This window comes from Nonomuraea sp. NPDC049709, assembly GCF_040674815.1.
GTDB lineage: Bacteria > Actinomycetota > Actinomycetes > Streptosporangiales > Streptosporangiaceae > Nonomuraea.
On record NZ_JBFANM010000032.1, the window covers coordinates 57,672 to 98,773 of the forward strand.

Here is a 41,102-nt window from a genome sequence, read left to right on the forward strand (position 1 = left end):
GCTCTCGCGCGCCCCCTTCGAGGGCTGAGATGTTCTCCCGACAGTTGATCTTCGGCTGGCTACTGCCGACTTCGATGACGCGACCACCGGTATTTCGGCGTGAGTCGAAGTGACAGTGCCCAGGTCGGGAGCAGCTCTCACTGCCATCTTCGCTGCGTCCAGACAAACGTTCACAGCCTCCGATCACAGTCGGCCGCCCCGCCGCCTCAGCCGGCACCGCCTTGACCAACTCGAACGGCGCTACCTGCGTCTACCCGCCCAGATGGCCGGGCGCGGATCAAGGGCGGGCAGAGCGGTACCGTGCCGCTTTCGCCTGGTTCCCGCAGGTTTTCATACTGCACCACCGGCGACGCCGGCCACGGGAGGCGTCGATGAAGAACCAGCCGCAGCGATCGCAGGCACGCACCGGTTGGGACGACGGGCTCAGCGCCAGCCTGATTCCGTGCAGCGAGAGGACGGTGAGTGCGCCCTGCGCGGTGAGGGGCGTCGTGGAGCCGTCCGGGCCCACGGCGACGTCGCTACCGATGCCGCGCCGTGCCGTGTCGAGGAGACCGGCAAGGGCGTCGGCAGGGAGCTCGCGGCCGTCCTTCTGCGCCTGGAAGATCTCCCAGAAATGCTCACGTATCCTGTGCGCCTCGCGCAGTGCGGTCTGGGGGGCGTCGAAGCGGTCTCGCGCGTCGTTGGGCGCCGGCAGCAGCTTGGCATGATGGAGCCAGGCAGTCAGGGAGCCGGCGCTGTCGAGAAGGTCGGCGCCGATTTCCGGTGTGCGGCGGTAGACGGTGTTCGCGAAGTCGAGAGCGACATCACCGGCGATGAAGTGATCATCGCTCCAGGCGGTTGCCGTGCTCATCGGAGTGAGTATCGCATCACGGGGCGGTCGCTTCGAGGACGAGCGATCTCGGTGAACCCGGCGGCGACGAACGCGCTGGCTATACCGGTCATCGCGTTATCCGCACCTGCCTTGCGCCCCTTGGCCGGGTCCACCGGATACGCCTCGACCGTTCGTGTTCCGGAAGTTTCGGCGAGGTGGTCGCACACGGCGACGATCAGCGCCGAACACAAGCCTTCCCCGCGATGACCCTTCTTGATGAACAGGCACGTCAAGGAAATGACCGGCTCGTCGTCGATGGGTTTCAGCAACGAGGAGCGCTGCATGCGCGGGAAGTCCGAGCGGTCTCCGAACCCGCACCAGGCGATCGGTTCGTCATCCACGTACGCCACGACCCCCGGCGGTGTCTTACGTTCGGCGAGATCCCGCATTGCGGCCTTGTTGCCGTCGCCCTTTCCCTCCATCCACTCATCCATGCTCAGGCGCCAATGCATGCACCAGCAGCCACGGGCTCCGCCGTTGGCGCCCATGACGGTCTCGAAGTCGTCCCAGGTGTCCCGCGTCAGCGGCCTGACCGCGAGGTTCGCTGTGCTCATGAGTGAATCCCCGCCTGGTCGAGCACGTCACCGATGAAGGTGACGAGCAGTGCCGCGACTTCGGTGGCGTGCGTCTCCAGCATGAGGTGCCCGGCGTCGTAGACGTGAGCTTCGAGGGTGGTCGTGTCTTGGTGGTAGGCCACCACCTCGGCGATGTCGAAGAACGTGTTGTACTCGTACTCGTCGAGCGGCGGCGCGTCCGAGAACCCGAAGCCGGGTATGTCCGGCGCGATCGCGTACATGTGCTTCCCCAGCGTCGGGAGCACGTCGCGGAACGAGTACGACGAGCTGGGGAAGCCGTGGAGCAGGAGGCACGCGGTCGGTGACGGCACTCCCGCCTCGCGGTAGTGCAGCTTCACCCCTTCCACTTCACGGTAGAGATGTCTCGTCTTGGCCACGCGCTTCACAAGGACTCTCCCTTCCGTAGTAGACCCTCCCAACCCCAATATAACCGTACTAAGGCATTTTACGGGTTACTCACATTTGGTGGGCGCTCAGTTCCGTCCAGTGCGCCATGGCGATCGACTGCACGATGGACAGCCCCAGGCCGTGATGACCGTCGTCCGCCGTGCGGTCGAGCCGCTGGAACGGGTCGAGCAACCGGTCCACCATCTCCGGCGGGACCGGTGGCCCGGTGTTGGTCACCGACAGGAAGCAGCCCGCGCCCGCCGTGCCGGTTTCGACCTCCACCCAGCCGTCCGGGACGTTGTGACTCATCGCGTTGTCCACCAGGTTGGCCACCAGCCGCTCGACGAGGGCGGGATCACCGGTGACCCGCGCCGGCCGGACTCGTTCCACGACGGCCAGGCCCCGTTCGCACGCCCTCGGCCGGGTGGCGCGCAGCACGCTGCCGGCGAGCTCTGACAGGTCCACGCTCTCCAGACGGTCCAGGCCGCGTTCGCTGGTCGCCAGCACCAGCAGCGACTCCAGGAGCCGGGCCTGCTGCTCGCTGACGACCACCAGGTCCTCGAATCGCGCCCGGTACGACTCCACCGTCGCGTCCGGATCGAGCACGGCCTCCTCCAGCAGGGCGTGCTCCAGCGTCAACGGCGTCCGCAGCTCGTGCGCGGCGTTGGCGACGAACCGCCTGTGCGAGTCGAGCGCCGTCTCCAGCCGGCCGAGCAACCCGTCCACGGTGTCCGCGAGGTCCTTGAGCTCGTCACGCGGCCCGGTGAAGGCCAGCCGCTCCTGCACGTTCCGCGCCGAGATGAGCTGAATGCTGTCGGTCATGGTCCGCAGCGGCCGTAGCACCCGCCCGGCCACCAGCCAGCCCAGCGCCGCCGAGATGACCGACATGATCGCCAGTGCGATGCCCGACTTCACGAGCAACTGGTGCCCGAACTCCTCGTGTTGCTGCACGGCCTGCTGCTGGGCCGCTTCGACGAGGCCGCGTTCCGTTTCGGTCAGCGGGGGGCTCTCCGGCACGCCGTTGCCCACGATGACGTCGCTGACGCTCCGATCGCCGGAGGGCGACGAACTGGACGTGGGCATCCGGACGCCCCACCCGCTCTGGGTGACGAGAAGATAGGTGATGGCCAGCAGCACGGCGCCGGAGAGCAGGAACAGCACGCTGTACAGCAGGGTGAGCCGCAGACGGACCCGTATGCCGGAGATCCTGGCCGTCAGGCTCATGAGAGATCCCATCCGTTCAGATGCGATAGCCCGCTCGGGGCACGGTCTCGATGACCGGTGGCTCACCGAGCTTCGACCTGAGGCGGTTCATCGTGGCCTTGACCGTCGTGGTGAACGGGTCGGCGGCCTCGTCCCACACCCGTTCCAGCAGCTCCTCGGCGGAGACCACCCGGCCTCGCTCGGTGAGCAGGTATTCCAGCACGGCCAGTTCCTTGGGGTTGAGCGGTAGCCGGGTGCCGGCCCGGGTCGCCAGCCGCTGGGCCGGATCGAGCATCAGGTCACCGTGCACGAGGACGGGCGGCACAGCGGCCTGGGACCGCCGGCCGAGCGCACGGATGCGCGCCACCAGCTCGGGGTAGGCGAACGGTTTCGGCAGATAGTCGTCGGCCCCGATGGTGAGCCCCTCCACCCGGTCGGCGAGGGTCCCGGCCGCGGTCAACATCAGCACTCGCGTACGCAGCGGCTCTCGCATCAGCTGCCGGCACACATCGTCGCCGTGCAGGCCCGGCAGGTCCCGGTCGAGGACCATCACGTCGTAGTCCACCTCGGTGGTGCGGTCGAGCGCCGCCGTCCCGTCGTGCACGACGTCCACCGCCATGCCCTCGCGCCGCAACACCCGCGCCACCGACTCGGCCAGCCGCACATGATCCTCGACCACCAGGACCCTCATCCGCCCTTTTCCCGTCTGTCCGACCGCGACACCGTTTTGGAGCGGAAGGCTACCGACACGGCAGTCACACGGTCGTCACAGCGGTTCCGGCGTCGTGCGAGGAGGGTTCCGCGCAGTGACTCGAGAATAGGCCCGGCGTGCCGAGGCCGGGCCGCCGAGCTTCCTCCGTCCCCATCGGGCGGGCCGGGCGGAGTCACGTGGCGCACATGAGCCGTTCGGCCGCGGCGATGGCGTCGGCCGGTCGGCCGGAAGCCAGCTGGACGACCACCTCCGTCTCGCCGTCCGCGCTGCTCATCGCCATCCCGCTGTAGCCGAAGATCCACCCGGAATGGCTGAAGACGCGCCGTCCGCAGCCGAGCGTCCCGGCGAAGATCCCGAAGCCGCCGGACCGCAGCCGCCTGCCCACCTCCTGGGTGAACACCCAGTGGTAGAAGCTCGCCACGTCGGCCGCGGTCGAGATCAGCCCGCCTGCGGTCCAGAAGATCGACGAGTCCAGCTCGGCGTTGTCCACTCCGTCGGTGTGGTTTCCGTGCGCGAGATCCTTGGGCAGGTCGTCGGTGGGCAGCTCGGTCGCGGTCAGGCCGTGCGGGCCCGTGATGCGCTCGCTCAGCAGCTCCCTGTACGGCTTGCGGGACACCTTCTCCAGGATCAGGCCGAGCAGGATGAAGTTGGTGTTGGAATAGCCCTGCCCCTCTTTGTCCGCATATTTCAGCAGTTCTCGGGGTGGCCAGTGCCGGAGGTGGGCGCCGTTGCCCAGGTCCTTCAGGAAACGCTCGTCACGCAGGTAGTCGGAGATGCCGCTGGTGTGCCGGAGCAGGTCCGCCACGGTCGCCTTCGTCTTGATGACACCGGGCAGCAGTTCGTCCACCCGGTCGGTGAGCGCCAGCCGCCCCTCCTCCACCTGCTGCAGAACGAGCGTCGCGGTGAACGTCTTGGTGATGCTCGCGATCCTGAATCGTTGATCGGTCCGCATCGGCACCCCCGTGTCCGCCTGCCCTGCCGCCGCCTGCCACGTCCGATCACCCTTCCTGACGTGCACCACCGCGCCCGACGATCCGGCCTCGACCAGCCGCGTGGCCTCGGCCTGCACGCCCGGCGCCGGTGAAGGGCGGACGGATGGCACCGCCGGGGCGGCGGAGCTGCACGCGACCGCGCAGAGCAGGGCGAACAGGGCTGTGATCCGCATGACTTGATAGTGATGTTCGAACTCTTCCCAGGGAAGGGCCGGCGGACAGGGGTGGCCTCAGGGTTGTCCCCGGATGGCCGCGGCGACCGCTGCCCGGAGCCGCGAGTTCGCGGCCCGGCGGCTCGCCGCTCGTCTACCTGAGCATCGTCGCGCTCGCGGCCGTCCTGAGCCTGGCCGCGACCCTGCTGCCGGCCCGGCCGGCCGGCATCGAGCCTGGGGTACTTTGGACATATACTTAGTTATGCGAATATAATCGTTATATGCATATAACCAGACGGGTGTCCGCCCCGCCCGCGTCGACCACCGGACTCGGCCCCCGCCGGCGGATGCTCGTCCTGGCCGTCTGCTGCATGAGCCTGTTCATCGTCGGCCTGGACAACACGATCGTGAACATCGCGCTGCCCGCCATCCGCCGCGACCTGAACGCCTCCGTCTCCGGCCTGCAGTGGATCATCGACGCCTACACGGTGGTGCTGGCGAGCCTGCTCATGCTGGCCGGCTCGACCGGGGACCGGGTCGGCCGGCGCCGTACGTTCCAGACGGGCCTGGTGCTGTTCACGCTCGGCTCGCTCATGTGCTCGCTCGCGCCCAGCCTCGGCTGGCTGATCGCGGCGCGGGCGCTGCAGGCCGTCGGCGGCTCCATGCTCAACCCGGTCGCCATGTCGATCATCACGAACACCTTCACCGAGCCGCGCGAGCGGGCGCGGGCCATCGGCGTGTGGGGCGGTGTGGTCGGCGTCAGCATGGCGCTGGGCCCGCTGGTCGGCGGCTCGCTGGTGGATTCGGTCGGCTGGCAGGCGATCTTCTGGATCAACATCCCGGTGGGGGTGGCCGCGTTCGTGCTGTGCGCGCTGTTCGTGCCGGAGTCGCGCGCGCCGCGTCCGCGCCGGGTGGACCCGATCGGGCAGGTGCTGGTCATCGTGGCGCTGGCCACCATGACGTACGCCTTCATCGAGGCGCCGGAGGCCGGCTGGGGCTCGCCGCGGACGCTGGGCTGCTTCGCGGTCGCGGCGCTGGCGCTGGCCTGCCTGGTGCCGTACGAGCTGCGCCGCGCCGAGCCCCTGATCGACCTGCGCTTCTTCCGCAGCGCCCCGTTCGCGGGGGCCACCGTCATCGCCGTGTGCGCCTTCGCCGCGCTGGGCGGGTTCCTGTTCGTCAACACTCTCTACCTTCAGGACGTGCTGGGCCTGTCCGCCCTGCACGCCGGGCTCTACACGGTGCCCATGGCCGCGCTGACCGTGGTCTGCGCGCCGCTGTCGGGCCGGATCGTCGGGAACGCCGGGACCCGCGTGCCGCTGCTGCTGGCCGGGGCCACCATGGCGGCCAGCGGCCTGATCATGACGGGGCTCTCGGCGGACACGCCCACCTGGCGGCTCATGGCCGCGTACGTGCTGTTCGGGCTGGGCTTCGGCATGGTGAACGCGCCGATCACCAACACCGCCGTGTCCGGCATGCCGCGCGCCCAGGCCGGGGTGGCCGCGGCCGTGGCCTCCACCAGCCGCCAGATCGGGCAGTCGCTCGGCGTCGCGGTCATCGGCTCGCTGGTCACCTCGGCGGTGTCCGGCCCGTTCGCCACCGGGTTCCCGGCGGCCAGCCGCGTCGGCTGGTGGATCATCGTCGGGTGCGGGGCGGCGATCGTACTGCTCGGTATCCTGACCACGACCGGCTGGGCCCATGGCAGCGCCGCCCGCACCGCTGAACGCCTCGCCCACGCTCCCGACAGAACGGCGGACACCTCATGAGCGATGCCCTCGACCAGGAGGCGGTGGCCCGCGTCTGGGCCGGCATGTACGACCTCGTCCTGCGGCAGGAGGACCGCCGCAAGGAGGTGGCCGAGACGCTCGGCATGAGCTTCTTCCGGGTCAAGGCGCTGCGTCACCTGCTGGCCGGGCCGATGACCATGCGGGAGCTGACCGCCGACCTGTCCACCGACAAGCCGTACACCACGCTGATGGTGGACGACCTGGAGCAGCGCGGCTACGTGACCCGCAGCGTCTCCCCGGACGACCGCCGCAGCAAGATCGTCACCCTCACCCCGGCGGGCAGGGCCGCCGCCGAGGAGGCCGAGCGCATCCTGGCCCGCCCGCCGCGCTCCCTGCTCGCCCTGGACCCCGGCGACCTGGCCGACCTCGACCGCATCATCGCCGGGCTCCGCGCCCCGGAGGAGTCCGCGCGAAGGTCATGAGCCGTCGGCGCCCCGCCCGGCGTCAGAGGAGGTCGATGGCGCGTTCGGGGCAGTTGGCCAGTGCCAGGCGGGCCGGGCGCTCCTCGTCCGGGGACACCGTGCCGTCGCCGATGACCTGGCCGTAGCCTTCGCCGTCCTCGGTGAAGAGGCCGGGGGCCAGGTCGTGGCAGCGGCCGTGGCCCTGGCAGCGTTGGGGATCGATGCGTGCTTTCACCGGCGGTCGCTCCGGGTTCGCGGGTGGACAGGGCCTCGGAGGATGCGGAGAGGGAGGGTGCGCGGGCCGCGTACCTGGCCGGCGGACCAGGTCACCGCCGCCGGGTCCGCCAGGGTGAAGGCGGGGACGCGTTCCAGCCAGACCTCCAGCGCGACCCGGAGCTCCATCCGCGCCAGGTGCGACCCCAGGCACCGGTGGATCCCCAGCCCGAACGCCGCGTGCCGGTTCACCTCCCGGTCGATGACCACCTCGCCGGCCTGCTCGAACTGGGCCGGGTCACGGTTGGCGGCGGGGAAGGACAGCAGGATCCAGTCGTCGGCCTTCATGTCCACGCCGTTCCACCGCATGTCCTCCTTGACCAGCCGCGCCATCGTGACCGGCGCATAGGCCCGCAGGAACTCCTCCATCGCGGTCGGCAGCAGCCCCGGCTCGGCCACCAGCCGCTCCCGGTCGGCCGGCGTCCTGGCCAGGTGCCAGAGCGAGGCGCCGATCGCGCTCCACGTCGTGTCGATGCCCGCGATGAGCAGCAGCATCATCGTGCCCACGACGTGCACGGGGTCGAGCTTGCGGCCGTCGAGCTCGGCGTCGACGAGGTAGGTCGTCAGGTCGTCGCGCGGGTCGGCCAGGTGGTCGTGGATCTGCGCGACCAGGTAGCCGGACAGCTCGTCGAAGTGCCCGGCGCGCTCCTCGGGCGACTGGCTGACGCTCTCCAGGACGTTCTCGACGAACGTGCGGAACCGCGGGCCGTCCTCGCGCGGGAGGCCGAGCATGTCGGCGATCACCCGCATCGGGATGTGCTGGGCGTAGTCGCGGGCGGCGTCCACGACCTCCTGCCCCTCCAGCGCGTCGATCAGCTCGTGGCAGTACGCCCGCGTCGCCGTCTCCCGCTCGGCCACCGCCGACTTCGTGAACGCCGGGAGCAGCAGCCTGCGGGCGTCGTGGTGGAAGGGCGGGTCGGAGGTGATGGGCGGGGCGTCGCCTTCCGGGGCCAGCTCGCGCGGGGGCTTGTTGTTGCTGATGATGATCGCCCGGGAGGAGAAGCGCTCGGTGTCGTACGCGATTGCGGCGACGTCCTCGTACCGCGTGGGCAGCCAGGCACCGCCGAACCGCTCGGTGCGCGCGATCGGGCAGCGCCGCCGCAGATCGTCGTGAATCGGATAGGGGTCGGCGGCCCATACGGGGTCGGCGTGGGAGAAGTCGGTCGCCCAGTCCGAGACCGGGTCGGTCACGGTCTCGCTGACGGTGCCGAGCACCCGGTTCCTGCGCTCCTCTTCAAGGCCTTGGCCGAAGCGGTCCTCCACGGTCATCGCAGCAGCTCCGTCTCTGACGTCGAGTTGTGGACCGGGTCCCCGTTCATCCGATACGTCTGGGGGCCGCCGTTGGATGTCGGCAGGTCCCCGCGCGTCCCGTGCGGCGGCCGGACGGCAGATCGCGAAAACCGTTCGGCGCGGGAGCCGGTCGCGTCCTAGCATGCGGACGCGTGGACAGAAGACAGCGCAGACTTCGCGAGATCGCGGACGCCAACGCGGAGATCGTCGACACGGGCGAGTACACGACCGGCGACGGCGATCTCGTCGTCGTGGGACCGGCGCTGAAGGCGGCGATCGACGGCACCGTGAGCCACGCGCCCGACGCGCGCTTCGACCCGCCCGCTCCGCGGCCCGGCCTGCGCACGTCCTTCGAGGTGACCGCCGAGGGCAGCCTTCAGGCCGCACGGCGGCTGCACCTCGACCCGGGCGGGGAGGGGCGCGTCGCGGTGCTCAACTTCGCCTCGGCCCGCAACCCGGGCGGCGGCTACCTCGGAGGGGCCAGGGCCCAGGAGGAGGACCTGTGCCGGCACAGCCTGCTGTACCCCTGCCTCCTCCAGGCCCCCGACTACTACGCCGCGCACCGCGCCGCCACCGACCTGCTCTACAGCCATCGCGTCATCTGGTCCCCCGACGTGCCCGTGCACCGGGGCGACGACGGGCGGCTGTTGCGGGAGCCGTACCCGGTGTCGTTCCTGACCTCCCCGGCGCCCAACGCCGGGCAGGTGCTGCGCCGCGACCCCGGCCGGGGCGGGAGCGTCCTGCGGGCGCTGCGCGAGCGCGCCGGGCGCGTGCTGGCCGTGGCCGCCCACCACGGCGCGCGCCGGCTCGTGCTCGGGGCCTGGGGCTGCGGGGTGTTCCGCAACGACCCGCGCGAGGTGGCCGGAGCCTTCCACGAGCACCTCACGGGCGCGTACGCGGCGGTGTTCGACCAGGTGGTGTTCGCGGTGTGGGACCGTACACCGGAGTCCGCGAACCGGGCAGCCTTCGCCGACCGCTTCGCGTGACACGGCCTCGGGGTGGAGGCATGTCCGGGTTTCATCTAGTCTGAACGCGCGAGGGGAGTACTTCGCAAGAGTCGGCCCGGTCAGTACGGACGTCCCGCGCGTCCCCGGACGGCTGCCCGCATGGGTGAAGGAGACCTCGAACGGGATAAGTGCGTTCGAGGGAGGTTTCCCATGTCCGCGGGGACGTTTTCGCATGCCGTCGAGCTGCGTACCATCGCTTCTCCGGCTCTCTGGTCCATCACGGTGGCGGTTCTGGTGCTGCTGCTGTTACTGGACCTGCTGCTCACCCGCCGCCAGCGCGAGGAGCGCATCCGGGACGCGGTGGGCTGGTCGGTCTTCTACCTGCTGCTACCGGTGATCTTCGGGGTCTACCTGTGGCTGGACTTCGGTGGCGGCACGGCCGTGGAGTTCTTCACCGGGTTCGTGGTGGAGAAGTCGCTGTCGGTCGACAACCTGTTCGTGTTCATGTTGCTGCTGTCGGCGTTCGCGGTGCCCTCGGCGCTGGCCAGGCGGGTGCTGCTGTACGGCATCGTCGGGGCGCTGGTGCTACGCGTGATCTTCATCGCGCTGGGCGCCGCCGCGCTGCAGAGCGGCACGTGGGCGTTCCTGCTGTTCGGGGCGATCCTGATCGTCACCGCCGGCAAGATCCTCAAGGACGTGCTGGCCGGGAGCGAGCAGGAGGTGGACATCTCGTCCATGCGCACGGTCCGGCTGGTACGGCGCTTCATGCCGGTCACCGAGGACTACCGGGGTTCCCGGCTGCTCGTCCGTGAGAAGGGCCGGCTGGCGCTCACCCCGCTGGCGCTGGCGGCGGTCGCGATCCTGGCCACGGACATCGTCTTCGCCGTGGACTCCGTACCGGCCGTCTACGGCGTCACCGAGGACCCGTTCCTCGTCTTCGCCACCAACGCCTTCGCCCTGCTGGGCCTGCGGGCGCTGTACTTCGTGCTCCAGGGCGTGTTGACCAAGCTGCGCCACCTGAACCACGGGCTCAGCGTCATCCTGGCCTTCATCGGGGTCAAGCTGATCCTGCACTGGGGACACGGCGTCTGGCCGCAGCTCCCGGAGATCCCCACCCTGGCCTCGCTCGGGGTCATCGTGTTCGTGCTGGTCACGGTCACGATCACCAGCCTGATGGCCAACCGGCGCGACCGCCTCCGGGCGGTCGCGGCCGGGGCGGGCCGCCCGGAACCGGTCCCGGAACCGGCCAAGGACTAGCGCCGGGCCCGGCCTTCCGCACGTCGCCGCGCCTTTGCCCGCGCTCTCCCTTCCGCCGCGCCTCGGCGCGGGCCCTGCCGAGGGAGGAGCGGCGTGAGGTGGGAGGTCCGCAGGTGGAGAGCCTGCGGACAAGCGGAATCCGCGGGTGCGGGGCGGCTGCGGCGCGGTCAGTGGGAGGCGCGGGCCTGGAGGAGGTCGGCCAGGACGTGGAGCAGGGCCGCCGACGTGGTGGCCGAGGTGATGGCCTGCTCCTCGATCAGCCCCTGGACGCGCAGCATCGGCACCCACTCCGCCCGCTCGCGCTCGTCCTCCCCGTCCGGGAGGACGCCGCGGCCGGCGGGGCCGGCGGGATCGGCGGCGCCGGGCCCGCCGGGGTCGAGGAGCGCGGCGGGGCCGGAGGACGCGGTGTCGGAGGGCGTGGGGCCGGAGGGCGTGGAGGCGGAGGGCGTGGGGTGGGCGGGGCTGGGGGTGGGCTCGGGATGGTGGGCGGCGAAGACGAGGTGCTCGCAGTCGGCGACGTCCCCGGCCGGCCGGATCCGGATCAGCGGCAGCAGCGGCCCCGCCCGCCAGCCCGTCTGCTCCTCCACGTGCCGGGCCGCCGCCTCCTCCGGCTCCTCGCCCGGCCCGATCTCACCGAGCGGGATCTCCCACCCCCACGTGTCGGTGATCGGCCGGTGCCGCCACAGGAGCAGCACCCGCCCGCCATGGAACACGACCGCGCCGGCGGCTCTCGGTGTACGGATGAAGGGTTGCTCCACGCGCCCACCGCCGGTCAGCTCGACGTCCGCGACCCGGAGATCGACCCCGTTCGCCGCGTAGAGCAGCCTTTCCGACCGCCGCCGCATGGAATGCTCCTCACCCGTTCGCCGGGACGTGGCCCGCCGATAACCGCCAGGACCGCTCTCCTGAGAATACGCACAGGAATAGCTACGCTCCGGCGTGGCAGGGAAATGTCAGAGGGGGAGATTAGCCTGAGCGGTGTCGTCCCGACGTGGGGCGGCGCCGGGCTCCGGCTCGGCTCCGAGGCGAGATCCCATTGTTCGACCGGAGGGGAAGCGATCGTGGTGTCTTTCGCGGGCGGCGGGCTGCCCTCGGACGACGTCGTCGTCACGGCCCTGCGCGCCGGCGACGAGGCGATGTTCGCGGCGCTGCTCGACACCTGGTCCAGGGGCATGTTGCGGGTCGCGAGATCCTACGTGTCCACCGACCACTCCGCGGAGGAGGTCGTCCAGGACACCTGGCTGGCGGTGATCGACGGGATCGACGGCTTCGAGGGCAGGTCCTCGGTCAAGACGTGGGTCTACCGCATCCTGGTCAACTCCGCGAAGAAGCGCGGCGTGCGGGAGAGCCGCACGCTGCCGTGGAGCGCCGTCGAGCAGGACGGTGGCCCGCCGCCGGGCGGGTGGAGCGATCTCGCGGCGGTCCGGCTGACGCCCGAGGGCGAGGCGCTGGCCGCGGAGGTGCGCGCGCTGATCGCCGAGGCCCTGGCCCGGCTGCCGCCCCGCCAGCGGATCGTGATCACCCTGCGCGACGTGGAGGGCTGCACCTCCGACGAGGTCTGCGAGATCCTGGAGATCTCCGCGGCCAACCAGCGGGTCCTGCTGCATCGTGCCCGCACGGCTGTACGCGGCTGGCTGGCGGACTACTACGACTCCGTCAAGCAGCCCGAATAGCGGGTCCGAAAACCGCGGCGCGCCATCCGGTCCGCGCAGCGGCGACAATAAGTGAAACGGTTCATCCCAGAGACAAGGGCGGTCAACGTCGTGAAGCGGTTCACCTGCGACGAACTGGTGGAACTCCTCACCGCCTACCTTGAAGACGCCCTCGACCAGCCGTCACGCGACGGCGTACAGGCGCATCTGTCCTGCTGCGAGGGGTGTGAGCGCTACTTCGGGCAGTTCCGGGCCACCATCACGGCCCTCGGCGACCAGCCGCCGGAGAAACTGTCCGCGGACGTGCGCGACCGGCTCATGTCCGCCTTCCGCGAGCACCACCGGTCCTGAGCCTCCTCACCTGGCGAAGCTCTCGTGCAGAGCGGCCAGCACCGGCGGCGGGACGACGCCGTCGCGCAGGCACCTCAGGGCCGCGATCGTGGCGAGGACCTGCGCCAGCCACCCCGAGCAGGCCGGGCACGCGCCCAGATGGTCCGCGACGACCCGATGCCGGTCGGCCGGGAGCGCCTCCTCCAGAAAGTCCGTGAGCAGCGTCAGCACCTCGTCGCAGCCCATTGGTCGCAGCTCCATGTGAACTAGTGCCCGGCACACCCCATCCGTTACACGAAATTCGTCTGTAACGATCGCGCCCCTCGCGGATCTATAGCTCCGGAGTCTGCGGCGAGGGGGAGACGATGATCGGGGTCACGGCCGAGAGCGCACCGCTGCGGGACGCCTCGGAGGTGGCGGACTTCGCGCGCCGCTGCTTCCGTCCCGCCCCCACTGACCAGGTGGGGGTCGAGCTGGAGTTCCTGGTCTTCGACCGTACGGAGGCCGCCAGGCACGTCCCGCTGGCCCGGGCCGAGCGGGCGCTGCCCGCGGAGCTGCCGGGCGGGAGCCGGGTGACGTTCGAGCCGGGCGGCCAGCTCGAACTGTCCGGACCGGCCGGCCCGCTGCCCGGCACGGTGGCCCGCCTGGCCGCCGACGTGGCCGCCGTGCGCGACGCGCTGCGGGCGGCCGGCCTGGTGCTGGCCGGGGTGGGCCTCGATCCCGTACGCGCGGCCCGCCGCCAGCTGACCCTGCCCCGGTACGAGGCGATGGCCGAATACCTCGGCGTGCCGTACGGGGCGCTCATGATGTGCTCGACCGCGTCCATCCAGGTCAACCTGGACTTCGGCGAGCACCCCGCGACCCGGTGGGAACGCGCCCACGCGCTCGGTCCCGTGCTGCTGGCGGCCTTCGCCAACTCGCCGCTGAGCGGCGGCCGGCCGTGCGGCTGGATGTCGGGCCGCCAGGCCGTCTGGGACAACCTCGACCCCACCAGGACCTCGCCCGTGCCCGCCACGGGCGACCCCGCCGCGGACTGGGCCGAGTACCTGCTGGACGCCCGCCTCATGCTGGTACGCGAGGACGACGAGAGCTACCGCCCCGTCCACGACGGCTCGACGTTCCGCGACTGGCTGGACGGGGCCGGGGGCCGCCGCCCCACCGCCGAGGACCTGGCCTACCACGCCACCACCGTCTTCCCCCCGGTCCGCCCCCGCGGCTGGCTGGAGATCCGCTACCTCGACGCGCAGCAACCGGCGGCCTGGCCGGTCTGCGTGGCCGTGACCCACGCCCTCGTCGCCGACGACCGGGCCGCCGACGCCGCGATGGCCGCCGTGGAGCCGTACCAGGGGGCGTACCCGGATCTCTGGGGCAGCGCGGCGCGCTGTGGTCTGGCCGATCCCCGCCTGCGCCGGACCGCCGAGGTGGCCTTCCGCGCGGCGCTGGAGGCGCTGCCCCGCCTCGGCGCCGGCCCCGGCCTGGTCGGCGAGGTGGCCGCGTTCGCCGACCGGCACGTGACGACGGGCCGCTCGCCGGCGGCCGACCTGATGGACCCGACGCCGGGGCGTGCGGCCCCGGCCTGGCTCGACGAAGGACTGCTATGAACGACTTCAAGGAACGCATCGCCAAGGAGCTCATCGCGGTGCGCGACCGGTCGCTCGCCTACACGGAGGCGGACGACGACCTTCTCGTACGCCAGCACTCGCCGCTGATGTCACCCCTGGTGTGGGACCTGGCGCACGTGGGCAACTACGAGGAGCTCTGGGTGCTGCGCGAGGCCGGGGGCATCACGCCGCTGCGCCCCGAGATCGACGACATCTACGACGCGTTCAAGACCCCGCGCAAGGACCGCCCCAGCCTGCCCTTCCTGGGCCCGGCCGAGGCCCGCCGCTACATCGAGGGCGTGCGCGGGCGGGTGCTCGACGTGCTCGACGCCGTCGACCTGGAGGCCCCCTCCCCGCTGCACCGCGACGGCTTCGTGTTCGGCCTGGTGATCCAGCACGAGCACCAGCACGACGAGACCATGCTCGCCACCCTCCAGCTCTCGGGGCAGCCCGGCCTCGTACGCGACGGCGACCTGCCGCCCGGCCGCCCCGGTGGCCCCGAGGAGGTGCACGTCCCGGCCGGCCCCTTCCTCATGGGCACCGACACGCTGCCGTGGGCCTATGACAACGAGCGGCCGGCCACCTGGGTGGACCTGCCCGGCTACTGGATCGACCGGCTCCCCGTCGGCAACGCCGCGTACGCGGCCTTCATCGAGGACGGCGGGTACGACGACCCGCGCTGGTGGACCCCGGAGGGCTGGCAGTGGCGGCAGCGCAGCGGCGCCACCGGCCCGCTGTTCTGGACCAGGGACGGCGGCTCCTGGTGGCGCAACCGCTTCGGCCGCACGGAGCCGGTCCCGATGGACGAGCCCGTCCAGCACGTGTCCTGGTACGAGGCCGACGCCTACGCCAGGTGGGCCGGCAAGCGGCTGCCCACCGAGGCCGAGTGGGAGAAGGCGTGCGGCTGGGACCCGCGGGAGCGGCGCTCGCGCCGGTACCCCTGGGGCGAGGCCGACCCGGGGCCCTCCCTGGCGAACCTCGGCCACCGCGCCGCGCATCCGGCGCCGCTGGGCGCGTACCCGGCCGGGGCCTCCGCCTACGGCGCCGAGCAGATGGTGGGGGACGTGTGGGAGTGGACCGGCTCCTGGTTCCGCGGTTACCCGGGTTTCCGCAGCTTCCCGTACAAGGAGTACAGCGAGGTGTTCTTCGGCGAGGAATACCGCGTGCTGCGCGGCGGCTCGTGGGCGGCCGACCCGGCGGCGGTGCGGACCACGTTCAGGAACTGGGACTACCCGATCCGGCGGCAGATCTTCACCGGCTTCCGCTGCGCCCGGTCGGAGCTGGTCTGAGGTGTGCAGGCACGCCGCCTGGCTGGGCGCCGCCCGCCCGCTCACCTCGCTGATCCACGAGCCCGAGCACGGGCTGCTCAAGCAGTCGTACGCCCCCCGCCGCCAGCGGGCCGGCCTGATGAACGTCGACGGGTACGGCATGGGCTGGTACGACCCCCGCCGCGCCGAGCCGGTGCGCTATCGCCGTGCCGTGCCCATCTGGACCGACGCCAACCTGCCCGCCCTCGCCGAGGTGGCCCGCTCGACCTGCCTGCTGGCGGCCGTGCGCTCGGCCACCGTGGGCATGCCGGTCGAGGAGAGCGCCACCGCGCCGTTCGCCGACCGGACCTGGCTGATCAGCCACAACGGCCGCGTCGCCAGGGACGCGGTCAAGGATCTCGCCGACGGCGCCGAGAGCACCTGCGACGCCGCCTGGGTCGCGGCGGCCGTCTTCCAGCGCGGGCGCGCCGGGGCCGGGCTGGGCGAGGCGCTGGCCGAGGTCGTCGTACGGGCCGGGGAGAAGGACCCCGCCGCCCGCCTGAACCTGCTCGCCTGCGACGGCGCGTCCATCGCCGCGACCGTCTGGGGCGACACCCTGTTCCACCATCGAACCCACGACGGCGTGCTGGTGGCCAGCGAGCCGCTCGACGACCTGCCGGGCTGGCAGGCCGTACCCGAGCGCAGCCTGCTGACCGTCACCCGCGACGACGTACGCGTCCAGCCGTTGTGATCTCACTCCAGGAGGCTTCGTGCCCGTCAGCCAGTCCACCGTGCATGTGATCAACCACCTCGACCGCGACTACCTGCGCCAGGCCCTGGAGAAGGACGTGCGGAACGGCCTGACGTCGTCCCCCAAGTGGCTGCCGCCCAAGTGGTTCTACGACGCCGCCGGCAGCGAGCTGTTCTCCCGGATCACCCGGTTGCCCGAGTACTACCCGACCCGCCGCGAGCTGGCCATCCTGCGGGCGCGGGCCAAGGACGTGGCGGCGGTCGCCGGCGCGGACACGCTGGTCGAGCTGGGTTCGGGCACCAGCGAGAAGACCGTCCTGCTGCTGGACGCGCTGTCGGCGGCGGGCACGCTGCGCGGCTACACGCCGGTGGACGTGGACGCGGTCACCCTGGAGGCGGCGGCGCGGCGGCTGGCCGGGCGCTATCCCGGGCTGGCCGTACTCGGGGTGTGCGCCGACTTCGAACGGCACCTCGCGCTGCTGCCCCGCACCGGGCGGCGGATGGTGGCCTTCCTCGGCGGCACGATCGGCAACCTCGAACCGGTCGCCCGCGCGGCCTTCCTGAACGATCTGCGGGCCACGCTGCGGCCGGGGGACACGTTCCTGCTGGGGGCCGACCTGGTGAAGGACACGGGACGGCTGGTGGCGGCCTACGACGACGCGGCGGGGGTGACGGCCGAGTTCAACCGGAACGTGCTGCGGGTGATCAACCGGGAGCTGGACGCGGACTTCGACCCCGAGGCGTTCGCGCACGTGGCGGTGTACGACCCGGAGCAGGACTGGATCGAGATGCGGCTGCGGGCGACCCGGGCCATGCGGGTGCGGGTCGGCGGGCTCGGGCTTGAGGTGGAGTTCGCGGCGGGGGAGGAGATGCGTACGGAGATCAGCGCCAAGTTCCGGCCGGAGGGGCTGCGGGAGGAGCTGGAGGCGGCCGGCTTCCACGTACGGCGCCGCTACACCGACCCGGCCGGCGACTTCACCCTGATCCTGGCCGAAGCGTGACCCTCGACCCCATCCGCGCTCCCCGGCCTTTCGACGCCCCCGGTCCCGCGCCGGGGGCGGGAGCAGGGGTGGGGGAGGCGTGGCGGGCGGCCAGGAGCGTGGCACCGCCCGGCCACCTGGACGCGGCCGGCTGCAACGTGCCCAGCGACCGGGTGCTCGACGCGGTCGTGGCGCACCTGCGGCTGGAGCGCGAGCTCGGCGGTTACGGAGCGGTCCCCGATCTCGCCACCTCCCGGGAGGCCCTGGCCGCGCTGGTCGGGGCCAGGCCGGGTGACGTGGCCTTCCTGGAGAGCGGGACGGCGGCGATGGCGGCGCTGCTGGGCGGCTGGCGGCTCGGTGCCGGCGCCCGCGTGGGCTGCACGCGCACCGAGTACGGCAGCACGCTCATGCTCCTGCGCCGCCTGGCCGCCCGGCACGGCTGGCACCTGGTCGAGCTGCCGGTGGACGGCGACACGCGCATCGACCCCGACGGGCTGCGCGCCCGGCTGTCGGCGGGCCTGGACCTGGTGGTCGTCTCCCACATCGGCTCCCATCGCGGGGTGGTGCAGCCGGCGGTCGAGATCGGGGCGCTGTGCCGCCGCGCGGGCGTGCCGTTCGTGCTGGACGTCTGCCAGTCGCTGGGGCACGTGGAGGTGCGGGGGACGGGGGCCGGCGCGTACGTGGGGACGTCGCGCAAGTGGCTGGCCGGCCCGCGCGGCGTCGGCTTCCTGATCGCCCCCGGCCTGACCCCCGCCATGGACGCCCCGGCCCCTACGCTCGGCGGCCACGTGTGGCCCGACCCGCCGTGGGAGGGCCTCGCGCCGGGGGCCTGCGGCCTGTCACGGGACGGCGGGGTGCGGGCGTCCGGAGGCGGCGAGGGGTCGTGGGGGGACGTCGCGCCGGGGGCCTGCGGCCTGTCACGGGACGACGGGGCGCGGGCGCGCGGAGGCGGCGAGGCGCCGTGGGAGGGCGGGGAGCCGGTGCCGGTGCCCGGGGCGGCGCGTTACGAGAGCTCGGAAGCGGCCGTCGCGGCTCGGGCCGGGCTCGGCGTGGCGGTCCTGGAGCACCACGCGCTCGGCCCAGCGGCCGTCCACGCGCACCTGGCCGAGCTCGGACGCACGGCCCGCGAGCTGCTCGACGGGGCGGGCGGCTGGCGCGTGGCCGAGCCGCTCGACGAGCCGTCGGCCCTGGTGACGCTCATACCCCCGTCAGGCGACACGGCCGAGCGCGCCGCCGCCCGGGCGGCCGAGGCGTCCCTGCTCGTCAGCGTCGTACCGACGGCCAGAGCACCGCTCGACCTGCGCGAACCCGTCCTCCGCGTCTCCCCGCCCCCAGGCACTCCCGTGGACACGCTGCAGGCCCTCACCCACATCCTGTCCACCCCCTGACCCGCATGCCCCCTGCCCTCGGCCGGCGGGCGCGTGGGGGTTGTCAGGGGTTGTGGGGGACGAGGAGCTGGTCGAGGGCGGCGGCGATGCGGCGGGTGAAGGGGGAGGCGCTGGCGGGGCCGTGGAAGGGCTGGGTGACGCCCTCCGTGACGCCCTCGATGGTGGCGAGGTCGGCGCCCGGGTGGCAGACGACGTCCGGCGCGGGCAGGTCGGCGAGCAGGAACTCTCCCTGGTCGGCGCGGGCATGCGACGGGTGGGCGGCGCGCCGGACCCAGCGCGGGCGGTCGGCGCGGTCGAGCCGGTACACGCCCGAGCCCTGGCCGGTCGCCACCCGTACCGGCGACTCACGGCTCAGGCGGACCCTGATCGAGAACGGCCCGCCGCGCTGGGTGGCACGGAGCAGGCTGAGCTGGTTGAACTCCTGCGCGTCCGCCAGCCAGCTCACCGGGCCGCCCAGCATCACGGCCAGGTGGGCCAGGACGAACGGGGGCACGCCGATCACCTGCTGGTTGACCGCCGAGACCTCGGTGCTCGCGTCGTGCCGCCACTTGATGGCCGACAGATAGACCCGCTCGCCCGGCGTGAGCAGGGCGTTCAGGCTGAACAGCCCCGCCACGCCGTAGCGGCGCCAGCCCCAGACCGCGATGCGTTCCGCGCACTCGATGAGCAGCGCGGCGGCCGGGACCGGCCAGGGGCGGGACCAGTCGTGGCCGGCGCAGGACAGCGGGCCGGCGCCCAGCTCGGCGACGCCGGCAGCCGTGTGCGACGGCCGGTCCACGTACACGCTCACCCCGCCGGCGCCGTCCGGGACGCTGAGGACGGTGACGGCGCAGGGCCAGCCGTCCACGTACGCCGCCACCCGGTACGGCCCCAGCAGCCGCGCCGCCCGCGCCATGTCCTCCTCACCCGACACGACCACGGTGCCGTGCCCGCCGGACCCCGCCCCCGCTTGCACCACGACCCGCTCCGTGCCCACCGCGCGCCGCAGCTCCGCCAGGCTCGGCAGCCGCTCGGCCGGCACGCAGCGGATCCGCGCCACGGCGGGCACGCCGGCCGCGCGCAGCAGGTCGTCGAAGAGGTGCCTGGCCTCGATCGTGGCCCGTACGCCGGCGTCGATCGCCGCGACGGTGCCGCCGGGGCCGGCCAGCTCGTGCAGCTGGGTGCCGGCGTACCAGGCGGAGATGACCGGCGGGCGGTCGAGCTTGACCAGGTGGCGGGCGGCGTCGTGGCGTACGCGGCGGAGCCAGCCCTGCCGTTCGGCCACCGAGCGTACGCGGGTGCGGTCCTCGGCGGCGACGACCATGCCCGGCAGGGCGGGGTCCCACGCCGAGTAGCAGCCGATGCTCAGGGCGGGACGCAGGGCCTCGATGGGGGCCGGGCCGGTGTAGCCGGTCCGCAGGGCGGTGCTGAACCGGCCGACGGCGACCAGCGGCCGGCCCGCCAGCGCGGCCAGCAACTCGGCCTGCGCCACCTCGGCCGGCGCCCCGGCCTCCATCCCGGACTGCCCGCCGTCGCGGTTCACGCGCCAAGGCTCGTCGTCCCGGCTCGGGTGGCCGGGCTCGGGCGTGCTGTTCACGCGCCCCCGAGGCCCGTCGTCCTGGGCCGGGTGGCCGGGCTCGGGGTCGCTGTTGGCGTGCCCGGGGCCGTTGTCGCAGCTCATGCGTTCGGGGCCGCTGTCGCGGCTCATGCGCCAGGGGCCGCTGTCCGCGGGACCGCTCACTCGTGCACCATCCTCGTATCGGCCGGTCCGGGAGACCGCTGATGCCGTGGGCATCACGGTCCGCACTATTGACGGTGCGCTGAGTACGGCGGATCGTCGAGAGCACCGCGATGTGAAGCGATGTGAAGCTGCGATGCCGCCACGGCGTACCCGCCCCGTCGTCAACGGGGCCCTCGCCGCGCTGATCGAGGAGGCCGGCTGGACGCACGCCGCCACCGCGCAGCACGTCAACGCCGTCGCCGCCGAGACTGGGGAGCGGATCCACTATGACCGCTCGGCGGTGGGGCACTGGCTGACCGGCACCGTTCCCAGGCCCGAGGCGATCCGCGCCGCCGTGGAGGCGTTCCGGCGCCGCCTCGCCCGGCCGGAGCTCTCCCCGACGCATCTCGGCTGGCCGGATCCCGGAACGGCGCCGCCCGTCGACGACCCGTGGCGCGGCGACCCGGTCGCCCGCCTGGCCACGCTGGGGGAGGACGACCTGCTCAACCGCCGTACCGTACTGACCGCCGGCACGTTCACGCTGGCGGCGCTCTCCGGACTGTCCGGCCACCGAGCCGCCGTCCGGACCCCGGGCTCCGCCGGCAGGCTGGGCGCGGGCGATGTGGCCCGTATCCGCGCCGCCACCGCCAGCTTCGCCGACCTGGACGACCAGTACGGCGGCGGCCACGCCCGCGTCGCGGTCGCCGCGTACCTGTCGCGCGAGGTCACGCCCCTGCTGCACGAGGCGACCGGCCGTACCCGCCCCGACCTGTTCACCGCCGCGGCCGAGCTGAGCTACCTGGCCGCCTACATGGCCATGGACGCGGGCGCGAACGCGCTCGCCCAGCGCTACTACATCAGCACCGTACGGCTCGCGGACGAGGCCGGCGACCTGGTGCTGCGGGCGACGGCGTTACGCAGCATGGCCGTGCAGGCCGCCGAGCTCGGGCACGACGGCGAGGCGCTGGCGCTGGCCGACGCCGCCGCCTCCGCCCTCGGCGGGCACGGCCCCCGCCGCACGCTGGCCTGGATTACCGGCATGCGCGCCGAGGCGCACGCGGCGGCCGGCACCCGCTGGGACGCCCTGAACCTCCTCCGCAGCACCGAGACCCAGCTCGAACGGGCCGACTCCCCGCCGGAGACGGAGTGGACGGGCAACTACCGGCGCGAATCCCTGGAGCACCAGATCGGCCTGACCCTCACCCAGCTCGGCGACCACGCCACCGCCGCCCGCCACTTCACCGCCTCCATGAACGCCCGCCGCCCCGTCGAGCTGCGCACCCGTGCCCTGATCGGCCTGCGGGCGGCGCACGCGTACCTGCGGGCCGGCGACCCGGAGCAGGCCGCCGCCACCGCCCTCGGCCTCAGCGACGACGTACGGCTGATCGCCTCGGCCCGGGTGCGCGACGAGGTCCGCCGCCTCCGGGACGGCTGGCAACGCCACCGCGCCTGCCCGCTCGTCGCCGAGGCCGACAGCGCCATGGCCGGCCACCCGCTTCCACCGACCAGACCGGGCCGGCGCTCCCCACGACCAGGCACCCGCCCTGGCCGATGAGCACCCTGGCGCCCCGCGCCCTCCGCGCCGCCCGCTGGTCCGTGCGGGTCCCGCGCCCCCGCTGGTCTGGCCCCGCGCGGGTCTGGCTCCCCGCAGGTCCCGCAGGTCCCGCAGGTCCCGCATGCCCCGTGTGCCCCGCACCCCGCCCCCGTCCTCACGTACCCCGTGTGCCCCGCACCCCGCCCCCGCGCCTCACCCCCGCGCTCCCGATGCCTTTCGGGTCTGACGCGCCTGCGCGCCCGCACCCGAGGCCCTGCGCACGGTGCCGCAGGTGCCCTCCGAGCGGCCAGGAGCCGCTGGCGAGGGCGACATAGCGGTGGGGCGACTGAGCTGAGCGGTGGGGTGGCAGCGGTGGGTGGTGAGGCGGCAGAGGGATGGGGGTGGGGCGGCAGGACCGTGCGGCAGGATCGTCCCGGTGGGTCAGTGCGGGAGGATCGTGCGGGAGGCGACGAGGTCGCCGTCCTGGAAGCCCTCCACCCGGATGACATGAGCCGACCCGGCCCCCGGCACCGGCACGGTAGTGACCTCCCGGGTCACGTTCACCGACGCCACCGGCCGGCCGTCCAGGTAGACGTCGGCCCGGTCCACCAGCCGCGTGGTGAGCGTCAGCTCGCCGGCCGCCCCGGAGACCTGCACGTCGAGCCGCCGCACCGGCCGTCCCGCGAGCAGTTCCCCCGCCCGCGTGAGCAGGTCGGCGTTGTCCTGCAGGACGTCCTTGCGGGTCATCTGGTGGCGGAAGTCGGGCACCACCCCGAGGTCCTCGACGGGTGTGCCGGCGAGCTCGTGGACCCGCAGCGTACGCCGTACCGACACCCGCATGTTCGCCTGCCCGGGCAGCGGCCGGTAGGGGTTGTCGGGCACGGGCGTGGGCAGTTCGAGCAGGACCTTGAGCAGCTCGTGGGTCCACACGTTGGCGCCGCCCGCGCCGGTGTTGTCGTCCGTGCCGAGGATCGGGCCGATCTTGTGGTCCTGGAAGCCGCCGGCGAAGATGTCGGTCGCCGAATAGCAGAGGGCGTTGGTGACCAGGACGACCGGGCCGAAGTACCGCTGGCCGATGGCGTTGGCCCCGCCCGCCGGGGTGATGGGGAAGCTGCCGGAGAAGACGGCGCCGATCTCCAGCGCCTGTTCCATGGACGGGCACCAGGGGCCGAGGTCGATCTGGCCGGTGGGGTTCTCCTGGTGCTGCTTGCAGATCCGCTGGTTCAGGGCGGACGTGATGAACTGCGTCGGCTCCGGCACGATCGGGCGCGGCGTGAGCGTCTGCAGCAGGAACTCGCTGGCGTGGATGTGCCCGCCGCCGTTGCCGCGCACGTCCACGATGAGCCCGTTCTGTGGCAGGAGCGCGACGAGCCGGAGGAACTCCGCTACGAACGCGTCCGGGTCGTTGACGTTGAAGCTGAAGATGCGGATGTGCCCGAAGATGCCCGACGGCGTGTCGACGCTCTTGGCCCGGAAGAAGCCCGGCATGGACGTCGGGATGTCGGCGCCCGGCGCGGCGGGCTCGGCCGTCAGCTCGGTGCCGCCCACGATCTCCTGCGTCGAGACGGCCTCCGGGATGTACAACATCTTGAGCGCCCGGCCGATCTCGTCCGCGCCGAGGTCGAGGCCCTGGGCGACGGCGGCGACGCTGAGCTGGTCGGCGTCCACGAAGGACGGCTGGTTGTCGTCGACCCGCCAGCTCTCCCGCAGCTCGCGGCGGATGCCGTCGGCGCCGACGTACGTCAGCACGACCCAGGTCTCGTCCGGCGGCACGTGCAGGCGCAGCGGCCGGATCGTCAGGGACTGCAGGCCGCGCGCGTGCCGGGCCGCCGGGTTGTTGCCCGCGAACCGGGCCGCGTTGATGTCCACCGCCCGGTCGATCGGGATGCCGTTCCAGTGGGTGACCTCCACGCCGGGGGCGAACCCGGGGGCGGAGAAGCCCGCGACCGTCCTGGTCACCACGTAGTGGCGCTCCTCGCCGACGTAGTACTCCTCGATCAGGTACGGCAGGTAGGCGATCTTGCCGGCGTACGGCAGGGGCAGGATGTAGTTGGTGTGCAGGTCGCGTACGGAGTGGAAGATCTCCGACATCTCCGCGTGGAAGCGCCATTCCGGACCCATGGTCCTCGGCGTCTGCCGGTTCAGCCGCACGGCGAGCAGCCGCAGCCGCTGCACCGGGTTCACGGCGTGCATCGCGGCCTTCAGCGGCAGATGTACGTAGTTCTGCTCGATGAGCAGCAGCGCCTGCTGGACCAGGAGCTTCCTGTCGTCGAGCGTCAGCCTGTCCGCCGTGCGCAGGAAGTCCTGGAGCTCCTGCTTCGCCGCCGCACCTGATGGCTCGGTCATGTCTTCCACCCACCCCGGGTCGTCGTCTGCGTGCGGGCGCGGGGGATCGGCTCCCGCGCCCGGATACCGGAACGCTTTCACCGGGCGCGCGGCTCCGCCAGAGGAGGTGACCTAGGGGTTTCCCTAGCCTGTCGCCATTTTGGTCGACGAGTGAAACATGCTCGGGATGCCGGCTCAGCCGCACCCCGGCAAAGGGGTCAGAAGGCGTAGTTGCGCAGGACGGACAGGGCCTCGGCGGCGTGCGGGCCGGTGGCCTTCAGCGCCGAGTCGGCGGGGGTGAGGCGCCGGGCGCCCACCCGGCAGAAGTCGGCCGCCGGTCCGGTGATGACCGAGGGGGCGTCGGGATCGCCGAGGTGCCACAGGTCGCCGTCGGGCGAGGTGAGCTCGCACCGGACGGGCCCGCCCGAGAGGCCCTCGACGTCGAACGCGTACGGCAGCGTACGGTGCCCCAGCCAGGCGATGTGGCGCAGCCGCGAGGTGTCGGGATAGGCGATGCCCAGCGGCGCGGTGATGTCGTAGGCGTGGGCCCAGTGCTCGGCCAGGCGGGTGGTGGCCAGCGTCGCCGGGGACAGGGAGGCGGCCACCCAGGTCAGGCGGCTGCCCTTGGGATGGGCGCGGAGGGAGCCGGGCGTGGCGGAGGCGGCCGCGCGCCAGCGGGCCAGCAGGTCTGCGGGGGAGATGTCGCGCTCGGCGGCCACGAGGGCGTCGGCCATGGCGTCGACCTCGCCGGGGGACCTGCGGTCGGCCAGCTCGCCGGCGATCGAGGCGATGACCAGCTCCTCGCTCTGGGCCAGGTGGAGGACCACGTCGGAGACGGTCCAGCCGGCGGCCGCCGACGGGTGGGCCCACTGGGCGGGGGTGAGGGTGGTCAGGACGGCGTCGAGCTGCTCGTACTCGGCTGCGAGGTCGTCGAAGATGTCCGTCATGCCACACCACACTACAGAATAATGTTCGGTAGGGGGCTTCAGGTGAGGAGGGGGAGTTCGCCGAACCGGTGGGCGGACCACAGGCGGCGTGAGGTCTCCTCCGGATAGGGCACGACGGACGGCTGGGTGTCGAAGAGGCGGACCAGGTGCCGCCCGGGCTCGTACGCTGCCCACCCGGGCCCCTCGCCCGCCGCGAAGGCCGTCCACGTGCGGCGGAAATCGGCCGACACGCTCTCGGCCTCGGCCGGCGCGGAGTCGCCGAGGAAGAACCGGCCCATCCCGCTGTCCAGGTTGCCGAAGACCAGCGGCACGTCGAGGGCGTGGCAGGCGCCCAGCGCGCCGCCCATGACGGGGCTGGCCCAGGTCAGCTCGTACGCGTGCACCCGTCCGCCCCCGGCCGCCTGCGCGTCGGCCAGGCGCAGGGAGGGCATGCGGAACAGCCAGTCGGAGCGGACCAGCTCGCCCAGCAGCTCGGGCTCCGCCCCGGGGAAGGCGTCCCGGTAGGGCAGCCCGGGCGCGAACGTACGCAGCAGGACGTCGGCCGAAGGCCCCGCCGACCTTCCCGTCTGCGTGAACAGGCGGTATTCGTCCCGATTGTGGCCCACGATCAGCTCGACCCCGCGGGCCGCCCCGTCCGCCAGCGCCGCCCAGGGGTCGCGGGGCAGGACGTCGCCGTCCACGACGGGGGAGAACGGGGTGACGGTGCGGGCGACCGGGCCCCAGAGGTCCTCGTACTCGGGCATCTTGGCCGTCACCGCGTCGGCGGCGGCGACGAGCCGGTCGGGCGCCACGGCGGCGAGGTCGGCGACGGTGGGCCGCAGGCCCAGCTCGGCGGCCAGGACCGCGCCGATGTCGGCGGCCAGCGGCGCGGAGAAGTACGTCCCGGGGACGCTCTGCGCGATCGCGCGCCCGAACAGCCCCGCCGCGCGCGGCATGGCCATGAGCGCGGCCACGGACCCGGCCCCGGCGGACTCGCCGAACACCGTCACCCGCCCGGGATCGCCCCCGAACGCCGCCACGTTGTCCCGCACCCACTCCAGCGCGGCCACCTGGTCGAGCAGCCCCCGGTTGGCCGGCGCCCCCTCGATGTGGGCGAACCCCTCCATCCCCACCCGGTAGTTGAGCGTGACCACGACCGCGTTCCCCTCGCGGGCGAGCACCGCGCCGTCGTAGACGGACTCGCCGGCGTCGCCGCTGCGGTACGCGCCCCCGTAGATCCACACCATCACCGGCAGCCCCGCCGCGGCGTCCAGGGACGGCGACCAGACGTTGACCGTCAGCCAGTTCTCCCCGCTCCGCTCCGCCACGGGCACGCCCATCGGCGAGGGCGCCTGGGGCGGTGGCGGCCCGAAGGCCGCGCAGTCGCGCGCGCCGTCCCACGCCTCGGCGGGCACGGGGGCGGCGAACCGCAGCTCGCCGAGCGGTGGCCGGGCGAACGGGATGCCGCGGAAGACCGCCACGCCGTCCTCGGCCCGGCCTCGCAGGCCGCCCGCCGCTGTCCTGACCTCTGGCTCCATGCGGCCCACCCCTTCTCGTCCGTCCCAAGATTACGATGGACTACCCTGGCCGTTCGTCGACGAGATTTGACCGTTCGCCGTAAAGATCATCCGCCTTTTCAATACTGCATACCGTATGTGATACCGGTGGTGCGTGGCAGACAGTACGAGGTCCGTGAGCCCCGCAGGCTTCCTCAGTCGTTCCCGTAGCGTGGCGGCGCCCACCTGGAGCCGTTGGCTCGTGCCGCCCGCGGCGCTCTCCGTGCACCTGGCCATCGGGCAGGCGTACGCGTGGAGCGTCTTCAAACCCCCGCTCGAATCCTCGCTCGGGCTCTCCGGCACGCAGAGCGCGCTGCCGTTCCAGCTCGGCATCGTCATGCTCGGCCTGTCGGCGGCCTTCGGCGGCACGCTCGTGGAGCGCAACGGGCCCCGGTGGGCGATGTTCGTGTCGATGGCCTGCTTCTCCTCCGGCTTCCTGCTCTCGGCGCTGGGCGTGGCCACCGGGCAGTACTGGCTGGTCGTGCTCGGCTACGGCGTCGTGGGCGGCATCGGGCTCGGCATCGGCTACATCTCGCCGGTCTCGACGCTGATCAAATGGTTCCCCGACCGGCCGGGCATGGCCACCGGCATCGCGATCATGGGGTTCGGCGGCGGCGCCCTGATCGCCTCGCCCTGGTCGGCGCAGATGCTGGCCTCCTTCGGCCCCACCACGACCGGGATCGCCACGACGTTCCTCGTGCACGGCCTGGTCTACGCCGCCTTCATGACGATGGGCGTGCTCCTGGTCCGCGTCCCGCCCGAGGGCTGGTCCCCGCCGAAGGGCCGGCGGCCGCGCACGGTCAAGTTGCGCCCGCTGATCACCACGGCCGACGTCTCGGCCCGCAACGCCATCCGTACCCCGCAGTTCTACTGCCTGTGGGTCGTGCTGTGCTGCAACGTCACCGCCGGCATCGGCATCCTGGAGAAGGCCGCGCCGATGATCACGGACTTCTTCACCGGCACCACGGCGGCCGTCGCGGCGGGGGCGGCGGCGGGCTTCGTCGCGCTGCTGTCGCTGGCGAACATGGCCGGCCGCTTCGTCTGGTCCTCCACCTCGGACCTGATCGGGCGCAAGAACATGTACCGCGTCTACCTGGGCGCCGGCGCGCTGCTGTACCTCGTCATCGCCCTGTGGGGCGACGCGTCCAAGCCGCTGTTCATCATCTCCGCGCTGGGCATCCTGTCCTTCTACGGCGGCGGCTTCGCGACCGTGCCCGCCTACCTCAAGGACCTCTTCGGCACCTACCAGGTCGGGGCCATCCACGGCCGCCTGCTCACCGCCTGGTCCACCGCGGGGGTGCTCGGCCCGCTGATCGTCAACGCCATCGCCGACGCGCAGAAGGCCGCCGGGCGGTCCGGGCCCGACCTCTACACCACCTCGCTGTTCATCATGATCGGGCTGCTCGCGGTGGGCTTCCTGGCCAACGAGCTGATCCGGCCGGTGCACGACAGGTATCACGAGCGGCCCGCGCAGCGGCTCGACCCGCAGGCGACGGAGAAGGGACAGACGGTATGAACTCCCAGGAGACAGGCCGGCGTACCGGGCTGATGGTGCTCGCGTGGGCGTGGGTGGGGCTGCCCTTCACGTACGGGGTGTACGAGCTGTTCCTGAAGCTCACCCAGCTGTTCGCCGGCTGACTCACGAGGAGAGCACGAACCCCTCGTAGCCGTCCGCCGCCACCTGGTCGCACTTCTCCCGGTACACCCCCACACCTCCTACGTACGGCATGAACACCCGCGGCTTGCCGGGGATGTTGGCCCCGAGATACCAGGAGTCGGCCCGCACGAAGAGGGTCTGCCCGGCGATCTCGTTGACGTGCGCCATCCAGGCGTCCTCGGCGAGCGGGTCGGCGTCGATGGCCGCGACGCCGCCGGCCCGCAGCCGGGCGACGCAGTCCGCGATCCAGTCCACGTGCTGCTCGATCGAGACGATCATGTTGCTCAGCACGGACGGGCTGCCCGGCCCGGTGACGGTGAACAGGTTGGGGAAGCCCGCGGTCATCAGCCCCAGGTAGGTGCGCGGGCCCGCCTCCCACTTGCGGCGCAGCGACAGGCCGCCCTTGCCGGTGATGTCCATGGCCAGCAGCGGGCCGGTCATCGCGTCGTAGCCGGTGGCGTACACGATCACGTCGGCGGGGTGCTCGGCGGCGGCGGTGCGCACGCCGGTCGGGGTGATCTCCATGATCGGGTCTTCCCGGACGTCGACCAGGGTGACGTCCGGCCGGTTGAAGGTGGCGTAGTAGCCGGTGTCGACGCAGATCCGCTTGGTGCCGAGCGGATGGTTCCTGGGCGACAGCTTCTCCGCGACCTGCGGATCGGCCACGATCTCGCGGATCTTGGCGCGAACGAACTCGGCGGCGTGCTCGTTCGCCTCGGAGCTGATGCCGATGTCGCCGTACGCGCCGAGGAACGTGACTCCGCCCGTGGCCCAGCGCGCCTCGAACTCCCGGGCCCGCTCCTCGTCGCCGGCCTCCAGCGCCGAGCCCGGATTGCCGGGATCGAGCAGCCCGGTGTGGGACTCGCGCATGGCCCGCCGCAGGCCGGGATAGTTCGCCTTGACCCAGCTCTGGTACTCGGGCTCCAGCGGCCGGTTCCAGGCGGGCACGCTGTAGTCGGGGGTGCGCTGGAAGACCGTCACGTGCGCGGCCTGCTCGGCGATGACCGGGATGGACTGGATGCCGGACGAGCCCGTGCCGATGACGGCCACCCGCCGCCCGGTGAGGTCGACGCCCTCGTGCGGCCAGCGCCCCGTGTGGTGGCTCGCACCCCGGAAGGAGGCGGCGCCGGGGAAGTCGGGGACGCGCGCCGCCGACAGGCAGCCGACCGCCGTGACGAGATGGCGGGCCGTGACCCGGTCGCCCCGGTCGGTCTCCACCCGCCACACGTGCGCGGTCTCGTCGTACGCCGCCCGCGTCACCCGGGTCTCGAACCGGATGTCGCGCCGCAGGTCGAACCGGTCGGCGACGTGCTCCAGGTACCGGAGGATCTCGGGCTGGGACGGGTAGCGCTCGGTCCACTCCCACTCCTGCTCCAGCTCGGGGGAGAAGGAGTAGGAGTACTGCATGCTCTCCACGTCGCAGCGGGCGCCGGGGTAGCGGTTCCAGTACCAGGTGCCGCCCACGCCGTCGCCGGTCTCGAAGACGCGTACGGACAGGCCCAGGCCGCGCAGCCGGTGCAGCATGTACAGGCCCGCGAAGCCCGCCCCGACGACCACGGCGTCGTACCTCGCCTGGGGTGTCATGTCACGCTCCGCTCGACGGCGGCGGCGACCATGACGAGCGCGTCGGCGCTGGCGGGCAGCACGTTCACCATGGTGAAGAAGATGTGCATCTGACCCTCGAAGCGCTTGAACTCGACCGGCACACCCGCCTGGCGCAGCCGCTCGGCGTACGCCTCGCCCTCGTCGCGCAGCACGTCGTGCTCGGCGGTCAGCACGACCGCGGGCGGCAGGCCGGACAGGTCGGCGGCGCGCAGCGGAGAGGCGTCGGGGTTCGTCCGCTGGGCGGGATCGGGCACGTAGTGGTCCCAGAACCAGACCATGGTGTCCCGGGTGAGCAGGAGCTGGTTCTCCGGGTCGCGGTAGGAGGCGTTGTCCAGGTCGCAGTCGGTGGCCGGGTACACGAGCACCTGCAGCGCGATGGCCGGGCCGCCCTCGTCCCTGGCCCGCTGGGTCACGACGGCCGCCAGGTTGCCGCCCGCGCTGTCACCCGCCACGACGATCGGCAGGCCGGGCAGGCGGGCGGCGCTCCACAGCAGCGCCGCGTAGGCGTCGCGGGCGGCGGTGGGGTAGCGGTGCTCGGGGGCGAGCCGGTAGCCCACCAGGACGACGGCGCAGCCGGTCCGCGCGGCCAGCTCCCTGCCCAGGGTGTCGAACTCGTCGATGGTGCCGAGGACCCAGCCGCCGCCGTGGTAGTACACGATGACGCCGCGCGGGCTCTCGGACGGGACCAGGAGGCGGGCGGGGAACGAGGCGCCGTCCTCCGCCGGGATGATGACCTCTTCGACGCGTTCCACGTCGGGGCCCTTGCCGTACATCTCGCTCAGCGCCGCGCTGACGGTGCGCGCCTCCTCGGGGGTCGACTCGTGCAGCGGCGCGCCGCCGGCGGCGGCCATTTCCTGCAGGAACCGGGTCGTCGCGTGGTCAAGGGACATGCGAGGTCACCTCATCGGGGGGAGCGCGGGCAGTGATCCACCTCACTTCGAACGTAGGATCCATCACGGTTATTGTCTAGAAGTATCGTCTGTTGGAGCGTGTGGATGATTGTCTCGGACATTGACCCTCTTACGCCGATCGTCGTCGGGACCGGGCAGTCCTCGGAACGGATCGGCGAGCCGGGCTACCGCCGCCTGTCGCCCGTCGAGCTGGCCGCCGAGGCCGCCAGGGAGGCGCTCGCCGAAACCGGCGCGGACCCCGCCGAGGTCGCCGCGGCCGTCGACACCGTGGCCGGGGTGCGGCAGTTCGAGATCTCCGCGCCCGGCATCCCCTCGCCGCTCGGCAGGTCGAACAACTACCCGCGCTCGGTCGCCGGCCGCGTGGGAGCCGCCCCGCGCCGGGCCGTCCTCGAGACCGCCGGCGGGCAGGCGCCCCAGCACCTGGTCAACGAGCTGGCCGCGACGATCGCCGCCGGGGCGGCCGAGGTCGTCCTGCTCTTCGGCTCCGAGGCCATCTCGACGACCCAGCACCTGGCCGGGGCGGCGCCGCAGGACAGGCCGGACTTCGGCGAGAGCGTCGAAGGCTCCCTGGAGGACCGGGGCTACGGCCTCGACGGGCTCGTCTCGCCCGCGCAGATCGTGCACCGGCTGACGGACGCGCCCAGCCAGTACGCGCTGTTCGACAACGCGCGCCGGGCCCGGCTCGGGCAGACCCGGCAGGAGTACGCGGCCGGCATGGGCGCCCTGTTCGCCCCGTTCACCAAGATCGCCGCGGTCAACCCGCACGCCGCCGCCCCCGTCGAGCGTGGCGCGGCCGAGCTCGTCACGCCGACCGAGAGCAACCGCCTCATCGCCGACCCCTACACCCGCTACCTCGTCGCCCGCGAGAAGGTCAACCAGGGCGCGGCGGTCGTGCTGATGTCCGTGGCCGCCGCCCGGCGGCTGGGCGTGCCCGAGGACCGCTGGGTCTTCCTGCACGGCCACGCCGACCTGCGCGAACGCGACCTGCTGGACCGCGCCGACCTCAGCACGAGCCCGGCCGCCACGATGGCCGTCCGGCACGCCCTGGAACAGGCCGGCGTCGAGGCCTCCGACCTGGCGGCCATCGACCTGTACAGCTGCTTCCCCATCGCCGTCTCCAACGTCTGCGAGGGGCTCGGGCTGCCGGTGGACGGGTCACGGGAGCTGACGGTCACCGGCGGGCTGCCCTTCTTCGGCGGTGCGGGCAACAACTACTCGATGCACGCCATCGCCGAGGTGGTGCGGCGGGTGCGGGCCCTGCCGGGGGCGTACGGGCTGGTGGGGGCGAACGGGGGTGCGCTGAGCAAGTACTCCGCGGGCGTCTACTCCACCGCGCCCGCGCCCTGGCGGGCCGACCGCAGCGCCGAACTCCAGTCCGAGATCGACTCCTGGGCCCCCGTCGAGCAGGCCCCCCAGCCTCACGGGCGGGCCACGATCGAGACCTGCACGGTCAAGCACCGGCGGGACGGGAGGCGTACGGGGTTCGTGATCGGGCGCGTGGAGGGCGGGGCCCGCTTCCTCGCCCTGGCGGACGACGAGCGCACCCTGGACCTCCTGTCGGAGGGAGAGCCCATCGGCGAGCCCATCCACGTCCGCCCCTCCAACACCGGCAACCGAGCAACACTCACCCCGTAACCCCGTAACCCCGTAACCTCGAAGGCCCGAAGGCCCGAAGGCCCGAAGGCCCGAAGGCCCGAAGGCCTTGCGCGCCCCCAAGGCCCGTTCGGGCACGTCACCGCGCCTGCCCCTCTCCACAAAGGCTCGCACGTCCCAGGCATCCGCGCCCCGGATGGGCCCGCGCGCACGGATGGGCCTGCGCCCCGGATGGGCCCGCGCACGGATGGGCCTGCGCGCTGGACGGGCCTGCGCGGCCGGATGGGCCCGTGCGCTGGGCGGGGCTGCGCGCCGCGCCTGTCCTTCGCCCGCGAGGGCTTCCGTGCCGCCTGGGCCTGCGTCGCAACGACCTTCGCCCCCACGAACCTCCGCGCCGAAGGGCCTTCGCCTCCGAGCCCCGTCAGCCCCTCCTCCCCAACGAACCTGAGTCGAAGTGCAGTGGGAAAGGGGGCAGCGGTGAGTGGGAGGCCCCGGGGACCCCTGGGGCGCGGGGTGCGTCCACGGGGGAGGAGGCGGGCAGGTGTGGAGGGCGTGGTCAGGGGCAACGGGTCCATGGTGAAGGTGGTTACGGTGTCGTCCTGGCGCGAACTGGACGATGCGATCAGCGAGGCCGGCCGGTGCGACGGTGGCGGGCCCGCGCATTCGACGCTGGTCTTCCGGGGCCTGGCGCGCAGCACGTACTCGCACATGTCGGGCCTGGCCCGGCTCCGGGGTGACTACGCGGCCGTCGAGTCGCACCTGATACGAAATTTCCGTAAATATGCTCACCGCCAGGCCCCGGGCCCGACCGTCTGGGACTGGCTGGCCCTGGGGCAGCACCACGGCCTGCCCACGCGCCTGCTGGACTGGACCTTCTCGCCGCTCGTGGCCCTGCACTTCACGACCGCGTCGTGGCCGGACGAGGACGGCGCGCTGCTCGCGGTGGACTGCGCGGGTGCCCACCGGCTGCTGCCGGAGCCGCTGCGCGAGTCGCTCGACGCCGAGGGCGCCCTGCTCTTCACCACCGAGATGCTCGCGGAGGTCGCCGCCGACCTGCCCTGCTTCGACCGGCTGGGCGGTGACGGCCGCCCGTTCCTGGCGTTCTTCGAGCCGCCGTCGCTGGACGAACGGGTGGTCAACCAGTCGTCGGTGCTGTCGGTGTTCTCGGACCCGACGTTCCAGCTCGAGGAGTGGCTGGAGGAGCATCAGGGGCTGGGCCACCGATGGGTGATCCCGGCCGGGGTCAAGGCCGAGATCAGGCAGAAGCTGGACCAGGCGAACATCACGGAGCGCGTCCTGCTCCCCGGGCTCGACGGGCTGGCCGACTGGCTGCGCCGCTACTACTCGCCGGACTCCATCGACGACGGGCAGGGCGGCGGTTCGATGACCGGCCGGTAGCCGTCATAGTCGTCCCACGCTGAGTTCCCGGTCAGCTCCCGCCAGGTGGGCCAGGTACGGCGGGTCGCCTGGCGGACGAGCTCGCCGGGCACGCTGAACGGCGGCGCCTTCTGCGGCTTGGCCAGCGCCTGGCCGACGATCGCGTCATGGAGCACGGCGGCGGCGTGCAGGCGGGGCAGCACCGCGTGGATCTCGTCGGCGTACCCGGGCGGGAGGACGGGTTCGGCGGCCCCCAGGTCGAAGCCGGCGCCGGCCGTCACGAGCGCGATCTCGGGGCGCTTGCGCAGGGCGATCTCGGGGGACAGGTGCAGGGCGATCGCGTCCCAGACGATCTCCACCTTCTCGGGCGGCACGCCCTCGGCGGTGAGGAAGTCGGCGGCCAGGTCGGCGCCGTCGAGGTCGAAGCGCTGGTCGCCGTCGCCCGGCTCGCTGAGCCCGGTGTCGTGCAACACGCAGGCCAGGAACAGCAGCTCGTCGTCGTAGTCACGGCCGGGCCGCAGGTCCTGCCGCTCGCCGATCAGGCGCCCGTAGAGGTAGGTGCGCATGCTGTGGTTGAAGATCGCGGGCTCTTCCAGGTCGCGGGCGAAGCGCGTCGCGTTCAGGGTCAGGTCGTTCCAGGGGAACGGGAGGCTGCCGTACAACGCCGTCACGCCCCTTCCGCCGCGCCGGGGCGGACGATCATCAGCACCACGACCACCGTCCACACCACGTTGTAGACGCCCGCGAGCATGGACAGGGTGCGCAGCGGCGCGCGGTCGCCGGGCGTGGCGAGGGCGTCGCGCTGGCGCGGGTGGATCTGCACCGCCAGCAGCAGGCCCGCCGCCGCGGTGAGGACCATGGCGAGGACGACCCAGATCTCACCGGTACGGCCCTGCGCGAAGGCCAGCACGATCCCGGCGGCGGGCACGACGAGCCCGGCCAGGCTGTAGCCGCGTGTGATGCGGTGCAACGCCGCGGCCACGGCCCGGCTGCGCCCTTCCTGGGCGGCCGCGTCCATGTCCGCGCCCGCGGCGATCGGCACGTATCGCGGGAACAGGCTCGTCGCGACGGCCGAGCCGCCCACGAACACGATGCCGGCGACCACGTGGATCGACAGCAGCAGATGCTCCATGTGTTCCTCCTCCAACCTTCAGGTGCCCTGAAGCCTAACACGCACCTTCAGCCACACTGAAGCTATGGCGTGATCTGTGGGGCATGGGTCGTTGACGCCATCACCCGGCGGCCAGCAGGGTGAAGGGGTGAACCAGCGCCGCATCGTCTTCGTCGTCTACGAGGGCTTCCAGTCGCTCGACCTGACCGGCCCGTACGAGGTGTTCCAGCAGGCCGGCAGGCTGGCGGGCGGCTACGCCTGCGAGATCGTGGCCCCGGCCGCCGGCCTCGTCCACGCGGGCAGCGGCCTGCCCGTGCACGCCGGTCACGGCATCGCCACGCTGTCCCCGGAGGGCGTGGACACGCTGGTCGTCGCCGGCGGCACCGGCGTCTACGAGGCCAGGAACGACCCCGGGCTGACCGCCTGGGTCGCCGCCGCCGGCTCCGGGGCCCGCCGGGTCACCTCCGTCTGCAGCGGGGCCTTCCTGCTGGCCGCGGCCGGGCTGCTCGACGGCCGCCGGGTCACCACGCACTGGGCGCGCGCCGACCAGCTCGCCCGGGAGCACCCCGGCCTGACGGTCGACAGCGATCCGATCTTCGTCAGGGACGGGCGCGTGTGGACGTCGGCCGGGGTGACCGCCGGCATGGACCTCGCCCTCGCCCTGGTCGAGGACGACCTCGGCGGCGACGTCGCGCTCGAGGTGGCCCGCCGGCTGGTCATGTACCTGCGCAGGCCGGGCAGCCAGTCCCAGTTCAGCGTGGCGCTGTGGTCGGCGCAGCCGTCCACCGACCCCGTCCGCGCCGCCGTGTCGGCCATCCACGCCGACCCCGGCGCCCGGCACGACATCCAGGAGCTCGCCGCGCACGCCGGGCTCAGCCCGCGCCACCTGCAACGGCGCTTCACCGCCGAGCTCGGCGTCCCACCCGGCTCGTACGTCGAGCGGGTACGCGTCGAGGCGGCCCGCCGCGCCCTGGCGGAGAGCGACGACCCGGTCGAGGTCATCGCCCGCCGCTGCGGCTTCGGCACCGCCGAGACCCTGCGCCGCACGTTCCACCGCCGCGTGGGCGTCGCGCCCTCCGACTACCGCGACCGATTCCACTCCATCGCCAAGGGAGGCGACCTGTGACCACGTACGGACTGCTCATCTTCGACCAGGCCGAGGAGCTCGATTTCGTGGGCCCCTGGGAGGTCTTCACCGTGTCCGCGGCGCTGCGCGGCGGCCAGGACACCGCGATGCTCATCGCCGAGGGCCCCGGCCCCGTGCGCTGCGCCAAGGGCATGCGCGTGCTGCCCGACCACACCCTCGACGACCACCCGCCCCTGGACGTGCTGCTCGTCCCGGGCGGGCGGGGCGCCCGGGTGGTCGAGCCGCACAACCCCGTCGTCACCGGCTGGATCGCCAAGACGGCCGCCCACGTCACCTGGGTGTGCTCCGTCTGCACCGGCACGTTCCTGCTGCACGCCGCCGGCCCCGCGCGCGGGCGGCGGGTGGCCACGCACCGGGGCCACGAGGACGAGCTCGAAGCGCTGGGGGACGTCACCGTCGTGCGGGACGCCCGCTACGTCGTGGACGGCGGCCTGCTGACCAGCCAGGGCGTCTCGGCCGGGATCGACAGCGCGTTGTGGCTCGTCGGCCGCCTGCACGGCCGCGATCACGCCCGGGCCGTGCGGCGGGCGCTGCAGTACGAACCCGCGCCGCCGTACCTCGCGGACGAGCCCGTCCCGGACGCCTGACCGCCGGCGCCGGCGGCTCAGGGGGCGAACGCGGACCGCACGGCGTCGCCCACCTGCCGCTGGATCGGGTCGGCGCCCGGCCCGAACATCCGCTCGTCCACCCCGGCCACCGCCGCCTGAGCCTCCTGGAGCAGGCGCTCGCCGTCGGGCGTGAGCTCGATCGTGGAGGCGGACCCGGCGCGGGCGGTGTGGTCGCGCACCAGCCCGGCCCCGGCGAGCGCCTTCACCGCCGCGTGCACGCTCTGCACCGTGATGCCGGACATCCGCGCGAGCTCGCTGAACGAGATCCCGGGCACGGCCGCGACGTGACCGAGCAGCCCGAGCCGGCTCACGGTGAGGTCGAGCGGCGCGAGGGCGGCGTTCAGCTCGGTCTCGATCCGGCGCGCGAGCGTGAGCACCACGATGGAGGTGCTGGTCACCGGGGCGGCGGGGCGGTCGTTCTCGGCACTCACCCGCCAAGTCTCCCGTACTTCCCCGCCAGGGTGCCGAGCCATGGCGGATGATGACGGCGTGAACGATGACGGCGTGCCGGAGAAGGTGGCCTGGGTCCTGGTACGCGACCACCAGGTGCTGATGACGCGCAGCCACGGCCGCGACGTGTTCTACTTCCCGGGCGGGATGCGCGAGCCCGGGGAGTCCGACCGCCAGACCCTCGTCAGGGAGATCGACGAGGAGCTGCTGACGGCCATCGACGGGGACACCATGGTGCACTTCGGCACCTTCGAGATCCCGGCCGGCCATCCGGAGCGCGGGCCCTTCCGGATGATCTGCTACACCGCCGACCACCAGGGACCGCTCACCCCGTCCATGGAGATCGCGGAGAAGGCCTGGTTCGGGTACGCGGACCGACACCGGGTGTCGTACGTCGACTCCCTGGTCCTGAAGGCCCTGCACGAAAGCGGCCTGCTGCACTGACCGCGCAGGGGGTTCACCCCGTACGGGGTGATCGCTACGCTGGCGCTAGCCCCAGTGCAGGGAGACGACACGTGAGTGCTGCTGAGCCGGACGTGCCCGGTGTTGACCCGACGGTTCCCAGCGTGGCCCGCATGTACGACTACTACCTGGGCGGGAAGGACAACTTCCCCTCCGACCGCGAGGCCGCCGAGAAGATCATCGCGATCGTCCCGGAGGTGCGTGAGACGGCCCGCGACAACCGGGCCTTCATCGGCAAGGCCGTACGGCTCATGGCCGAGCAGGGCGTGCGGCAGTTCCTCGACATCGGCGCCGGCCTGCCCACCCAGGAGAACGTCCACCAGGTCGCGCAGCGGATCGCCCCCGACACGCGGGTGGTCTACGTCGACAACGACCCGATCGTCCTGGCGCACGCCCGGGCCCTGCTCGCCGACACACCCGACACCGTCGCGGTCTGGGGCGACGTCACCGACCCGGCGGCCATCCTGAGCGACCCCCAGGTCACCGGGCATCTCGACCTCGAACTGCCCACGGCGGTGCTGATGTCGGCGGTGCTGCACTTCGTGCCCGGCGACCGGAAGGCGAGCGACATCGTGGCGACCCTGCGCGCGCCGCTCGTGCCGGGCAGCTACCTGCTGATCTCCCACTTCTACACGCCTGACGCGGACGACCCCAGGGTCAAGGCGGGGCAGCAGGTGTACAAGGCGACGAAGCCGGGAGCGCTGGCCGCCCGCTCGCTGCGGCAGATCACCGACTTCTTCGACGGCATGAAGCTGCTGGAGCCCGGGCTCGTACCGGTCAAGTCCTGGCGGCCGGAGTCCGAGCTCGACCGGCTGGCGAAGGTCGATCTGACCGTCCCCGGGCTTCTGGGCGCGGTCGGCCGCCTGTCTTAGGGACTTCCCTAGGTCCTCCCCTGAGGACGGAGCGTGGCCATCGGCATAGTGTCGGCAGCTCTCATCCCCTTTTCTGAAGAAGGTGCCGAACATGGCCACTCCCCGTTCGGAAGAGAGTGAATACAGCTACGTCGACAAGACCAACGGCCATCTCACCGCGTTCGCCCCCAAGCCCGACGAGGCCATGGTGACGTTCGCGCGCCAGGGGGAGATCGACACGCTCAACCGGATCGTCTCCGCCCCCGCGCTCCTGTCGGTCAGCCAGGGCTACAACCTGGAGCGGGGCTTCGCGGCCGTGTACGTCAGCCCCACGCGCATGGGCGACGTGACCGCGCAGGACGAGGTGACGGACTCGCTCCCGGTGATGATCGACGAGCACGGCGCGTCCCGGTACTTCCTGCCGGACGAGCTCACCGTCCGGTTCCGCGGGGACGTCGACGCGGCCCGCGCCGAGGAGATCATCCGGGAGCACGGCAGCCGCATCCTGGTCCGGCAGCGCACGCCCGGCTACTACACCGTGGCCGTGCCCGAGGGGCGGGGCCTGTTCGCGGCGATCCGCGAGCTGTCGCAGCCGGCGGAGGTGGCCTTCGCCGAGCCCAGCGAGGTGGGCTTCAACAGCGCCCTGCTGTTCGTCCCGGACGACGGCGACTTCGGCCTGCTCTGGGGCATGCGCAACACCGGCCAGGCGGTGAACGGCGCGACCGGCGTCACGGGCGCGGACATCCACGCCTCCGAGGCGTGGGAGCTCACCCGCGGCGACCCCGAGGTGATCATCGCGGTGATCGACACCGGGGCGTCCATGAACCACCCCGACCTGCAGGCCAACTTCCTGCCGCGCGGCACGGAGGACTGGGACTTCGCCGACGGGAACGACCCCGTACCGGAGGACGGGAACGGGCACGGCTCGCACGTCTGCGGCACCTGCGCCGCGGTCAACGACACGAACGGGGTCATCGGCGTGGCGCCGCTCTGCCGCCTGATGCCGCTGCGCGTGGACCTCACGACCGGCATGAACCAGAACCGGGCGGACGCGATCAGGTACGTGGCCGACCACGCGAACGCCCACCCCGACCGCCGCTACGTCGTCAACTGCAGCTGGCGCATGAACGGCGACCACGCGGGCGTGCGTACCGCCATCCAGGACGCGGTCGCCGCGAACGTGGTCGTGGTCTTCGCCGCCGGCAACAACGGCACCAACACCGACGTCACCCCGCAGTACCCCGGCGTCTACCCCGAGGTGATCGCCGTCGCCGCGCTCGACCAGTCCGACCGCAAGGCGTCGTTCTCGAACTTCGGCACGAACGTCGACGTGTCCGCGCCCGGCGTCAACACCTGGTCCACCTTCCGGGACGGCGGCTACGCCTTCAGCGACGGCACGTCGATGGCCTCGCCGCACGTGGCCGGGGTCGCCGCGCTGGTCTGGTCGCGCAACCGCAACCTCACCAACCACCAGGTACGGCTGATCGTCGAGAGCACGTGCGACAACATCGACGCGACGAACGCCGGTCTCGCCGGCATGCTGGGCGGCGGTCGCGTCAACGCGATGAACGCGGTCACCTCGCCGCTGATCTTCCCGGCGGACGTGGCCTTCACCGCCGACCTGACCGGGGACAGGAAGGCCGACGTCGTCGGGTTCGGCGACGCCGGCATGTACGTCTCCAGGAACCAGGGGAACGGCAACTTCACCGCGCCCCAGCTCGCCGTCGGGAACTTCGGCTACGAGGCGGGCGGCTGGCGGGTGGAGCGGCATCCGCGCTTCCTGGCGGATCTGACCGGTGACGGCCGGGCGGACGTCGTCGGGTTCGGCGACGCGGGCGTCTACGTCGCGCTCAACAGCGGCAGCGCCACCTTCCAGGCGTTGCAGCTCGCGGTCCCCAACTTCGGCTACGTGGCCGGGGGCTGGCGGGTGGAGCGCCACCCGCGCTTCGCGGTGGACCTCACCGGCGACCGCCGCGCCGACATCGTCGGGTTCGGCGACGCGGGCGTCTACGTCGCGCTGAACAGCGGCAACGGCACGTTCCAGGGGCCGCAGCTCGCGCTCGGGAACTTCGGGTACGAGGCGGGCGGCTGGCGGGTGGAGCGCCACCCGCGCTTCCTGGCGGACGTGACCGGCGACCGCCGGGCCGACATCGTCGGGTTCGGCAACGCCGGCGTCTGGGTGTCCCGCAACCTGGGCGCGGGCCATTTCGACCCGCCGCAGCTCGTCCTCGGGAACTTCGGTCACGTGGCGGGCGGCTGGCGGGTGGAGCGGCATCCGCGCTTCCTGGCGGATCTGACCGGTGACGGCCGGGCGGACATCGTGGGGTTCGGCGACGCGGGGGTGTGGGTTTCCCTCAACAACGGCAACGGGACGTTCCAGGCGCCGCAGCTCGTGCTCGGCAGCTTCGGTCACGTGGCGGGCGGCTGGCGGGTGGAGCGGCATCCGCGCTTCCTGGCGGATCTGACCGGTGACGGCCGGGCGGACATCGTGGGGTTCG

41 protein-coding genes (1 of these 41 only partly in view) are annotated in these 41,102 nt (G+C 72.6%); 22 read left to right on the top strand and 19 right to left on the bottom strand.

Annotated features, from left to right (window positions below; translation table 11 throughout):
- Window positions 1-28, top strand: partial view of a hypothetical protein gene (locus tag AB0J69_RS29940; protein ID WP_364123724.1) — the 3' portion only. Its footprint begins 299 nt before the window's first position; only the last 28 of its 327 coding nucleotides appear in the window; the start codon falls outside the window, past its left edge; its stop codon occupies window positions 26-28.
- Window positions 29-277: 249 nt separating this feature from the next.
- Here AB0J69_RS29940 and AB0J69_RS29945 read toward each other — a convergent pair whose 3' ends face one another.
- The 6 genes from AB0J69_RS29945 to AB0J69_RS29970 form a co-directional block, all read right to left on the bottom strand.
- A complete protein-coding gene (locus AB0J69_RS29945; protein WP_364123726.1) occupies window positions 278-850 on the bottom strand; it encodes an ABATE domain-containing protein in 573 nt (190 codons plus the stop codon).
- Window positions 847-1,425: a GNAT family N-acetyltransferase gene (locus AB0J69_RS29950; RefSeq protein WP_364123728.1), complete on the bottom strand. Its 579-nt coding sequence runs from the start codon at window positions 1,423-1,425 to the stop codon at window positions 847-849. Before AB0J69_RS29950 ends, AB0J69_RS29945 begins: the two co-directional genes overlap by 4 nt.
- Entirely contained in the window at window positions 1,422-1,784 is a 363-nt protein-coding gene (locus AB0J69_RS29955) for an alpha/beta fold hydrolase (protein ID WP_364123730.1), read from the bottom strand. Before AB0J69_RS29955 ends, AB0J69_RS29950 begins: the two co-directional genes overlap by 4 nt.
- A 118-nt stretch (window positions 1,785-1,902) precedes the next feature.
- Window positions 1,903-3,057, bottom strand: coding sequence for an ATP-binding protein (locus AB0J69_RS29960; protein WP_364123732.1), 1,155 nt, complete (start codon window positions 3,055-3,057; stop codon window positions 1,903-1,905).
- Window positions 3,058-3,073: 16 nt separating this feature from the next.
- Entirely contained in the window at window positions 3,074-3,727 is a 654-nt protein-coding gene (locus tag AB0J69_RS29965) for a response regulator transcription factor (RefSeq protein ID WP_364123734.1), read from the bottom strand.
- A gap of 193 nt (window positions 3,728-3,920) precedes the next feature.
- Window positions 3,921-4,913 carry a serine hydrolase domain-containing protein gene (locus tag AB0J69_RS29970; RefSeq protein WP_364123736.1) on the bottom strand — a complete coding sequence of 331 codons (993 nt, stop codon included), beginning with the start codon at window positions 4,911-4,913 and terminating at the stop codon, window positions 3,921-3,923.
- 260 nt (window positions 4,914-5,173) lie between these two features.
- Here AB0J69_RS29970 and AB0J69_RS29975 point away from each other — a divergent pair, with 260 nt between their 5' ends.
- Both AB0J69_RS29975 and AB0J69_RS29980 read left to right on the top strand, forming a co-directional pair.
- Window positions 5,174-6,655 (top strand): MFS transporter, encoded by a 1,482-nt coding sequence (locus AB0J69_RS29975; protein ID WP_364123738.1) that lies wholly within the window; start codon window positions 5,174-5,176, stop codon window positions 6,653-6,655.
- Window positions 6,652-7,098, top strand: a complete 447-nt coding sequence (locus tag AB0J69_RS29980) for a MarR family transcriptional regulator (RefSeq protein WP_364123740.1) — start codon at window positions 6,652-6,654, stop codon at window positions 7,096-7,098. Before AB0J69_RS29975 ends, AB0J69_RS29980 begins: the two co-directional genes overlap by 4 nt.
- Window positions 7,099-7,120: 22 nt before the next feature.
- On the opposite strand, the gene AB0J69_RS29985 is transcribed toward AB0J69_RS29980, so the two are convergent.
- Window positions 7,121-7,312 (bottom strand): ferredoxin, encoded by a 192-nt coding sequence (locus AB0J69_RS29985; RefSeq protein ID WP_364123742.1) that lies wholly within the window; start codon window positions 7,310-7,312, stop codon window positions 7,121-7,123.
- Window positions 7,309-8,619: a cytochrome P450 gene (locus AB0J69_RS29990; protein ID WP_364123744.1), complete on the bottom strand. Its 1,311-nt coding sequence runs from the start codon at window positions 8,617-8,619 to the stop codon at window positions 7,309-7,311. The genes AB0J69_RS29985 and AB0J69_RS29990 overlap by 4 nt, the downstream gene beginning before the upstream one ends.
- 173 nt (window positions 8,620-8,792) lie before the next feature.
- Here AB0J69_RS29990 and AB0J69_RS29995 point away from each other — a divergent pair, with 173 nt between their 5' ends.
- The gene (locus AB0J69_RS29995) at window positions 8,793-9,626 is read left to right on the top strand and encodes a TIGR02452 family protein (protein ID WP_364123746.1); all 834 of its coding nucleotides are present in this window, start codon (window positions 8,793-8,795) and stop codon (window positions 9,624-9,626) included.
- 171 nt (window positions 9,627-9,797) lie between these two features.
- On the top strand, window positions 9,798-10,844 hold the full coding sequence (locus AB0J69_RS30000) for a TerC/Alx family metal homeostasis membrane protein (RefSeq protein WP_364123748.1): 1,047 nt from the start codon (window positions 9,798-9,800) through the stop codon (window positions 10,842-10,844).
- Between the two features lie 167 nt (window positions 10,845-11,011).
- On the opposite strand, the gene AB0J69_RS30005 is transcribed toward AB0J69_RS30000, so the two are convergent.
- On the bottom strand, window positions 11,012-11,689 hold the full coding sequence (locus AB0J69_RS30005; protein WP_364123750.1) for an NUDIX domain-containing protein: 678 nt from the start codon (window positions 11,687-11,689) through the stop codon (window positions 11,012-11,014).
- A 216-nt stretch (window positions 11,690-11,905) separates the two neighbouring features.
- On the opposite strand from AB0J69_RS30005, the gene AB0J69_RS30010 reads away from it, so the two are divergent.
- Window positions 11,906-12,517, top strand: a complete 612-nt coding sequence (locus tag AB0J69_RS30010) for a sigma-70 family RNA polymerase sigma factor (protein WP_364123752.1) — start codon at window positions 11,906-11,908, stop codon at window positions 12,515-12,517.
- Between the two features lie 90 nt (window positions 12,518-12,607).
- Window positions 12,608-12,847, top strand: coding sequence for a zf-HC2 domain-containing protein (locus AB0J69_RS30015; protein WP_364123754.1), 240 nt, complete (start codon window positions 12,608-12,610; stop codon window positions 12,845-12,847).
- 6 nt (window positions 12,848-12,853) lie between these two features.
- Here AB0J69_RS30015 and AB0J69_RS30020 read toward each other — a convergent pair whose 3' ends face one another.
- Window positions 12,854-13,087: a zf-HC2 domain-containing protein gene (locus AB0J69_RS30020; protein ID WP_364123756.1), complete on the bottom strand. Its 234-nt coding sequence runs from the start codon at window positions 13,085-13,087 to the stop codon at window positions 12,854-12,856.
- A 104-nt stretch (window positions 13,088-13,191) separates the two neighbouring features.
- Between AB0J69_RS30020 and egtA the strand changes: the two genes are divergently transcribed.
- From egtA to egtE, 5 genes are read left to right on the top strand one after another with little or no spacing between them, the layout of a single operon-like run.
- The gene (egtA, locus tag AB0J69_RS30025; RefSeq protein ID WP_364123758.1) at window positions 13,192-14,427 is read left to right on the top strand and encodes an ergothioneine biosynthesis glutamate--cysteine ligase EgtA; all 1,236 of its coding nucleotides are present in this window, start codon (window positions 13,192-13,194) and stop codon (window positions 14,425-14,427) included.
- Window positions 14,424-15,716 (top strand): ergothioneine biosynthesis protein EgtB, encoded by a 1,293-nt coding sequence (egtB, locus tag AB0J69_RS30030; RefSeq protein WP_364123760.1) that lies wholly within the window; start codon window positions 14,424-14,426, stop codon window positions 15,714-15,716. The genes egtA and egtB overlap by 4 nt, the downstream gene beginning before the upstream one ends.
- A gap of 1 nt (window position 15,717) precedes the next feature.
- On the top strand, window positions 15,718-16,425 hold the full coding sequence (gene egtC, locus AB0J69_RS30035) for an ergothioneine biosynthesis protein EgtC (RefSeq protein WP_364123762.1): 708 nt from the start codon (window positions 15,718-15,720) through the stop codon (window positions 16,423-16,425).
- A gap of 19 nt (window positions 16,426-16,444) precedes the next feature.
- Window positions 16,445-17,425 (top strand): L-histidine N(alpha)-methyltransferase, encoded by a 981-nt coding sequence (gene egtD, locus AB0J69_RS30040; protein WP_364123764.1) that lies wholly within the window; start codon window positions 16,445-16,447, stop codon window positions 17,423-17,425.
- Window positions 17,422-18,792 carry an ergothioneine biosynthesis PLP-dependent enzyme EgtE gene (gene egtE / locus AB0J69_RS30045; protein ID WP_364123766.1) on the top strand — a complete coding sequence of 457 codons (1,371 nt, stop codon included), beginning with the start codon at window positions 17,422-17,424 and terminating at the stop codon, window positions 18,790-18,792. Before egtD ends, egtE begins: the two co-directional genes overlap by 4 nt.
- 43 nt (window positions 18,793-18,835) lie before the next feature.
- Here egtE and AB0J69_RS30050 read toward each other — a convergent pair whose 3' ends face one another.
- Complete coding sequence (locus AB0J69_RS30050; RefSeq protein ID WP_364123768.1) at window positions 18,836-20,512, bottom strand: hypothetical protein; 1,677 nt, start codon at window positions 20,510-20,512, stop codon at window positions 18,836-18,838.
- Window positions 20,513-20,645: 133 nt separating this feature from the next.
- On the opposite strand from AB0J69_RS30050, the gene AB0J69_RS30055 reads away from it, so the two are divergent.
- Window positions 20,646-22,046: a hypothetical protein gene (locus tag AB0J69_RS30055; protein WP_364123770.1), complete on the top strand. Its 1,401-nt coding sequence runs from the start codon at window positions 20,646-20,648 to the stop codon at window positions 22,044-22,046.
- 420 nt (window positions 22,047-22,466) lie between these two features.
- Here the strand turns inward: AB0J69_RS30055 and AB0J69_RS30060 are convergent, their stop codons facing one another.
- From AB0J69_RS30060 to AB0J69_RS30070, 3 genes are all read right to left on the bottom strand, one after another.
- Window positions 22,467-24,371, bottom strand: a complete 1,905-nt coding sequence (locus tag AB0J69_RS30060) for a S41 family peptidase (protein ID WP_364123772.1) — start codon at window positions 24,369-24,371, stop codon at window positions 22,467-22,469.
- A gap of 197 nt (window positions 24,372-24,568) precedes the next feature.
- The gene (locus AB0J69_RS30065; protein ID WP_364123774.1) at window positions 24,569-25,297 is read right to left on the bottom strand and encodes a maleylpyruvate isomerase family mycothiol-dependent enzyme; all 729 of its coding nucleotides are present in this window, start codon (window positions 25,295-25,297) and stop codon (window positions 24,569-24,571) included.
- Between the two features lie 38 nt (window positions 25,298-25,335).
- Window positions 25,336-26,814, bottom strand: a complete 1,479-nt coding sequence (locus AB0J69_RS30070; RefSeq protein ID WP_364123776.1) for a carboxylesterase family protein — start codon at window positions 26,812-26,814, stop codon at window positions 25,336-25,338.
- Window positions 26,815-26,968: 154 nt separating this feature from the next.
- Between AB0J69_RS30070 and AB0J69_RS30075 the strand changes: the two genes are divergently transcribed.
- Window positions 26,969-28,348 carry an OFA family MFS transporter gene (locus tag AB0J69_RS30075; RefSeq protein ID WP_364123778.1) on the top strand — a complete coding sequence of 460 codons (1,380 nt, stop codon included), beginning with the start codon at window positions 26,969-26,971 and terminating at the stop codon, window positions 28,346-28,348.
- The gene (locus tag AB0J69_RS30080) at window positions 28,345-28,470 is read left to right on the top strand and encodes a hypothetical protein (protein ID WP_364123780.1); all 126 of its coding nucleotides are present in this window, start codon (window positions 28,345-28,347) and stop codon (window positions 28,468-28,470) included. Before AB0J69_RS30075 ends, AB0J69_RS30080 begins: the two co-directional genes overlap by 4 nt.
- A gap of 1 nt (window position 28,471) precedes the next feature.
- Here AB0J69_RS30080 and AB0J69_RS30085 read toward each other — a convergent pair whose 3' ends face one another.
- Together AB0J69_RS30085 and AB0J69_RS30090 are read right to left on the bottom strand one after the other, a co-directional pair.
- Entirely contained in the window at window positions 28,472-30,073 is a 1,602-nt protein-coding gene (locus AB0J69_RS30085; protein ID WP_364123782.1) for an NAD(P)/FAD-dependent oxidoreductase, read from the bottom strand.
- Window positions 30,070-30,984: an alpha/beta hydrolase gene (locus AB0J69_RS30090; protein ID WP_364123784.1), complete on the bottom strand. Its 915-nt coding sequence runs from the start codon at window positions 30,982-30,984 to the stop codon at window positions 30,070-30,072. Before AB0J69_RS30090 ends, AB0J69_RS30085 begins: the two co-directional genes overlap by 4 nt.
- A gap of 105 nt (window positions 30,985-31,089) precedes the next feature.
- Here AB0J69_RS30090 and AB0J69_RS30095 point away from each other — a divergent pair, with 105 nt between their 5' ends.
- Both AB0J69_RS30095 and AB0J69_RS30100 read left to right on the top strand, forming a co-directional pair.
- A complete protein-coding gene (locus AB0J69_RS30095; protein ID WP_364123786.1) occupies window positions 31,090-32,640 on the top strand; it encodes an acetyl-CoA acetyltransferase in 1,551 nt (516 codons plus the stop codon).
- 549 nt (window positions 32,641-33,189) lie between these two features.
- Window positions 33,190-33,996 (top strand): FRG domain-containing protein, encoded by an 807-nt coding sequence (locus tag AB0J69_RS30100; protein WP_364123788.1) that lies wholly within the window; start codon window positions 33,190-33,192, stop codon window positions 33,994-33,996.
- Here the strand turns inward: AB0J69_RS30100 and AB0J69_RS30105 are convergent.
- Together AB0J69_RS30105 and AB0J69_RS30110 are read right to left on the bottom strand one after the other, a co-directional pair.
- Complete coding sequence (locus tag AB0J69_RS30105) at window positions 33,939-34,646, bottom strand: HD domain-containing protein (RefSeq protein ID WP_364123790.1); 708 nt, start codon at window positions 34,644-34,646, stop codon at window positions 33,939-33,941. The genes AB0J69_RS30100 and AB0J69_RS30105 overlap by 58 nt on opposite strands.
- Window positions 34,643-35,107 carry a hypothetical protein gene (locus tag AB0J69_RS30110; RefSeq protein WP_364123792.1) on the bottom strand — a complete coding sequence of 155 codons (465 nt, stop codon included), beginning with the start codon at window positions 35,105-35,107 and terminating at the stop codon, window positions 34,643-34,645. Before AB0J69_RS30110 ends, AB0J69_RS30105 begins: the two co-directional genes overlap by 4 nt.
- Window positions 35,108-35,234: 127 nt before the next feature.
- Here AB0J69_RS30110 and AB0J69_RS30115 point away from each other — a divergent pair, with 127 nt between their 5' ends.
- Both AB0J69_RS30115 and AB0J69_RS30120 read left to right on the top strand, forming a co-directional pair.
- Complete coding sequence (locus tag AB0J69_RS30115) at window positions 35,235-36,212, top strand: DJ-1/PfpI family protein (RefSeq protein ID WP_364123794.1); 978 nt, start codon at window positions 35,235-35,237, stop codon at window positions 36,210-36,212.
- Window positions 36,209-36,820 carry a DJ-1/PfpI family protein gene (locus AB0J69_RS30120; protein WP_364123796.1) on the top strand — a complete coding sequence of 204 codons (612 nt, stop codon included), beginning with the start codon at window positions 36,209-36,211 and terminating at the stop codon, window positions 36,818-36,820. The genes AB0J69_RS30115 and AB0J69_RS30120 overlap by 4 nt, the downstream gene beginning before the upstream one ends.
- 17 nt (window positions 36,821-36,837) lie before the next feature.
- On the opposite strand, the gene AB0J69_RS30125 is transcribed toward AB0J69_RS30120, so the two are convergent.
- Window positions 36,838-37,272: a MarR family winged helix-turn-helix transcriptional regulator gene (locus AB0J69_RS30125; protein WP_364123798.1), complete on the bottom strand. Its 435-nt coding sequence runs from the start codon at window positions 37,270-37,272 to the stop codon at window positions 36,838-36,840.
- Window positions 37,273-37,312: 40 nt separating this feature from the next.
- On the opposite strand from AB0J69_RS30125, the gene AB0J69_RS30130 reads away from it, so the two are divergent.
- From AB0J69_RS30130 to AB0J69_RS30140, 3 genes are all read left to right on the top strand, one after another.
- Window positions 37,313-37,735 carry an NUDIX domain-containing protein gene (locus AB0J69_RS30130; protein WP_364123800.1) on the top strand — a complete coding sequence of 141 codons (423 nt, stop codon included), beginning with the start codon at window positions 37,313-37,315 and terminating at the stop codon, window positions 37,733-37,735.
- Window positions 37,736-37,806: 71 nt separating this feature from the next.
- On the top strand, window positions 37,807-38,625 hold the full coding sequence (locus AB0J69_RS30135; protein ID WP_364123802.1) for an SAM-dependent methyltransferase: 819 nt from the start codon (window positions 37,807-37,809) through the stop codon (window positions 38,623-38,625).
- Window positions 38,626-38,716: 91 nt separating this feature from the next.
- Window positions 38,717-41,102 (top strand): S8 family serine peptidase (locus AB0J69_RS30140; RefSeq protein WP_364123804.1); only part of this gene is annotated, 2,386 nt, incomplete at its 3' end.

Bases quoted from the DNA above. Each gene is read 5' to 3' on its own strand.
- AB0J69_RS29945 (WP_364123726.1), bottom strand. From the start codon at position 850: ATGAGCACGGCAACCGCCTGGAGCGATGATCACTTCATCGCCGGTGAT.
- AB0J69_RS29950 (WP_364123728.1), bottom strand. From the start codon at position 1,425: ATGAGCACAGCGAACCTCGCGGTCAGGCCGCTGACGCGGGACACCTGG.
- AB0J69_RS29960 (WP_364123732.1), bottom strand. From the start codon at position 3,057: ATGAGCCTGACGGCCAGGATCTCCGGCATACGGGTCCGTCTGCGGCTC.
- AB0J69_RS29965 (WP_364123734.1), bottom strand. From the start codon at position 3,727: ATGAGGGTCCTGGTGGTCGAGGATCATGTGCGGCTGGCCGAGTCGGTG.
- AB0J69_RS29970 (WP_364123736.1), bottom strand. From the start codon at position 4,913: ATGCGGATCACAGCCCTGTTCGCCCTGCTCTGCGCGGTCGCGTGCAGC.
- AB0J69_RS29975 (WP_364123738.1), top strand. From the start codon at position 5,174: ATGCATATAACCAGACGGGTGTCCGCCCCGCCCGCGTCGACCACCGGA.
- AB0J69_RS29980 (WP_364123740.1), top strand. From the start codon at position 6,652: ATGAGCGATGCCCTCGACCAGGAGGCGGTGGCCCGCGTCTGGGCCGGC.
- AB0J69_RS29990 (WP_364123744.1), bottom strand. From the start codon at position 8,619: ATGACCGTGGAGGACCGCTTCGGCCAAGGCCTTGAAGAGGAGCGCAGG.
- AB0J69_RS30000 (WP_364123748.1), top strand. From the start codon at position 9,798: ATGTCCGCGGGGACGTTTTCGCATGCCGTCGAGCTGCGTACCATCGCT.
- AB0J69_RS30005 (WP_364123750.1), bottom strand. From the start codon at position 11,689: ATGCGGCGGCGGTCGGAAAGGCTGCTCTACGCGGCGAACGGGGTCGAT.
- AB0J69_RS30020 (WP_364123756.1), bottom strand. From the start codon at position 13,087: ATGGAGCTGCGACCAATGGGCTGCGACGAGGTGCTGACGCTGCTCACG.
- egtA (WP_364123758.1), top strand. From the start codon at position 13,192: ATGATCGGGGTCACGGCCGAGAGCGCACCGCTGCGGGACGCCTCGGAG.
- egtB (WP_364123760.1), top strand. From the start codon at position 14,424: ATGAACGACTTCAAGGAACGCATCGCCAAGGAGCTCATCGCGGTGCGC.
- AB0J69_RS30055 (WP_364123770.1), top strand. From the start codon at position 20,646: ATGCCGCCACGGCGTACCCGCCCCGTCGTCAACGGGGCCCTCGCCGCG.
- AB0J69_RS30060 (WP_364123772.1), bottom strand. From the start codon at position 24,371: ATGACCGAGCCATCAGGTGCGGCGGCGAAGCAGGAGCTCCAGGACTTC.
- AB0J69_RS30065 (WP_364123774.1), bottom strand. From the start codon at position 25,297: ATGACGGACATCTTCGACGACCTCGCAGCCGAGTACGAGCAGCTCGAC.
- AB0J69_RS30070 (WP_364123776.1), bottom strand. From the start codon at position 26,814: ATGGAGCCAGAGGTCAGGACAGCGGCGGGCGGCCTGCGAGGCCGGGCC.
- AB0J69_RS30080 (WP_364123780.1), top strand. From the start codon at position 28,345: ATGAACTCCCAGGAGACAGGCCGGCGTACCGGGCTGATGGTGCTCGCG.
- AB0J69_RS30085 (WP_364123782.1), bottom strand. From the start codon at position 30,073: ATGACACCCCAGGCGAGGTACGACGCCGTGGTCGTCGGGGCGGGCTTC.
- AB0J69_RS30090 (WP_364123784.1), bottom strand. From the start codon at position 30,984: ATGTCCCTTGACCACGCGACGACCCGGTTCCTGCAGGAAATGGCCGCC.
- AB0J69_RS30095 (WP_364123786.1), top strand. From the start codon at position 31,090: ATGATTGTCTCGGACATTGACCCTCTTACGCCGATCGTCGTCGGGACC.
- AB0J69_RS30110 (WP_364123792.1), bottom strand. From the start codon at position 35,107: ATGGAGCATCTGCTGCTGTCGATCCACGTGGTCGCCGGCATCGTGTTC.
- AB0J69_RS30130 (WP_364123800.1), top strand. From the start codon at position 37,313: ATGGCGGATGATGACGGCGTGAACGATGACGGCGTGCCGGAGAAGGTG.